General features: G+C 38.9%; 48 protein-coding genes and 2 pseudogenes (1 of these 50 cut by a window edge). 22 read left to right on the top strand and 28 right to left on the bottom strand.

Translation table 11 applies throughout. The features are described from left to right. Window positions 1-55 precede the first annotated feature (55 nt). The gene (gene tpiA, locus ABD915_RS00950; protein WP_345113833.1) at window positions 56-820 is read right to left on the bottom strand and encodes a triose-phosphate isomerase; all 765 of its coding nucleotides are present in this window, start codon (window positions 818-820) and stop codon (window positions 56-58) included. Window positions 821-973: 153 nt separating this feature from the next. On the opposite strand from tpiA, the gene ABD915_RS00945 reads away from it, so the two are divergent. Beyond that, window positions 974-2,863 (top strand): peptidyl-prolyl cis-trans isomerase, encoded by a 1,890-nt coding sequence (locus tag ABD915_RS00945; RefSeq protein WP_345113830.1) that lies wholly within the window; start codon window positions 974-976, stop codon window positions 2,861-2,863. A gap of 410 nt (window positions 2,864-3,273) precedes the next feature. On the opposite strand, the gene ABD915_RS00940 is transcribed toward ABD915_RS00945, so the two are convergent. The 10 genes from ABD915_RS00940 to ABD915_RS00895 all read right to left on the bottom strand — a co-directional run bounded on the left by ABD915_RS00940 (window position 3,274) and on the right by ABD915_RS00895 (window position 11,836). Then, the gene (locus ABD915_RS00940; RefSeq protein ID WP_345113827.1) at window positions 3,274-4,134 is read right to left on the bottom strand and encodes a phytoene/squalene synthase family protein; all 861 of its coding nucleotides are present in this window, start codon (window positions 4,132-4,134) and stop codon (window positions 3,274-3,276) included. Next, window positions 4,131-4,517, bottom strand: coding sequence for an Mth938-like domain-containing protein (locus tag ABD915_RS00935; protein ID WP_345113824.1), 387 nt, complete (start codon window positions 4,515-4,517; stop codon window positions 4,131-4,133). Before ABD915_RS00935 ends, ABD915_RS00940 begins: the two co-directional genes overlap by 4 nt. 473 nt (window positions 4,518-4,990) lie before the next feature. Beyond that, window positions 4,991-5,437, bottom strand: a complete 447-nt coding sequence (gene yajC, locus ABD915_RS00930) for a preprotein translocase subunit YajC (RefSeq protein WP_345113821.1) — start codon at window positions 5,435-5,437, stop codon at window positions 4,991-4,993. Between the two features lie 379 nt (window positions 5,438-5,816). After that, on the bottom strand, window positions 5,817-6,986 hold the full coding sequence (locus ABD915_RS00925; RefSeq protein ID WP_345113819.1) for a peptidoglycan DD-metalloendopeptidase family protein: 1,170 nt from the start codon (window positions 6,984-6,986) through the stop codon (window positions 5,817-5,819). Window positions 6,987-7,151: 165 nt separating this feature from the next. Next, on the bottom strand, window positions 7,152-7,811 hold the full coding sequence (locus tag ABD915_RS00920) for a protein-L-isoaspartate(D-aspartate) O-methyltransferase (protein WP_345113816.1): 660 nt from the start codon (window positions 7,809-7,811) through the stop codon (window positions 7,152-7,154). 133 nt (window positions 7,812-7,944) lie between these two features. Next, entirely contained in the window at window positions 7,945-9,222 is a 1,278-nt protein-coding gene (gene serS / locus ABD915_RS00915; RefSeq protein ID WP_345113814.1) for a serine--tRNA ligase, read from the bottom strand. A gap of 60 nt (window positions 9,223-9,282) precedes the next feature. Then, window positions 9,283-10,065 (bottom strand): twin-arginine translocase subunit TatC, encoded by a 783-nt coding sequence (tatC, locus tag ABD915_RS00910; RefSeq protein WP_345113812.1) that lies wholly within the window; start codon window positions 10,063-10,065, stop codon window positions 9,283-9,285. Next, window positions 10,062-10,529 (bottom strand): Sec-independent protein translocase protein TatB, encoded by a 468-nt coding sequence (gene tatB / locus ABD915_RS00905; protein ID WP_345113809.1) that lies wholly within the window; start codon window positions 10,527-10,529, stop codon window positions 10,062-10,064. Before tatB ends, tatC begins: the two co-directional genes overlap by 4 nt. Window positions 10,530-10,588: 59 nt before the next feature. After that, complete coding sequence (gene tatA, locus ABD915_RS00900; RefSeq protein WP_345113953.1) at window positions 10,589-10,900, bottom strand: twin-arginine translocase TatA/TatE family subunit; 312 nt, start codon at window positions 10,898-10,900, stop codon at window positions 10,589-10,591. 765 nt (window positions 10,901-11,665) lie between these two features. Then, entirely contained in the window at window positions 11,666-11,836 is a 171-nt protein-coding gene (locus ABD915_RS00895) for a hypothetical protein (protein ID WP_345113807.1), read from the bottom strand. Between the two features lie 347 nt (window positions 11,837-12,183). Between ABD915_RS00895 and ABD915_RS00890 the strand changes: the two genes are divergently transcribed. From ABD915_RS00890 to pgsA, 3 genes are all read left to right on the top strand, one after another. Continuing rightward, on the top strand, window positions 12,184-13,047 hold the full coding sequence (locus ABD915_RS00890) for a 23S rRNA (adenine(2030)-N(6))-methyltransferase RlmJ (protein WP_345113805.1): 864 nt from the start codon (window positions 12,184-12,186) through the stop codon (window positions 13,045-13,047). A gap of 369 nt (window positions 13,048-13,416) precedes the next feature. Continuing rightward, the gene (uvrC, locus tag ABD915_RS00885) at window positions 13,417-15,402 is read left to right on the top strand and encodes an excinuclease ABC subunit UvrC (protein ID WP_345113803.1); all 1,986 of its coding nucleotides are present in this window, start codon (window positions 13,417-13,419) and stop codon (window positions 15,400-15,402) included. Window positions 15,403-15,476: 74 nt separating this feature from the next. Beyond that, window positions 15,477-16,058 carry a CDP-diacylglycerol--glycerol-3-phosphate 3-phosphatidyltransferase gene (gene pgsA, locus ABD915_RS00880; RefSeq protein WP_345113801.1) on the top strand — a complete coding sequence of 194 codons (582 nt, stop codon included), beginning with the start codon at window positions 15,477-15,479 and terminating at the stop codon, window positions 16,056-16,058. Window positions 16,059-16,146: 88 nt separating this feature from the next. Here pgsA and ndk read toward each other — a convergent pair whose 3' ends face one another. From ndk to bafA (ABD915_RS00860), 4 genes are all read right to left on the bottom strand, one after another. Then, window positions 16,147-16,569, bottom strand: coding sequence for a nucleoside-diphosphate kinase (ndk, locus tag ABD915_RS00875; RefSeq protein WP_345113798.1), 423 nt, complete (start codon window positions 16,567-16,569; stop codon window positions 16,147-16,149). Between the two features lie 388 nt (window positions 16,570-16,957). Beyond that, a complete protein-coding gene (bafA, locus tag ABD915_RS00870) occupies window positions 16,958-19,570 on the bottom strand; it encodes a BafA family autotransporter (RefSeq protein WP_345113950.1) in 2,613 nt (870 codons plus the stop codon). 388 nt (window positions 19,571-19,958) lie between these two features. Next, window positions 19,959-22,529: a BafA family autotransporter gene (bafA, locus tag ABD915_RS00865; protein ID WP_345113795.1), complete on the bottom strand. Its 2,571-nt coding sequence runs from the start codon at window positions 22,527-22,529 to the stop codon at window positions 19,959-19,961. A gap of 380 nt (window positions 22,530-22,909) precedes the next feature. Then, window positions 22,910-26,629, bottom strand: a complete 3,720-nt coding sequence (gene bafA / locus ABD915_RS00860) for a BafA family autotransporter (RefSeq protein ID WP_345113792.1) — start codon at window positions 26,627-26,629, stop codon at window positions 22,910-22,912. A 573-nt stretch (window positions 26,630-27,202) separates the two neighbouring features. On the opposite strand from bafA (ABD915_RS00860), the gene ABD915_RS00855 reads away from it, so the two are divergent. Next, a complete protein-coding gene (locus ABD915_RS00855; RefSeq protein ID WP_345113789.1) occupies window positions 27,203-28,492 on the top strand; it encodes an MFS transporter in 1,290 nt (429 codons plus the stop codon). Here the strand turns inward: ABD915_RS00855 and ABD915_RS00850 are convergent. The 3 genes from ABD915_RS00850 to ABD915_RS00840 are packed head-to-tail and all read right to left on the bottom strand — an operon-like array spanning window position 28,489 to window position 29,388. Beyond that, window positions 28,489-28,752 (bottom strand): hypothetical protein, encoded by a 264-nt coding sequence (locus ABD915_RS00850; RefSeq protein ID WP_345113947.1) that lies wholly within the window; start codon window positions 28,750-28,752, stop codon window positions 28,489-28,491. The two genes, ABD915_RS00855 and ABD915_RS00850, sit on opposite strands and share 4 nt — an antisense overlap. Further along, window positions 28,742-28,942, bottom strand: coding sequence for a hypothetical protein (locus tag ABD915_RS00845; RefSeq protein ID WP_345113786.1), 201 nt, complete (start codon window positions 28,940-28,942; stop codon window positions 28,742-28,744). Before ABD915_RS00845 ends, ABD915_RS00850 begins: the two co-directional genes overlap by 11 nt. Beyond that, a complete protein-coding gene (locus tag ABD915_RS00840) occupies window positions 28,942-29,388 on the bottom strand; it encodes a DNA polymerase III subunit chi (RefSeq protein WP_345113783.1) in 447 nt (148 codons plus the stop codon). Before ABD915_RS00840 ends, ABD915_RS00845 begins: the two co-directional genes overlap by 1 nt. Window positions 29,389-29,804: 416 nt before the next feature. On the opposite strand from ABD915_RS00840, the gene lptF reads away from it, so the two are divergent. From lptF to rsmA, 6 genes are all read left to right on the top strand, one after another. Then, the gene (lptF, locus tag ABD915_RS00835) at window positions 29,805-30,995 is read left to right on the top strand and encodes an LPS export ABC transporter permease LptF (RefSeq protein WP_345113780.1); all 1,191 of its coding nucleotides are present in this window, start codon (window positions 29,805-29,807) and stop codon (window positions 30,993-30,995) included. After that, complete coding sequence (gene lptG, locus ABD915_RS00830) at window positions 30,992-32,089, top strand: LPS export ABC transporter permease LptG (protein WP_345113777.1); 1,098 nt, start codon at window positions 30,992-30,994, stop codon at window positions 32,087-32,089. Before lptF ends, lptG begins: the two co-directional genes overlap by 4 nt. Further along, window positions 32,090-34,444: an LPS-assembly protein LptD gene (locus tag ABD915_RS00825; protein WP_345113774.1), complete on the top strand. Its 2,355-nt coding sequence runs from the start codon at window positions 32,090-32,092 to the stop codon at window positions 34,442-34,444. It abuts the gene before it with no gap. Between the two features lie 101 nt (window positions 34,445-34,545). Then, a complete protein-coding gene (locus ABD915_RS00820) occupies window positions 34,546-35,502 on the top strand; it encodes a SurA N-terminal domain-containing protein (RefSeq protein WP_345113771.1) in 957 nt (318 codons plus the stop codon). After that, complete coding sequence (gene pdxA / locus ABD915_RS00815) at window positions 35,502-36,515, top strand: 4-hydroxythreonine-4-phosphate dehydrogenase PdxA (RefSeq protein WP_345113769.1); 1,014 nt, start codon at window positions 35,502-35,504, stop codon at window positions 36,513-36,515. Before ABD915_RS00820 ends, pdxA begins: the two co-directional genes overlap by 1 nt. Continuing rightward, window positions 36,506-37,336 (top strand): 16S rRNA (adenine(1518)-N(6)/adenine(1519)-N(6))-dimethyltransferase RsmA, encoded by an 831-nt coding sequence (gene rsmA / locus ABD915_RS00810; protein WP_345113767.1) that lies wholly within the window; start codon window positions 36,506-36,508, stop codon window positions 37,334-37,336. Before pdxA ends, rsmA begins: the two co-directional genes overlap by 10 nt. 48 nt (window positions 37,337-37,384) lie before the next feature. Here the strand turns inward: rsmA and gmk are convergent, their stop codons facing one another. From gmk to ABD915_RS00775, 7 genes and pseudogenes are all read right to left on the bottom strand, one after another. Then, the gene (gmk, locus tag ABD915_RS00805; protein WP_345113765.1) at window positions 37,385-38,050 is read right to left on the bottom strand and encodes a guanylate kinase; all 666 of its coding nucleotides are present in this window, start codon (window positions 38,048-38,050) and stop codon (window positions 37,385-37,387) included. Window positions 38,051-38,120: 70 nt separating this feature from the next. After that, window positions 38,121-39,228, bottom strand: a pseudogene (mltG, locus tag ABD915_RS00800) (endolytic transglycosylase MltG). A gap of 105 nt (window positions 39,229-39,333) precedes the next feature. Next, window positions 39,334-40,596, bottom strand: coding sequence for a beta-ketoacyl-ACP synthase II (fabF, locus tag ABD915_RS00795; protein WP_345113762.1), 1,263 nt, complete (start codon window positions 40,594-40,596; stop codon window positions 39,334-39,336). A gap of 100 nt (window positions 40,597-40,696) precedes the next feature. Then, the gene (locus ABD915_RS00790; protein WP_004860281.1) at window positions 40,697-40,933 is read right to left on the bottom strand and encodes an acyl carrier protein; all 237 of its coding nucleotides are present in this window, start codon (window positions 40,931-40,933) and stop codon (window positions 40,697-40,699) included. Window positions 40,934-41,198: 265 nt separating this feature from the next. Then, on the bottom strand, window positions 41,199-41,936 hold the full coding sequence (fabG, locus tag ABD915_RS00785) for a 3-oxoacyl-[acyl-carrier-protein] reductase (protein WP_345113759.1): 738 nt from the start codon (window positions 41,934-41,936) through the stop codon (window positions 41,199-41,201). Window positions 41,937-41,956: 20 nt separating this feature from the next. Further along, window positions 41,957-42,901: an ACP S-malonyltransferase gene (gene fabD / locus ABD915_RS00780; RefSeq protein ID WP_345113756.1), complete on the bottom strand. Its 945-nt coding sequence runs from the start codon at window positions 42,899-42,901 to the stop codon at window positions 41,957-41,959. 76 nt (window positions 42,902-42,977) lie between these two features. Beyond that, window positions 42,978-43,565, bottom strand: coding sequence for an undecaprenyl-diphosphatase (locus ABD915_RS00775; RefSeq protein ID WP_345113753.1), 588 nt, complete (start codon window positions 43,563-43,565; stop codon window positions 42,978-42,980). A gap of 344 nt (window positions 43,566-43,909) precedes the next feature. Between ABD915_RS00775 and rpsF the strand changes: the two genes are divergently transcribed. The 11 genes and pseudogenes from rpsF (at window position 43,910) to ABD915_RS00720 (ending at window position 54,584) form a co-directional block, all read left to right on the top strand. Next, window positions 43,910-44,317 (top strand): 30S ribosomal protein S6, encoded by a 408-nt coding sequence (gene rpsF, locus ABD915_RS00770; protein ID WP_345113750.1) that lies wholly within the window; start codon window positions 43,910-43,912, stop codon window positions 44,315-44,317. Further along, a complete protein-coding gene (rpsR, locus tag ABD915_RS00765) occupies window positions 44,317-44,565 on the top strand; it encodes a 30S ribosomal protein S18 (RefSeq protein WP_345113748.1) in 249 nt (82 codons plus the stop codon). Before rpsF ends, rpsR begins: the two co-directional genes overlap by 1 nt. Window positions 44,566-44,716: 151 nt before the next feature. Continuing rightward, the gene (locus ABD915_RS00760; RefSeq protein WP_345113745.1) at window positions 44,717-45,697 is read left to right on the top strand and encodes a hypothetical protein; all 981 of its coding nucleotides are present in this window, start codon (window positions 44,717-44,719) and stop codon (window positions 45,695-45,697) included. A gap of 24 nt (window positions 45,698-45,721) precedes the next feature. Further along, window positions 45,722-46,342 (top strand): 50S ribosomal protein L9, encoded by a 621-nt coding sequence (gene rplI, locus ABD915_RS00755; protein WP_345113743.1) that lies wholly within the window; start codon window positions 45,722-45,724, stop codon window positions 46,340-46,342. 632 nt (window positions 46,343-46,974) lie between these two features. After that, window positions 46,975-48,465, top strand: coding sequence for a replicative DNA helicase (locus tag ABD915_RS00750; protein ID WP_345113944.1), 1,491 nt, complete (start codon window positions 46,975-46,977; stop codon window positions 48,463-48,465). Window positions 48,466-48,471: 6 nt separating this feature from the next. Continuing rightward, window positions 48,472-48,903: pseudogene (locus tag ABD915_RS00745) on the top strand (ATPase domain-containing protein); the annotation flags it as partial. Window positions 48,904-49,144: 241 nt separating this feature from the next. Then, window positions 49,145-50,152 (top strand): replicative DNA helicase, encoded by a 1,008-nt coding sequence (locus ABD915_RS00740; protein ID WP_425548167.1) that lies wholly within the window; start codon window positions 49,145-49,147, stop codon window positions 50,150-50,152. A gap of 6 nt (window positions 50,153-50,158) precedes the next feature. Continuing rightward, window positions 50,159-51,553 (top strand): DNA repair protein RadA, encoded by a 1,395-nt coding sequence (gene radA / locus ABD915_RS00735; RefSeq protein WP_345113741.1) that lies wholly within the window; start codon window positions 50,159-50,161, stop codon window positions 51,551-51,553. A 124-nt stretch (window positions 51,554-51,677) separates the two neighbouring features. After that, on the top strand, window positions 51,678-52,259 hold the full coding sequence (locus ABD915_RS00730) for a CvpA family protein (protein WP_345113738.1): 582 nt from the start codon (window positions 51,678-51,680) through the stop codon (window positions 52,257-52,259). 82 nt (window positions 52,260-52,341) lie between these two features. Further along, complete coding sequence (gene purF, locus ABD915_RS00725; RefSeq protein WP_345113736.1) at window positions 52,342-53,832, top strand: amidophosphoribosyltransferase; 1,491 nt, start codon at window positions 52,342-52,344, stop codon at window positions 53,830-53,832. After that, window positions 53,832-54,584 (top strand): SDR family NAD(P)-dependent oxidoreductase, encoded by a 753-nt coding sequence (locus ABD915_RS00720; protein WP_345113733.1) that lies wholly within the window; start codon window positions 53,832-53,834, stop codon window positions 54,582-54,584. Before purF ends, ABD915_RS00720 begins: the two co-directional genes overlap by 1 nt. Window positions 54,585-54,664: 80 nt before the next feature. Here the strand turns inward: ABD915_RS00720 and pssA are convergent, their stop codons facing one another. The 3 genes from pssA to ABD915_RS00705 all read right to left on the bottom strand — a co-directional run. Further along, window positions 54,665-55,504, bottom strand: a complete 840-nt coding sequence (gene pssA, locus ABD915_RS00715) for a CDP-diacylglycerol--serine O-phosphatidyltransferase (protein WP_345113729.1) — start codon at window positions 55,502-55,504, stop codon at window positions 54,665-54,667. Between the two features lie 8 nt (window positions 55,505-55,512). Then, window positions 55,513-56,211 carry a phosphatidylserine decarboxylase gene (locus ABD915_RS00710; protein ID WP_345113725.1) on the bottom strand — a complete coding sequence of 233 codons (699 nt, stop codon included), beginning with the start codon at window positions 56,209-56,211 and terminating at the stop codon, window positions 55,513-55,515. Window positions 56,212-56,328: 117 nt separating this feature from the next. Continuing rightward, window positions 56,329-57,671, bottom strand: partial view of an ABCB family ABC transporter ATP-binding protein/permease gene (locus ABD915_RS00705; RefSeq protein ID WP_345113722.1) — the 3' portion only. It continues 541 nt past the right edge of the window; only the last 1,343 of its 1,884 coding nucleotides appear in the window; its start codon lies beyond the right edge, outside the window; the stop codon is at window positions 56,329-56,331.

Genomic DNA, 57,671 nt, shown 5'->3' with positions numbered 1-57,671 from the left:
TGGCTATTTACACATAAATCGCACACAATCCAAGGGGGAAACCGAGCTTCTTTTGTTATAATTTACGATAAACATCGCAAATAGTTAAAAAATCAACCGCTTTTAAGCTCGCGCCACCTATCAAAGCACCATTAACATGGTTGATTCTCAAAAGCTCAAATGCATTGGACGGCTTTACCGATCCACCATAAAGCAAGCGCATCCTATCCCCTTCATCACCAAAACGAGAGCGCATCTTATCACGAATAAAGGCGTGTACTCTTGCGATATCTCCTACTGTAGCCGTATGACCTGTGCCTATAGCCCACACCGGTTCATAAGCGATAATGATATTCTCTGCCGTTGCACCATTCGGCAAAGATCCCTCAAGCTGCCGCGTGAGCACATCCAACACTGTATTACTTTTGCGCTCTTCTAATGTTTCTCCAATACAAACAAGAGCAATAAGACCGGCTCGCCACGCTGCTTGCACTTTGGCACAAACAAGAGCATCACTTTCCTTATAAACTGTGCGACATTCTGAATGCCCAATAATAACATGACTTGCTCCTGCTTCTTTAAGCATAAAAGCTGAAATATCACCAGTATAAGGACCATGATCATCAAAATGACAATTTTGCCCCCCTAAGAGAAGATTCTCTCCATCCAACGCATCAGAAGCGCGTGATAAAAGCGTTGCTGGAACACAAATAAGCGCTTCAAACAAACGGCCTAAATCAGAGTTAATGCCAGCAGCAATAGCACGTAACTCTCCAAGCGATTCACCTGTTCCATTCATCTTCCAATTTCCAGCAATCAAAGGCCTAATATTTGGAGCCATATTTTTACCTCAAGAACACTCACAAAACATTTTATTATTTTAGGTATCAAATTATACAGCGAAAGCAAGTCTTTAAGCTTGCATCTTATGCATCTTTATTGCAAATTCCATTACTGATTTGGTGATAATTGTGCTAATAGATGGAATTGAACGATGCTTGACATCATAAGAAACACCACAAACTCTTGGGTTGCTAGATTTTTTTTAGCTGTTTTACTCTTATGTTTCGTCCTTTTATGGGGAATACCACAATTACATACAAAGAGTGAAAAGGATCTTATCACCTCTGGAAAATCTACAATAGATATTGATGTTTATCGTCTTGCACTTGCAGATCAGAGCTTACGTTTAGCGCTCACTTCTCATCTTGGACGAATGTTCACACAAGATGAAATGCAAAAATACAGAATCCCTGCTTTTGTTTTCAATCAGTTACAACAAGATGTGCTTTTTGATGAGCAAGTACGACAAATGGAAATTAATCTTTCAAAAGACACTATAGCCCGTGCCATTGGTGCTGATCATATATTTCAGCAAAACGGTGCTTTCAGTCAAGATTTGTTTCGCAACTATCTTCAACAATTACGTATTAGTGAAAATACCTTTCTTGATTATTATACAAAAAAGGAAAAACGTAATCAGCTTATTTTAGCTTCGCTCTCTGGAATGAAAGCACCAGATCTTTTCTATAAAGCGCTTGCTCTTTATCAAGGAGAGACACGTACTGCCGATTATTTCGTTATCAATTTAAAAGATAAGGAAACAATCACTGATCCCGATCAAGAAACATTACAGAAATGGTTTGAGACTCATAAAAATGAATTTCGTGCTCCGGAATACCGTACCGTTTCTTTGTTATCTATGAAACTCTCTGAATTTATAAAACCTGAAGATATCTCAACAGAAGAGGCTAAAGCCTATTATACCCAAAATGCCTCGCGTTTTATGGCTCCTGAAAAGCGTACGATTGAAGAATTACGATTCCCTACACGCGAAGCTGCCGATAATGCAGCAAAAAAGATAACCGATGGATTGAGTTTTGATGAACTTGTTAAAGCTGAAAAAAAGTCTCTCAAAGATATAACAAAAGGTCCTCTCATAGAAAGTGAACTTCCTAGTCGTCTCGCATCTGAAGTTTTTGAACTCAAACAAGGGCAAATCAGTACTGTGATTAACGATTTACAAGGACCTGTTATCATTCGCGTAACACATATTACACCCTCTGGCCCTATTCCCTTTGAAAACGTAGAAGAAAATATTCGCCAAACGCTTGCCAAAAATCGCGCTGCAGATGAGATGCGTAATAATTATACAGCAATTGAAAATGCGCGTTTTGAGGGAGTTTCCCTCAAAGAGCTTGCTAACCAATACAAATTACCTCTGCGTACACTCACCCTTGATAAAACAGGAAAAACAATTGAAGGCATAACACTCACGGATTTACCTCACAAAGACATTTTGTTGAACTCTATCTATCAATCAAATGAAGGTGCTGATCTTGATCCAATCTCTCTTCAAGAAGGTGGCTATCTTTGGTATAAAGTAGAGGCCATCATCCCTGCTCGTGATAAAACACTCAAAGAAGCCAAGGAAGACGTCATTTCTCAATGGAAAAGTGAAGAAACCAAACGCCTTCTTGATGAAAAAGCCGAAGATGCTCTCAAACAGCTTACTGAAGGAAAAAGTCTTGATTCCCTCGCTCAAGCACTTGGTGTCACAAAACAAACAACACAAACCTTACGGCGCCAAGATTCATCTGAAATCCTTGGATCTGAAGGTGTTCAAACATTATTCTCTGGTCCACAAGGTCATTATGGCATAATAAAAGGTCCGATTGCAACAAACCGTATCGTTTATCAAATAAAGACCGTAACCATGCCGAAAGAGATCACCGCTCATACTCTTTCATCCGATATTCGTACCAATATAGATATGATGATAAGAGAAGATCTAAAGCGAGAAATGCTACAAGTTGCCAATAAAGAACATCCTTTAAAAATTAATAGCACTAACTATAATCAAATCTTCCATGCTTCTCAGTAAAAGTGTTGCAAACGATTTTTTAGTATTTATTTTTAATCGTGGTCAGCACTTCATCTATCGCTGAAAAAACTAAAAAGGATTGTGCTTTTATTAATATCAGAGCAAAGAATATCTGCATAATAATGTGACTTTTTGCAAATCCGCGATTTTGCGAAAAAAGAGTGGATGAAATTCATCTCATTTTTTGCGTTCTCTGCTTCCACTGAAGAGAAAACCTTGAACTAAATATACCGTATTTTCAAAATTATCAGTCCCAATTTTAACTCTTTTGAGATTATCGTATTTAACTTGTCAGCACTGTTTCTAAAATGACAAAAAATGGACTGAATCACAATATCATTGCTTACTTTCAATAAAAGAATCCATCTGCATCTTTATTATTTCTCTTTCTGTTAAAACTCTTTTTTATTCTACAATATCTTTGGAAGATGACCACTTATCGCTGCTTTTGTTATAAACCAATAGCGATGGAGTAATGGTAAAGTTGCACTTTCTTGAAAAACTGCTGCTCCTAATTGTAATGCCTTTTGAAGAGATGCCGGTATAATTGCCAATGGAAGAAACGCTGGTTTAAGTGTTCTAGGCAAAATACTAAAATGCTCATAAAAACTGCTATAATGCTCTCTTGATAATGCTACCATAGCTTCAATGATGTAGCACTTTTGTTCATTACTGACACAATTTGATTCTAACTCTCCTCTATTTACTCCCACAGCTTTAAGCATATCAGCAGGTAAATAATATTGATATCGTGATGGCATGAATGATAAAAGACGCAATATACCGCTTAATCCTTGAGCAATCCCTCCATGTTCATAAGCGCCTGTAAAATCTTGTTCCAGATCAGGATCTAATATCTGACAAGAAAGTTGTAAAACAATACTTGCTGTCTCGCTACAATAGAATTCAAGATCGTGAAGAGTTTCTACTGGATTGTGGTAAAGATCTAAAATCTGCGCTTCGCAATAACGTAAAAAAGCTGTCTTAGGCAAATTAAAAAGAGTCATTGCCATAAACAAATCACTCAAAATCGGATTTCTTTCACTCTCTTGTATTTCACTCTTAGCAATAGAATCATACCACCAACGTAATCGTATCTCACCGATAAGCGGATCGTGCACACTTTCACGAATACGCGTAATTTCTGCATTAAAAGCATAAAGAGCGGCCAATGCTCTACGCTTCTTTTTAGGCGCAAATAAAACTGATATATAACGATCGCGATCTGTAGCACGTAAAATATCAAAACTATAAGGAAGAAAATTGATCATTCGACAGCAAACAATAATGCAGCAACTGCACGATCTTCAGCTAACAAAACATTAAATGTACGCACTGCTGCTCCTGTACTCATTGTATCTGATGAAATACGTTTTTCCCATAAAAGTGCACGTAACTCTTCAGGCAATCGCAATAATTCAACACCGGTACCTATCAATAAAACCTCAATCTTATCCGACTCTTCTAATATACGAGATATGTCCTTTTGAGTGGGGATTGGCCCTGCCATATCAATACCGTAAATACCTGATGGTACACAAATAATAGACCCTCTATGTGACATATCAGCGAAACGAAAGCCGCCATTTCCATAAGCATCGATGGGTGCACGCCCTGGAAAATGCGCCTCACGGATTTGAATTGCATGAAACATCAGTAATTGTCCTTTATTTTGAATAAATTAATTTGCGTTTTTTCCCTCAACCTCTAAAAGTTAGAAAAAAAACAATAATAACCCACATAGCAATATTGATGCAAAATCTTTCATACAAAAATAGCATCCTGACAATGCAACAAGCAATAGGTGAAAACAGTTACAGATAATATGAAAAAAGTTTCTGATAAAACACAGTTAAATACTACGTCAATTTAAATATATAGATTCATTGAAAAGAAATTTTTATCTCAGCCTATTAGCTCAAAAAAGTAACTCTGTTATATAGAGCAATGACCTTAATGCAAAGGGCACTAAAAATTATCACATTTTTAAAGCCCCCAGAAAAAACAGAATATTACGTTCGTTTATCGGCTATAAAACCACTCATACAATGAAATGGCCTTTATAAAAAAAGCCACCCATTTTTATAAAAATTCATTATAAGGATACCATAAATCTGCAATTATACTTTAGGATTTACCTTCTTTTGATACAGCTTTTTTCTCTTTGCTGACATCTTTCTTTGTTACAGTTTTAGCTTTAGATTTTTGTGGTGTTTTTATTTTAGCATTAAGTTTTGATTTTTCTTCTGAAATTGGTTGTCCTTTAACGCGGACATCCGACAATGTTGAACGTATAACGCGAATACGCATACCATCACAAATTTCCACTTCTAATTCACCACTTTCATCATGAACTTTTGTAACCTTACCAATAATACCACCCCCCGTTATAACTGTATCACCACGACGTACCGCATTAAGCATTTCCTGCCGCTTTTTTATTTGCGCACGTTGCGGGCGAATCATAAAAAAATACATAATTCCAAAAATTAGAATAAACGGGACAAAATTAACAAGTGAAATCCCATTGGAAGCACCGCCTGCAACTTGAGCATAAGCGTTGGTAATAAACATTTCTATCTCCTATAGATTAAACTTCAGGTATTTCCCACTTCACTAAAATAAGCTTTCTTAGAAGCATTATACATGGCGATAACTACACAACGTAGTCACAACTTTATCGAAAGGCAATAAATCCTTAAGAGATAGAAGGCAACGGGCAAAAACTTTTAAAGAACAGATTTATTTTTCTTTTCTATATCATAAATATGAGCATTCTCACTAAGCGAAAGAATAAATGATACAAAATCATTTTCTTCCTCTCCGATCAAACCAATTAATCGCCCCCTCAGACGTATGATTTTTTTTGCTTAAATAGCGTAAATTTAAACACATTGATTAATTGATTGAAATCGATATGAACTGTAGATTTTTAAAATAAAGTCATTACCAATTAGTTTTCTAAATATTCGATAGGATCAACAGGTACAGAGTTCTTACGTATCTCAAAATAAACACGCGGAGTTTTAATTTCTCCTGAAATACCAGACTTAGCAATTTCATCACCACGCCGTATCCTTTGCCCCTTGTGAACAAAAAGCTTACTATTATATCCATAAATAGTAATAATATCATTCTCATGTCGAATCATAACAACATTGCCAAGCTCTTTTAATCCATCACTCGCATAGATAACGACGCCATTTTCCGCTGCTTTTACCGATGAACCTTCAGGCACAGCGATAACTATTCCTCGATTAATCGCTGTTCCCTTCTTTTGACCGAACTGGCTTAACACACGCCCACGTACTGGCCAACGCATCTTAGAAATCCCTGTGGCTTGCGGAGTAACAATATTATCCGCATTAGTAACCGTATCTGATAAATCACTTTCATGGTTCAATGGCATTATCTGTTTAGAAGAATCATGCATTCTTGACTTGTTCATTTTTACAGAAGGTACAGTTGTTACAGGGGCTGTGATAGGTGCAGACTCCTTGCGCGTTATGGAAGATGTAACTTGAGACTGATATAAAGACTCTGTCGTTGATGAAAGCCTATTATCATTCCCGGCATTTGACATCGCTACAGTACGCTTACTTGGAATCATGAGTACCTGACCAATATAAATGGAACTACTGCTCATGCCATTTGCTAATTTTAATGCCTCAACACTGACCCCTGTTTGCCGTGCAATGCTGAACAGTGTATCTCCACTCTGGACAATGTATGAGTTTCGACGAAAAATAGGAGCCCCATCCATTTGTGAACGGGGAAGCGTTCCAAGATTGCGTGGCGGTGCTCCCATAATTTGGCTATCAGGAGAAGACGTCCCGCCTTGTTGTGAATAATTATATGAAGCACCATTATAGGTTCTTGAATCCCCACTTGGTTCCATAGGAGGCAATTCAGTGCTTTGTATTGTACCATCGTACGATAGCATCCGCGGATCAGGAGGCATAGTTGTAGACATATTTGATCGAGGAGAAACCGGATGATCATGGTAGATATTAGTAAAACGCTGTGTACCCGAACTACACCCAGCAAGAACTGTTGTTATAACCCCCAAAGCTACTCGTTGGAAATTACACCGAAAAACACTACCCAAAACTTTTAAACACATAGTTTTGCCCACTCACCAATAATCAATTCATTCCATTAAAGCTTTTTAATATTACCTAAGAGTTAAAATAAGGTATTTTACTCATAAATATATTACAATAAAACCGAAACGAATTTATTATCAGATAAAAGATAAGCCAATTTACGCGATATCGTACTATAAAAATCAAAGCACTTCTGCAATACCTTCAATAAAGGGTTGGTAGCGCACTTGAAACATTTCTGAACACTCAAATCGGCTACCAATTCTTGTATAACGTGTAACCATTTGAACCCCTTCATCTGGTCCTATAGCTTGAATGAGAATCCCATTTTCAGCTAAAAGTTCTAAGAATTCCTTCGGTTCATCAGAACGCGACGGCCAAATAAGAATACGATCAAATGATCCCAAATCTGTAACAATACGGCTTCCATCAATCCGGCGTACAACAATATTTTCAATTCCCAAAGTTTGAAATTTTTGCCGTGCCAACTCAACAAGTGTTTTATAACGATCAACTGTTGTCACACGATCACTAAGACATGCCATAAGGGCAGTACAAAAACCAGAGCCTGTACCAATTTCTAAGACACGATATTTTTTTTTCAACGATAACGCTGACAGAATCAAAAGTTGCTCTTCCAAACGCTCAATATATTCACCACACTCAATTGGGATAACTTTATTATCATAAGCACTATCAAACCAAGGAGAAGAAACAAAATGCTGACGCGGAATTTTCTCAAATGCAGCGAAAAAACGAACATCATCAATTCCTTTGCTGCGCATTTTCAGCACAAGACTTGCCAACTCCTCACGAAATCGTAAAATATCTCTTTGCCCCATAGTGTCATTTGATCCCCAACGGAGTAATTATATCATTACAGGCATAAGCCATTTCTTTTAGAATAGCAGAACCGTGCGTTTGAGCGCCGTCCTTTTTCAGCAATAAACACATATCAGTTCTCCTCTTGCAAAATTAAGCAGTAATACAACGCACGCCATTCATATAGGGTTGTAAAACATCTGGAACAATAATCGATCCATCAGCTTGCTGATAATTCTCAAGAATGGCAATAAGACAACGACCAACAGCCGTACCAGAACCATTCAGGCTATGAACAAAGTGTAATGCTTTATCACCTTCTTTACGATATCGAGCATTCATGCGTCGCCCTTGAAAATCTCCACAAACTGAACAACTGGAAATTTCACGATAGCATCCTTGGCCAGGAAGCCAAACCTCAATGTCATAAGTTTTACGTGCCGCAAATCCCATATCACCAGTACAAAGAACCACTGTGCGAAAAGGCAAACCAAGCCGTTTCAAGACATCTTCTGCACACTCAGTCATACGTTCCAGTTCAACTAAAGACTGCTCCTCGCTGGTAATTGATACCATTTCTACCTTCCAAAACTGGTGCTGACGCAACATACCACGTGTATCACGACCTGCTGATCCTGCCTCTGAGCGAAAACAAGGAGTCAAAGAAGAAAAACGTAATGGCAAATCTGATATCTCAAGAATTTCATTATTTACTAAATTGGTTAACGGTACCTCTGCTGTAGAAATAAGCCACCGACCATCTGTCGTCCGAAAAAGATCCTCAGCAAATTTCGGTAATTGAGCTGCTCCGTAAACAATCTCATCACGAACAAGAAGAGGCACCGAAACCTCTGTATAACCATGCTCATAAACGTGCATATCAAGCATAAATTGGCCCAAGGCACGTTCAAGCCGTGCCAATGTTCCTGAAAGTACTGTAAAGCGTGTTCCCGACAAACGACTTGCCCGCTCAAAATCCATCTGTTGAAGATTTTGACCAAGATCAAAATGTTCCTTTGGTGTAAAGTCAAAAGTTGGGGGCGTACCAAAATGTCGAAGGACGACGTTATCGCTTTCATCTTTACCCTCTGGAACATCATCCAATGGAATATTTGGGATCGCTGAAAGAGCGTTCTCAAGGCTTTCAGTCAACCGCTTTTCTTCCACTGTAACAGAAGAAAGAAAGGCTTTAATCTCTTCAACTTCAGCTCGAAGGCGGTCAGCCGCTTCCTGATCACACGTAGCTAAAGCCTGTCCTATTTCCTTTGAAGCCGCCTTGCGACGCTCCTGCGCGGATTGCACTTTAGCAACATGTGACCGACGCTCAAGATCAAGTTCTATTAACCTTTCAGCTTGTGGCTTAATGCCTCTCTTTGCCAACGCCTCATCGAATTTCTTAGGGTGTTCACGAATCCACTTAATATCAAGCATCAAAATTCCTCATTTGAATCGTTTCTATTCATTTTCTATCGTACAAGATATAAGCTTTTCTTAAGAGTTTTTTTTTCTCTTTTCTATGCAATAAGCAATTAAAATTGAAACCTCGTAAAGAGCTATCGTTGGTAAAGCCACTGCAAACATAGTAAAAAAATCCGATGGAGTTACTACCGCCGCAATTATAAAAGAAATGAGGATAGCCCACTTTCGTTTAGATACCAAATTATGCGATGTTAAAAGTCCAACTTTCGTTAAAAGACTGGTGACAAGAGGTAATTGAAAAATCAAGCCAAAAATCAGAATAAACGATGTCATAAAACTCAAATAATCGGAAATACGGACTATAAACTCTATTCTTAAATGAACATCCGGAAGAAATTGCTGAGAAAGGCTAAACCAAAGCATTATCGGCGCCAAAAGAGCGTAAACAAACGCTCCCCCAATACAAAATAAAATTGGTCCACCAATGAGAAATGGCAAAAAAGCCATACGCTCTTTTTTATAAAGTCCTGGTGCGATAAAGCTATAAAATTGAAACGCCGTATAAGGAAACGATAAAATGGCTGCTCCAAAAGCAGCAAGTTTCATCTTTGTTAAAAAAGTCTCCCATACTTGTGTTGATTGCAAACGAATACTCTCAGGATTACCACCTGATATTTTCATTGCCCACTGATAAGGCCATATCAAAAAATTCAAGATATAATCTTTAACAAAAAAACACATAACAAAAGCTATCAAAAATACTATCAAAGCAGCAATAATTCGCTGACGAAGTTCAATCAGATGCTCTAAAAATGGAGCCATATTGGCGTCAATTTCATCTTTTTCAGAATTCATGACGCTCCTTCCCTATCTTTAGCATTTACAGAAATGCTCCCCAATTTATGAAGACTCACAGAGGCTGTCGACTCTTCATTGGTTACATTCTGACCACATCCCAAAACTTCTTTATCTTTTTCTGATTTATGGTGTGTTGTGTTTACATCAAAACTATCGTGAATATCCCCTACTGCATTGTGAATTGGATTTAAAATCTCTGTCAACTCCTTGCGTGTATTAAGATCGCTCATATCCGACAATGTCTTTTGCACATCATCAAGCTCGGCTTGTCTAATGGCATCATCAAGCTCGGCTTGTCTCATGGCATCATCAAACTGGTCACGAAATTCATTCGCTGTTGAACGCACATAAGCTATTGCCTTTGCCATTATCCTTAGCATTTTTGGTAAATCTTTTGGCCCAACTACGATAATGAGAACAAGTAAGATCACGAGAAACTCTGGTCCTTCAATCCCAAACATCGCTTATACTCGACTTTCCTCATTTAAAAGAATAATGCTCAATTATGAGTGCATTTTGGTTATTTTACACGCTGTTTTTTAGCAACAGGCGTCTTACTCGCTTTAGTGGAAGAAGAATCTTTTCTATCAACTTTTGTACGCTTTTCAGATGAAGGAAGAGAGTGTTTAGGCTTAACATCAATTGTTTTAGAAGTATCAACCATTTCAAACTGATCCTTGATATTCTCCTCCTCTTCCTTCATATTTTTTTTGAAAGCTTTAATGCCCTTAGCAACATCACCCATTAATTCAGAAACCTTACCACGCCCGAAAAGCACAAGGATAATCAGTAAAATTACAATTAAATGCGTTGGTGAAAAAATATTACCCATCATTCCCTCTGACTGCTTTTAACTTTTATTTCATTGATTCATATTCACTACTGTAGGAAATATTCTAAATATAACTATATCTTACTTGTATATTTTCTTATCCGGTTAAAGGCAATTGCAGGTTTTCGTTGCAAACTCACTTTTTATCCTCTCTTCACTTTTGCTCAGCGATTTATAACAAATGCAGAGAAGCCAAAAATTAAAAATCCCTCCAAACAAAAGTCAAAAGGTTTGAGAGCTCTTCTCTTAAAGCAGCTTCATCTGATTTATCAGATTGTGAAACTCTCGTGCAAGCACCACGTGCACATTCCAATGCTTTATCCTATAAAACGACTCGTATGCGCAATCGCAAACATCTCTTCCAAATGAGCATTATAGTGAAAAACAATATCACAACCTGCTGCAAAATTTTACGTGTTAAATCTGAAAAACTTTTCCAAAGCGTCCTTCCTAAAAGCGCTTTCATTGCTACATCATCTGATACTAAAAGCCTCTCTTCTTTACGAATAACATTCTCAATAACTTTTCTTAGAAAGGGGGGGCATCATCCTTATCATCAACTACCTCATAGATAATATGGAAAATCACCGCAGCTGGAAAATAAGCCCAATTTTTAAAAAGGTACAAAATTATAGTTTTTTAAAAGATCAAGTGGAGCATCAACGCGTGTTAACTCAAAGTGCATATTGGAAAATATGTTTCATCAATGGTATAATATATCCTCCCTCCCCCCTTCTTGATCAATAAAAATATCATCACATCCATTTATCTTACATAAAGATGTGAAAGTGCCTTGATATCATCTGCCTCTCCAATATTGTGTGCAAACAAAATAAAAGCTAAAGACTTACGTTCGGCAATAGATGCTTTTTCGCCATTTTTTAGAAAAAGACTAGAAATACCAGTAATCATTACTTTTATTTCTGATATGATCACGATATCTTGATCTTGATGCTTATTTTATCAATCATCCCTCGGTCGATTAGGACAGTGCATAGGTTTCATGTCAATTTTGGAAAGCTATCTTTCATGTCATACACAACAGACGAAGCCATTATGCATATGAAAATGAAACTTTCGCTCTGCATAAATCACCATATCACTTAAATGTTGCTTGTCAGAAATCCTTTTTCCATATCACACTAGCGTTTTTCACGAATCTTGTTCATAGCTTCATACTAGCTTTCTTAAAAGCTACAGTAAAAGCTTTTGCCGATACAAAAGTTGTTGTTTTATGTTAATAAAGAGATTTGGTAAGCAGACACATATAGTAGAGTTCTCTCATGAATTATCGGCATATTTATCATGCTGGCAATTTTGCTGATGTTTTTAAACACATTATTGTCACCCGTATCGTAGAATATCTCAAACGCAAGGAAAAGGCTTTTCGCGTTATAGATACGCATGCTGGCATCGGCATTTATGATCTCTCTTCTTTAGAAGCACATAAAACAGGAGAGTGGCGTGAAGGTGTTCAACGGCTTCTGTCCGTTCCTATCCCAGAAGATTTAAAAATACTCCTTTGTCCATGGTGCGATATCATTGACACACTCAATGAGGGGAGAAAAGAAATCGTATTCTATCCTGGATCTCCTGTCCTAATTCGCCAATTATTGCGTAAACAAGACCGCCTAACCGCTATTGAATTGCATCGTGAAGATTACGAAGTTTTAGCAAGAAATTTTGCCGGTGATTATCAAACAAAAATTCTACATTTGGACGGTTGGCTTTCCTTAAATGCTCATTTGCCACCAAAAGAAAAACGTGGATTTATTCTCGTTGATCCCCCCTTTGAAAAACCTGGTGAATTTTCCCGCCTTACTGAGGGCTTGATGAAAGCATATCGCCGTTTCCCTGGCGGGATTTATGCTTTATGGTATCCTGTTAAATATGACAAAGAAATTGAGATTTTTCTTCAGTCCCTTCATCAAACAGGGATTCCTAAAATTTTACAACTCGAAATGCGTATTCGAAAAAGCTCAATACCACCTACAATGAATGGAAGTGGTATGATTCTTATCAATCCTCCCTATATTCTTGAAGAAGAAATGAAAAAACTTAGTCCCTTTCTCATCAATCGCCTTGGACAAGATAAAAACGCACGAATCACTCATAAATGGATTCAGAAAGAACACTCAGTATGTTAGATTCTTTCACTTTATATCCCTCTTAAATCAAAATTTTCTTTTTAAGAATCAAAAGTATTAATCAGCTCAGAAATCTTGCAATACGATGCTCTCATTTCTTTAACCTTTTGGACCACATCAGCCCCAATGCGCATCATACATAATCAGCCGTATAGATTTATCACCCTCATCATCATATAAAGTAAAGTTGGCGAACTCGTAAAACTGTTTTTAGAGGCTGCTTTCATATTTTTTTATGAAAAATAATAACTCTAAATTTAAGTGATCTCATGGCATAATGGAAAAAATAACTATAATGATATAAATGATAGTACTTGATGGATAAGAATCTTTCATATGAAAAACATAAAACATTTCCGGATAAACTGAATGATCCTGAAAAATAATATAGCTTGTCCTCCAAATAAACGAGAAAACCTTCCTTTTCTCTCTAATATTACATGGGACAGTGCTCATCAAGGAAATGATAAAAATCAATTCAAAGGTGCCAAGCTCATACAAGAGTTTGTCAAACATCTTCCGCATAAGCCAGGGGTTTATCGGATGTTTGATGAAAATAGTGATGTTCTCTATGTTGGCAAAGCACGTAATCTCAAAAAACGCGTTTCAAGCTATACTCGTGAACAGGGACATAATAACCGTATTACTCGTATGATTCGTGCGACATATCATATGGAATTTGTTGTTACGCATACAGAAACAGAAGCACTCCTTTTAGAAGCTAATCTCATCAAAAGGTTGCATCCACGTTTTAATGTACTGCTGCGTGATGATAAAAGCTTTCCTTATATCATTATTACTAATGATCATAGAGCACCTGGGCTTTACAAACACCGTGGTGCCCGAACACGAAAGGCCCATTATTTTGGTCCTTTTGCCTCTACAGGTGCAGTTACACAAACAATCAACGTTTTACAACGCGCCTTTTTGTTACGCACCTGTACCGATTCAGTTTTTGAAAACCGTACGCGCCCTTGCCTGCTTTACCAAATTAAGCGATGTTCTGCACCCTGTACAGATGAAATTAGTGATAGTGATTATAGAGAGCTGGTTAGAGGAGCAAAAGCTTTCCTTTCGGGAAAAAGCCAGTCCGTTAAAAATGATATGGTTCAAGCTATGCATAAAGCCGCAGAAAATCTTGATTTTGAACAAGCTGCAGCCTATCGTGATCGCTTATCGGCCCTCTCTTATATACAAAGTCATCAAGGTATTAATCCTCAAACGATAAAAGAAGCAGATGTATTTGCAATTGCGCAACAAAGAGGCGTGACCTGCATTCAAGTGTTTTTTTTTCGCATGGGACAAAATTGGGGAAACCGAGCCTATTTCCCTAAAGCAGATCCCTCTTTTTCTCTTACTGAAATTTTAGCAAGTTTTCTTGCCCAATTCTACGATGATAAGCCTCTTCCAAAACTTATCCTTTTATCTGAAGAAATCGAAGAAAAAGCACTCCTTACAAAAGCATTCAGTCTAAAAGCAAATCGCAAAATATTTCTTTCTTTACCCAAGCAAGGTGAACGCAAAACCCTTGTTAACCACGCCCATATTAATGCTCATGAAGCTCTCGAACGTAAGCTTGCTGAAACAGCTACACATACAAAATTACTTCAGAGTCTTGCGGAAATATTTCAACTTCCTCATACCCCATACCGTATAGAAGTCTATGACAATTCCCATATTATGGGGACAAATGCAGTAGGTGCAATGATTGTTGCAGGTCAAACGGGATTTATTAAAAACCAATATCGAAAATTCAACATCAACTCGACTGATATCACACCTGGTGACGATTTTGGCATGATGAAAGAAGTCATTAAACGAAGATTTTCACGCCTTATCAAGGAACATGGACTGCCTAAGGACAAAAACAGTACAAAAGATAAAGACGGTGATTCTATTCCCATTTGGCCTGACCTTATCTTAATTGATGGTGGTGAGGGACAAATAAACAGTGTGCATACAATATTATCTGAATTAAGATTAGACAATCTTATCACGGTCATTGGAATAGCTAAAGGTGTTGATCGTAACGCGGGACGTGAGCGGTTTTTTATACAAGGCAAAACACCCTTCACACTTCCTCCACGTGATCCTATCCTTTATTTTTTGCAACGTCTACGCGATGAAGCGCATCGTTTTGCAATTGGAACGCATAGAGAAAAACGAAAAAAAACAGTATTTAAAAATCCGCTTGATGAAATCGAGAATATTGGTCCAATAAGAAAGCGTGCATTGCTTCACTATTTTGGCAGTGCCAAAGCCGTAGCTAATGCTTCACTCGAGGATTTAATAAAAGTTACAGGTATTTCTGCCACAATTGCACAAAAAATTTACAACCATTTTAACGAAAAATAAGGCTTGTTTCGTAATATTTGCCTTGTTACGTTTATAAAACATATTATACCTTACAGAGAATTGAAAATGGTTCTATGAAAAATCATACTTTTTCTTTTCCTAATATTCTGACTTATGCACGCATTGTTGCCGTGCCAATGGTTGTGGCATGCTTTTTTTTAGAAGGGCGCTTGCAATCAAGCGATATCACACGTTGGATCGCCGTTTCCATTTTTGTTATTGCGTCCATCACTGATTTTCTTGATGGCTACCTTGCCCGTATTTGGGAACAAACATCCAATATTGGCCGCATGCTAGACCCAATTGCAGATAAACTTCTCGTATCTGCCTGTCTGCTCTTACTTGCTGCAGACAGTACTATTGCTGGGTGGACTCTATGGGCTGCCATTATCATTCTTTGCCGAGAAATTCTCGTATCTGGATTACGTGAATATTTGGCTGAATTAAAAGTTAGTGTTCCTGTCTCTCGTCTTGCAAAATGGAAAACTTTTGTACAAATGATAGCTATTGTCTTTCTCTTAGCAGGACCAGCTGGCAACAAAATTATCCCTTACACGACAGAGTTTGGCATCACTATGCTATGGATTGCGGCTCTCCTTACATTGTGGACAGGATGGGATTATTTTCGTGCTGGCTTAAAACACGTCATCACATGAAAAATAAGGACCCACACACACCCTTTCTCATAAGCAAAATCCCGAAACATACTGTTTCGAGATTCTCTACTTTTCATATATGCTTTTATTAACCAACAATTTCCATCTCAGAAAACCAAAAAGCAATTTCTGCTTTTGCGGTTTCAGCGCTATCTGAGCCATGGACAGAATTTTCGCCAATCGACAAAGCATGGACTTTACGAATTGTCCCCTCCTGTGCTTCCATAGGATTTGTAGCACCCATAACTTCACGGTTTTTAGCTATTGCATTTTCGCCTTCTAAAACCTGTACAACTGTTGGTCCAGAAGACATAAACTCAACTAATTCGCTAAAAAATGGACGTTCTCTATGAACAGCATAAAATCTTTCAGCTTCACGCTGGCTCATCCACACACGTTTAGATGCAACAACGCGCAACCCTGCATCTTCAAGCATTTTTGTAATCGCACCTGTCAAATTACGACGTGTTGCATCCGGTTTAATCATTGAAAAAGTACGTTCTACAGCCATTTGACCACCTTTATTACATTTATAACATTCTTTGGCCGTTCTATAGCGAGCAAGAAACCTTTTGCCAAGTGATTGTAGAAAAAACTGCCACAATTTTCAAAGATGCATCATGAACACTCAAGGAAAGTTCAATAAAAAACGCTAATACCCGCGCCAATTACTTATCCCCTCGTAACAGCACTCCCACCTCTGTGCAAAGATCAAATCAATTTGCATAACCTTAAACATTTCTTCTCAAAATTACCTTTCAAGAAAGAAAAACACCACACACGATATGTATAATAGCTTTTATGAAAAGATATACTTCCTTCAAAAACTCCCCTCCGAATACTATATATTTTGCTTGCACAAAATCACATGTTAAGGCCGGTCAAAGAACAAAATACAGCTAAAAACTGTAGCGTACGCCCAAAATACCTTGGAGGGACTGCTTCACCTTTTGCCCTTTGACATAATGTGCTTCCGCATAAAGCTTTAATTTCTCACTCACTAAACTGCTTAAACCAACCCCTAGTTTACCCGCATTCCCTGATAAGTCCGTGGTAAATTCATGCTGTTGATTAATCGTCGTGTGATTGTTATCTTTATTCTCACGCAACCATGCTGCCGTAATGTAAACCATTGATGAAGTATCTATGCCTGAACCAAATTCATATCCTAAAGATAATCCCACTTCACTCCGTAATGAGGTAAAGGGGCTTATATCACCTGTCATTTCATTGGAAAGCTTTATCTCTTTACCTTCAGCTTGCAACCACGTGAACTGTGCATAAGGCTGCATCCAACCGCTCTGTGTTATTTCAAAACGATACCCCGCTTCAAATGATGTGCCTACCACCCATTGCTTATAATTTCCTTCAATGTCTACACCATTCGTTGAAACTGCCTTCAAATCATTCTGGTAATGATTGTATTTCAAAACACCATCCAGATACAATCCACTATGATCAAAATAAGTCGCATAAGCTCCAATACCATAAGTGTTTATGCCGCTGATACCACCTCGTGCATGCGCTACACGCGCTTGATCATAACTTCCAAAACCACCAATATAAAACTCGCCACTCATTAATTCGCTTAAGCCACTGATGCCTAGAACTATACCCGTCTGCTCAAGCTTAAAATCTATATGTTCTGTAGCAACACTCTCTCTACTCTTGATTGCATATGTCCAGAAAGCCGCATTTTTCTTACTTCTGTCTAGAATTCCTCTGCCAGCACGTACAGTTTGCAACTCATTATGAAAAATAAGTCCCGGTGCCACAGACATCGACAACACCGCATCTGTAGAGGGAGTGGTTAAAAAGTCAGAAACTGACATTTCCTTACGCGATTGCAAAGGAGGTTGCTCTTGATCACTTGGGCGCACAGTCATTTGATCAGCTAAAGTTTGAGCACCCGCAGCAACAACAGGCTGCTGTTGCTCATCAGAAGAATTATGATTACCAACTGGACGTGATAATTTAATAGCTTGATTTCTCGGAGATGAAACAGGAGGCTGCTGAACCTCTTTCAAATGCCGAGGCAGTCTGTCTTTGGGTTTCTCATTGCTATTTCCCTGATCATTAGGTATCTGAAAAGTAGAACTTTGCGAACGAGAACGCGAACGAGAAGAAGAAGTCCTTCGTTGAGAAGATGTATTTGCATCAGTAGATGAAGAAGGTGAAGGAATAGTAACTTTCGATTTCCTATTCATGCGCGGGGAGCTCCCCCCCGAAGGACTTGACGTGCCAGTTTCCCTACCCAAATACCAAGTTGTGGAATCACCACTAGAATCGGCATTTCTCTCTCTCCTCTGCAAATTATATACAAAGGTTCCACCATCGAAAGCTTCAATTGCCTCACCGGAGTGATTTACCAAAGTAAAATTAGCTCCTCCGCTTTTATCAGTAACCAAATTAAGCGCTGTGGTGAGACCATTTTTTTGTGAAAGAAGCCCTGTAATTTCAGCACCAGAATCAGCAACGCTTATTGTGTGATTACCTGAACCATCATCAATCACTAAGTAATCACTACCACCACCCGTAGTACTAATATTGAACTTAAAATGTAAATCCCCTGAAAGCTCACCAACATGAAGTGAAATATGGCGTGGATCATACCTAGCAGAAGTAAAAACAACAGTTCCTCCCTCTCCACCTAACTTCTCCATTTCTATCTGTGGTTTTACATTATTATTCCGCTCACCAACATTAAATAGCGTTTCATCAGCCCTTCCCTCCACAGAAATCTTTGTTTTTGTAGTATGATTTGTTCTATCACCGGCAAGTAAATAAAGATGCCCCTGATTATTGACCTTTACCTCCCCTGATATCTCTGCACCAACAAAAATCCACGAGTTGGCGTTGTCGTTAATCGTTAGACCATCCACAATTCCCAAAGGATATACTACTTGAATACTTCCATCCTTTAAGGTAGTGTTATTGGCTACCCCTTCCGCTAAAACGTGCTGCCTACCATTTCCAGAAGCTATGGTACTTTCTGCAATCCCTCCCTCTCCTCTCCTCCCCGTATAAAGATTTTGTTCTCCACCTTGTCCTACTTTTGTATACCAAGCCGTTGCACCATCATATATATTTTGCTGCCCTACTGTCCCTCCCGCTCCACCAGAAACTGTGGCATGATAAGCACTGCTCCCCTTCTCCAAATTTTCAAGCTTAAGTATCTTCTCTTCAAACACAAACTGCTTACCCCCAGGAATATTAGTATTCATTGCAGTTCCACTACGCGTAACTATTTGCATCCCGCCTTCTTTAATAGTAGCGCCTATGGAAGTCTTACCATTTTCAACAATCTCTACACCGCCATCACCGATTGTAATATTATTACTCGGAACCAGAGAATTAGTAATCAGCGCAGAGCCTTTTCCAACCTGTCCCCCCTCATTCACACTCATCATACTTGTTAGCGCCGCACTCTTACTTTCAACTGCACTGGCAATTTGCACGAGACAACTGCTGATCATTAATACTGAAAAACTCAATTTGAATTTATACTGCATCATTCACACTCCACTCTCAATCATTTAGACAAATATCCCGCATTTCGCAGGTGGACTATTGTAGATTGTATCGTAATGTGTTTTATTTATGTCTAAATGCAATTTTTTAGCGTAATATTTTTATATTGCAACTAAAAATTGCGCGCCTAATAAATTGAAAAGAAGATCCTAGTCTGAAGCTGTATAACTTCGAAAAATTCAAATTATGTTTTGCGTACAAGGCATAAATTGCAAGACTTGCAATAATAAATGAAAAAACAATATCGCCTTTAATAGAGCGTAAGGTTATCCTCAATGTCTATATGCTCCCAAGAGGGTATAGACATTGAATGTTTAGCTCACGAAGATAATAAGACTTCTAAGATTAATCAGCATGTAAAACGCATATTTAGAAACTGTAACGTAACCCTAAAATACCTTGAAGTGACTGCTTAATCTTATTCCCTTTCAGATAATGCGCTTCCACATAAAGTTTTAATTTGTCATTGACAAAACTGTTTAAGCCAATTCCTAATTTACCCGCATTTCCTGACAAGTCGGTGATAAATTGATACCGGTTATTAATTGTCGTATGATTATTATTTATATTCTCACGCAACCAAGCTGCTGTAATATAAGCCGTCAATGGAGTATCGGCACCAACAATAAATTCATGCCCTGCTGTTAATCCAACTTCACTACGGAACGAAGTTAATGGACTTATATCACCTGTCATTCCATTGGAAAGCTTGATTTTTTTACCTTCAGCTTGCATCCCTGTTAGTTTGATATAAGGCTGCATCCAAGTGCTTTGTGCTGGCTCAAAACGACAGCCAACCTCAAATGATCCACCTATCGCCCACTGATTATAATCGCTTTGAATAGCTAAACCGTTCGTTGAAACCGCTTTCAGATTATCCCGATAATAATTATATTTCAAAACACCGTCCATATACCATCCACGGTTATCAAAGTAAGTCGCGTAAGTTCCAATGCTATAACTGCTTATGCCGCTATCACCGCCTCGTGCATGAATAACCCGCGCTTGATCATAACTACCAAAAGCGCCAACATACAAATCCCCATGCATTAGTTCGTTCAATTGATCAGCGCCCAATATTATACCTGTCTGCTCAAGCTTAAAATGTGTATGACCTGTAGCAACGCGTTCTCTACTTTTAATCGCGTACGCCCAGAGATCTGTATTTTTTCTGTTTTGGTCTAGAATTCCTCTCCCAGTACGCACAATTTCCAGTTCATTGTTAAAAATAAGGCCAGAAGCTACTGCTGTAGAGAGTATTGCATCAACTGAAGGAGTGGTCGACGCCCCACCAGGAGCCAATGGATCTGTTGGATTAGGAAGTGGGGATTCTGGCCCACTGATGCGATCTGCAGACAAAAACCAAGTTTTTCCATTTTCCTCCTTTCTCTGTTTCAAATCATACATATAGGTTCCACCATCAATAGCGTTGATTTTTTCACCCGAGAGATCTGTCAGAGTAAACTGTGCTCCACCGCTTTGGTCCATAATTAAATCACGCTTATTTGAAGAAGGATCGGTAATTTCAACTCCAGAATCAGCAACGCTTATTGTGTGATTACCTGTTCCATTTTCAACAAAGAGATAATCACCACGGTTCTGTGCAAGAGTGGTATTGAATTTGAAATGTAAACTACCTGAAAGATTATTAACATGAAGCTGAGAGTAATAAGGATCAGAGCCACTAAAGGCAAAAATAACGCTACCCTTACCACTTAATTTCTGAATAAGAGAGCTTTTTCCGTCAAACTCTTCGGTAATGGCGTACAATTTTGTATCTTGTCCATTTAAAATAACGTCTTCTACTGTGGTATGGTGTTGATCATTTCCAGCATAAAGATGAAGCTGTCCAGAATGATTCACCAGAGTCTTGCCTTCTAACGTTGAACCAGCATGCGCAAACGATTTTGCTTCATCATTCATCGTAAGATTTTTCACATATCCATCGGTATATATTTCCTGAATAGCGGTCTCGTTTAAAGTGACCCCAATAGCTTTACCTCCTTCTAAAACACGCTGTTTAGCACCGCCAAAAATTTGTGTATCAAACGCAGAACCACCATTTTTTGCACTTTGAGACTTTTTTGCAATCTCCTGCACGCCTCCTTGCATAACTTTCGTGTTCCAAGCACTTCCCCCATCGTATATCTTTTGTTGCCCCAGTGTTTCGCCTTGACCATAAATTACTGTCCCCGAAGCACTACTCGCTTTAATCTGTCCTCCGACATCACCTTCCCCCCAAATAAGCTGCTCACCACCATAGATTTTTGTCCCTTCGACTTTTCCTCCATTCCCAACATTTTGCCGTCCTCCTTCTTTAATGACAGCATTTTTGGAAAAACCTTGTTTTCCTTTTGAAGCCTCGACACTTTCACTCCCACCATGTTCAATTGTGCTATTCTCACTAAGACCTCCTGCATATACATAGATCTCTGCACCATTCCTCACCGTGTTATTTATGGATAATCCCGGCTTGTCTATCTTACCATCATTTGAAAAATGAGCTTTACCATTATTATCGAGTACAAAATTTTCCAAAAATGCTCCATCTTTAATAAAAATGAGTTCAGGATTTGTATGTACAGCAATATTTTTTTCTTGCATATTTTGTCCGGTAGTGACATCATCCTTGCCAACAGAACCCTGTATTTTTCTGGCTAGTACTTTACTACTCTTATCCGTAGTAATACCATTAAGCATTTCAAAAAAGCCAGATCCGCCATCTGCTTCTATAATGGCATCACCTTTAGATGCTTGAACCTTTGTGTATTCTTCTATTCTCATGCCTCCATTATGCTGACTATGGAGTATTTTCTCATTTATACCATAATCTGAAGGCTGATAAAAAGGTTGTCCCCTACTCTCACCCGCAATAGCTGCTTGAATAAAACAGCTGCTAACCATGAGTGCCCAATAACGTTGTTTCCACTTATATTGCATAACTATACCCTCCCCTTCATGCCTGAGTAGACATCAAAGGTAATTAGCTCTGCAAAAATTATTTTCAACCTAAACTTTTAAGAATTATCTTTAACACTTTATTAACATTGAAAAAATGCCCTTTGTATCTCCCTAAAATCTTCGTCTGATTGAGAGTAAAAAGCAGTTCTTACATTGCTTTTTTTAACACGCGTCAAAAATTTTTTATCAAAGAAAAAGAATAAAATACGATCCTCTCGTATGAAGCATACGTCTTGTTATAATAAAGTGCCTTTGTATTTTCTCAAAAATGTCTTTTCTCAAAAATTGTACTCTGAGCATCAAATATCTCGCTTGTAAAAAATCATCCATTTAAAGCTGCTCAGAGAACAAATACACTGTTAAAAGCGGTAGCATACGCCTAAAATACCTTGAAGGGACTGCTTCACCTTTTGCCCTTTGACATAATGTGCTTCCGCATAAAGCTTTAATTTCTCACGCACTAAACTGCTTAAACCAACCCCTAATTTACCCGCATTCCCTGATAAGTCCGTGGTAAATTCATGCTGTTGATTAATCGTCGTGTGATTATTATCTCTATTCTCGCGTAACCACGCTGCCGTAATGTAAACCATTGATGAAGTATCTATGCCTGAGCCAAATTCATATCCTAAAGATAATCCCACTTCACTCCGCAATGAGGTAAAGGGGCTTATATCACCTATCATTTCATTGGAAAGCTTTATCTCTTTACCTTCAGCTTGCAACCACGTGAACTGTGCATAAGGCTGCATCCAACCGCTCTGTGTTATTTCAAAACGATACCCCGCTTCAAATGATGTGCCTACCACCCATTGCTTATAATTTCCTTCAATGTCTACACCATTCGTTGAAACTGCCTTCAAATCATTCTGGTAATGATTGTATTTCAAAACACCATCCAGATACAATCCACTATGATCAAAATAAGTCGCATAAGCTCCAATACCATAAGTGTTTATGCCGCTGATACCACCTCGTGCATGCGCTACACGCGCTTGATCATAACTTCCAAAACCACCAATATAAAACTCGCCACTCATTAATTCGCTTAAGCCACTGATGCCTAGAACTATACCCGTCTGCTCAAGCTTAAAATCTATATGTTCTGTAGCAACACTCTCTCTACTCTTGATTGCATATGTCCAGAAAGCCGCATTTTTCTTACTTCTGTCTAGAATTCCTCTGCCAGCACGTACAGTTTGCAACTCCTTGTGAAAAATAAGTCCCGGTGCCACAGACATCGACAACACCGCATCTGTAGAGGGAGTGGTTAAAAAGTCAGAAACTGACATTTCCTTACGCGATTGCAAAGGAGGTTGCTCTTGATCACTCGGGCGCACAGTCATTTGATCAGCTAAAGTTTGAGCACCCGCAGCAACAACAGGCTGTTGCTCATCAGAAGAATTATGATTACCAACCGGACGTGATAATTTAATAGCTTGATTTCTCCGAGATGAAACAGTGGAAAGAACAGAAACTCGTTGATTTTGGTCTAAATGTCGGCGCGATCTACTCCTACGCGGCAAATTATCAATATATATTGCAGATAAATACCAAATTTTTTCACTTCCAGCCTCACCGCTTTTTTGTTTCAAACCGTACACATAGGTTCCACCATCAACAGTACCAATTTTTGCACCAGAAAACTTTTGTAGAGTAAAGTGCGTTCCTCCACTTTTATCAACAATTAAATCAAGATCTGTTGAAGAAGGATCGGCAATTTCAATACCAGAATCTACAACGCTTATCGTGTGATTACCGCTACCATTCTGAATAAAGAGGTAATCACCTTCTCCTTCTGCAAGGCTGACATGAAACTTGAAATGCATACTGCCCGAAAGATTGTCAATATGAAGTTGAGAGTAATATAAACTAGAATCAGAAGACGTAAAAATAACCTCACCTGCACCATCTAAATTTTGAATGTAAGAGCTTCCACCGTCAAAAATGCCAGCAATAGAGTATAATTTAGACTCTTCTCCACTTAAGTTGATGTCTTCTACTGTAGTTCGAAGTTTATCATCTCCAGCATAAAGATGGAGCTGTCCAAAATCCTTAACTGTTATTTCTTCCCTTAATATTGCACCAGAAAAGATCCACGAATTAGCTTCGCTATTAATCGTCAAATTTTTCACGTATCCACCAGCATCAACTACTTGAACAGCACCAGCGTACAAAGTAACAGTATCCGCCTCACCTCCTGCTAAAACACGCTGCATACCACCCGCAAAAACCTCAGTATTTATCGCTAAACCACCGCTCTTTTGTGCAAAATTCTCATCGTCTGGGAACCATTTAGCAAGATTTTGTACCCCTCCTCTCATAACTTTTGTGTCTGAAACTACCCCATCATCATACACACTCTGTTGCCCCAGTGTCTTACCTTGACCATAAATTATGGTGCTATAAGCAGTACTGCTCACAACCCCATCGCTCGCATAGCCTTCTCCGAAAACAACCTGCTGACCGCCATAGAGTTGTGTCTCCATTGCTGTTCCTCCTCCCTCTACACTTTGTTTTCCACCTTTATAAACAATAGCAAATTCTGAAGTGCCTTGTTCTCTAACAACCTCAGAACCACCATTCCCAATTGTGGTATTCTTACTGAGACCACCCGCCTCAACATAAAGCCTTCCAGAGCCCTCAACCATGGTGTTAATGGACTCTTTGTAAAGATCACCCCCTCCATCATCAGAAATATGAATTACATTACCATCCCTGAGTAAGAAACTTTGCAAAATGAATTCATCCTCACCAACACTGAAATCATTTGCATAAAAACTGAAATCACTTTCATAAGAGCTGACTATAGGATCTCGCAAAACTGTCATATCTCCTTCTTTCCTTGGAGATTCAGTTATAGGCGACTCTGTATTAGATGAAGTGGTTAAAGAAGTAGAAGCCTTCTCAGCAGCAGCTAAATACCAAGTTTTTCCTCCTTTATCCTCTTTCTCTTTTAGATCATACATATAAGTTCCACCATCAACGGTATCAGTTTTTCCCCCAAAATGGTTTGTTAAAGAAAAACGAGCCTTTCCACTTTTATCAGTAATTAAATCAATTGCGCGGAAAGAAGAATTGGTAATTTCAGTACCAGTATCCACGATGCTTACTGTATGGCTACCTTGCCCTTTCTCAATGAAAAGGTAATCACCATATCTTTCTGCAACGTTAACCCTAAAATTGAAATTTACATTCCCTGAAAGCTCAGAAACATAAAGCAGAGAATAGTATGAGTTAGACTCCTTAGAATCATTAGAATTAAAAGTGAAAATAACCCGCCCCTCTCCACTTAACTTTTGAATTATAGAGCTTGAGCCATCAAGTTTAGTAGCAACAGAGTATAATTTTGACTCTTTTCCATTTAAAATAATCTCTTCTGCTTTCGTTTGCTGCCCATTATCTCCAGCATAAAGATAAAGCTGTCCAGAACCATTGACCTTTACTTCCCCTTTCAATGTCGCCCCAGCATATACCAATGAAATGGCTCCGCTATTAATTGTCAGAGTTTCCACATGCCCATCGGCATAGACTCTTTGAAGAGCTCCATCTTCCAAAGTAACAGTATTTGCCTTACCTTTCGCAAGAACATTCTGCACCCCAGCTGCACAAACTATAGTATCTATTGCCAATCCCCCTACTTCTCCAAACCATGTGCCAATATTTTGCTCTCCTCCACTCATAACATCTGTCAAGAGAGCTGCCCCATCATCATACACATTCTGTTGTCCTGATGTTTCACCTAGACCATAGATTTCAGAATTATAAGCGTAACTTCCCTCTCCTAAAACAATTTGTTCACCCCCATAGACTTTAACCTCCTCTGTTTGTCCTCCAGACTCAACACTTTGCAACCCATATTCACCAATAAAAGTACCTTTTGAAACTTCTTTTTTCCCGACAACCTCAACTTCACCGTCCTTAATTATAAAACCTTTACCCATTTCTCCTAGCTTTTTACTGACACATATTGGCATTAATGGACTTTCTCTCGGCGCAGCTACTCCCTCTGTATTTGCAATCTTTACAAGAACACCACCCGCTATTAATGCCCAACTTAGCTTTAGTTTGCGTCGCATTGTCCACACTCCACGATTTCAAATAAAAAACTCCGCATTATTTGGAAAAAGTGCATAACAAAAACAACACGATGTACCTGCTCAATTTCATATTTTTCAAGATGCCAAATCATTCAGTGTACTAAGCTCTGCTTCATCGAACACTTCAGTGTGTGTTTTAAAATTTATACACAACCAAAGGATAAGAATTTCTTCATGATACAATTAAAAAGTGTTCTAATTGCATCCATAAAAAGGCCTCTTGAATATTTTTGAGATACTAAATTCTGATCTAAAAAATCAAATTGATCTCTAAATAAATTGAAACAGTGTCGTGTTTAAAGAAGATAACAATACGAGAATGAAATTACATCATTTGTAAAAATATACTTCTATTTTCTATGGCATTTAAAATAATGCCTTTATTTTATTTGATTTAGATGCATTTATAGTGCAATCATCCGCAGTTATTTCATTATTCTAATATACTGGAATCATAATAATATCGACTCGACACTAATCTTAAATTTTTATAATTATAAGATTTGTAGTTTCATAATTCGATTTGTCATATACTGAAAGGACATTCTATTCATGTCTATAAACTCAGAAATACAAACTGTAAGCAAAGGAAATTCTCCTCGTCGAATTTTATTTGCAAGCCTTATTGGCCCAACAATTGAATTTTTTGATTTTTATGTCTTTGCAACTGCTGCAGCTCTCATATTCCCTCATGTGTTTTTTCCAACGCAAAATGATCAGCTTGCTATTTTACAATCTTTCCTGATCTTCGGAGCGGCTTTTTTTGCTCGCCCCTTTGGATCAATTGTTTTTGGACATTTTGGAGATAAAATTGGACGAAAAGCAACACTTATCGCCGCTCTTCTTACGATGGGGTTATCGACAGTCATTATTGGTTTCCTTCCTACTTATGAAACAGCTGGGTGGTGGGCGCCGTTCTTTTTAACCCTGTGCCGTATTGGACAAGGAATGGGATTAGGAGGCGAATGGGGGGGAGCCGTTCTGCTAGCAACAGAAAATGCTCCTCCAGAAAAGCGTGGTTGGTATGCGATGTTTCCTCAATTAGGCGTTCCAATCGGTTTGTTCTCGTCTATTGTCGTTTATTTAGGCCTATTGCACTTCCTTGATAATGATGAGCTTTTAGCATGGGGATGGCGCATTCCTTTTATTGCTTCAGTTGTTCTCATGCTTGTGGGATTATGGGTTCGTCTTTCAATTAACGAAACAGTTGCATTCAAAAAAACGCTTGAGCGTAAAGAGCGTGTTAAAGTTCCTATAATAGATGTCTTTTTAAAATGCCCACGAATCTTATTTCTTGGGACATTTGCAGGCATGGCAACATTTGTTTTATTTTATTTGGTCACCGCATATTTGTTAAGCTATTCAACAAATCATTTGCAATTGTCATTTCAACAAGCTCTCCAAGTAGAAGTCATCGGTGCCATTTTCTGTGGGATTTTTACCATAATAACCGGAAAACTTGCCGATCGTATTAGACGTAGAACTTTGATGATTTGGATCTCAATAATTACTGGTATCTATTCTTTTGCAATTCCTTATTTCTTAGAATCTGGAGTTGGAGGAATCCTTGCGATGTCCATCATTGGCTTATCGATCATGGGAGTTGTATATAGTCCACTTGGTGCTGTTTTGGCCTCACCATACCCAACAGCAATTCGATACACAGGTTCATCTATAACTTTCAATTTATCCGGTATCGTAGGTGCATCTCTTGCACCTTATATTTCAGAGTATCTGGTACAGCATTTTGATACTTCTTATATCGGATATTATCTACTTCTTGCCTCTTTTATTTCATTAATTTGTTTCGTTGGATTTACGGATGATGAAATATCCAACTAGAACACAATGAAAAAGAACAAAACAAGTGCTGGTGGCAGAAATGCCACTAGTTTCATTTTCAAAGACATTGGTTGTGGTACATTCCACCACAATATTCCAGCAAACAGTGCACTGAGAAACAAAAACAGTATGTCCGCGATATTGCCAATATAAGAAATAGGAAACATTTGTGACAGGACATGCGTTGTCCCCAACCATGAAACGCAAAGAAAAGATAACATCACAGCCCATAAAATAAGCAAAAACCGATCAACAATCATCATCATTCCGTTTGAATATTTTGCAAGAAAGACAGTAATTAGCAATTGTTGACCACATCTTTATTGCCCCCAAAAGAAAAATCACAACGAAAACCCAACGTCCTCCTCTTGATTCTTTCGCAACAAAAATCTCTGGATTCATTATTCCCATCAGTCCTATAAAAATCAAAATAAAAGACGTTACACGCATCAAACCTGTTTTTTCCAACAGCGATCTTCAGTCTGCTGCCAATAAGTTAAATGATGATTTTCCATTTTATATTTTTTCCACTGGACACGAACAAGATTCAGTTGCTCATCGCTTTGACCATCAAATATTACGACAAGTCGTTGATAAGGATCAATATCCGAGCAGATCGCTCCCTCTATGAGAAAACGTATCTTTGAATCATTCGGATTTTCATGGCCCGTAGTCAGAAATACAGGCTGAAAATTTGGATATTGATCACACTCAGTCCCATGCCCAATAAACGCTTCATCAGCATAAACCCATAAACGTTTATCTATAGCATCGCGTCGTTCTTTACTCACACATTGTATTGTTATCTTACCAAAACGAACAAGCGCACGCTCCACAAGTGTTGGCAAAATATCTTCCAGCGTTGACTGTGTCAAATGATAGAAAAAAATATCCACCCTCTTAGCCCTTCATCACTTTATAAAAAGCTATAACCTTTTTGGAGAAACGTCTATATCACCAGCACATAAAGGAAATAATTTAAAATAGAATGATTCCTCTTTTCTGATTGTATGTATTATCTTTTTTTTCGTGTATGTTAAAGATAGAAAAAGAAAAAAGACAAATCGTCATTTTCTAGTGAAGAAAGAGAGGTATTTTAGCTTCTCTGTAGACTACCGTTGAAAATGGCATATAATGGCATGGCAGAATTGGTTGAAGTTAATGAGCTGTCCTATACATGCTATTTATTTGGCAACAATGCGCAATATGCAATATATGGAAAGGTCGTTCTTAAATTTTGGTTGTGTTTTTTAACTTAAAGTAATGTAGAGTATCTGCTCTCTCATTAAAGATTGAGGATGTTAGCCAATCTATGCGTATTATTGAGTTATACATCCTGAAGCGTGTTTTCATTCTGTTCAGTGCTGTCATGATTGCAGCAATAAGTATTAGTTGGACAGTGCAAATCCTTGGGCGGATAAATTTTCTCACAACAAGTAGACAAACGTTCTTAACCGTCTTGCAGTTTTCACTCTCATTAGTTCCTTCTGTTGTTTTCCTTGTCATTCCATTTGCCTTAGTCATTGCAATTACCAGCACCCTTTCGGCAATGAATCAAGACTCAGAACTCGCTATCATCAGTGCCTCTGGTTTTCCCAAAAGTACTGTTTGGAAACCAATTCTTCTTCTTGCTCTTTTTGCATCGTGTGCTTCCTTTTCTATAGCCAATTTTGTTGTTCCTCAAGCACGTCTTAATATGCGACAAATGCTAGCAAGTGCCCAGTCTGATCTTCTTAATCTTTTCATTAGTGAAGGTAGCTTCCAAAAACTCGCCAATAACCTTTACATAGAAATTGGCGAACGGAATCCGAACGGAACTCTTGGGCGTCTTTTCATCGTTGATCAACGCGATCCTAAGACTGATCTTTTTTATTATGCAACAACAGCATCAATTGTGAACAATAAAAACGGCAGTTTTTTAGTCCTCAATAACGGTGAAATAGAAAGGATTAGTCATCAAAATGACAATATTTCAATCGTTCAATTCAGCTCATATACCTTTAGCCTAGGTGAATTTATCCCCCATGATAAAATGCCCACACTTTATCCAAAAGATAGGACTCTTTCTTATTTGCTGAATCCCGATCCAAAAGATTCCTACTATCAGCGCAAACCACTTCAATATAAAGCTGAATTTCACCGTAGACTTACAGAATGGCTCTATCCAATTGTTTTTTCACTCATTGCATTAGCAGCAGCAGGAGATACACGCTCACATCGACAAGCACGTAACTCTGCAAACTTCTCCGCAATTGCCTTTTCTTTGCTGGTTTATTGGATGGGATATTTTTTCGCCGAAAAAGCAAAAAGTGATCTTGCATACGTTCCTCTGCTTTATATTACACCAATAGGAATGAGTATGCTTACTTTTTTCATGCTCTTAACGAATCATAAAATCGGTATCCCCACAAAACTTAACGAAATTATTCAAATAATTTCTCAAAAAGTTATGAACAAATTTGAACATCGAAAATCTCAATATCCGTCGGATAACGCATCATGATTGGGCGGACACTTGGACAATATTTTTTTATATATTATCTTAAAATGGTCTGTTATTTTTTCGGAGGTATTTTTATACTTGCTCTTTTAATCGACTTTACAGAAAACTCTGGTCGACTATCTTATCTTCCCCATTATACGGCAAAAGATGCACTTCTCATCTCCGTTTTACGCATCCCTTTTATCATGCAACAACTCATCCCTTTTATTGCACTTTTTTCTGCAATGGCAATGTTGATCTCGCTTAATCGAAAATCTGAGCTTGTTGTGACGCGTTCAATCGGTGTTTCTGCGTGGCAGTTTCTCATGCCTGCTTGTTTGGGAGCCTTTCTTTTTGGATTATTTTCAATTCTTGTCGTTAATCCACTTGCCGCATGGGGATTTTCCCAAGCAGAAAAAATGATGACTGAGTGGCGCAGCAATAGTAATAATGTGCTAACATCTCTCAATAACACGCGCATCCCATGGTTAACTCAACGTACAAATTTAGGCAGAACAACCATTGGTGCGAAATCTATCACCGATCAAGGACTTTCTCTTATCAACGCAACCTTTGTACAATATAACGATAATGCAACCGTCAAAAATTGGATTAATGCCAAAAAAGCAACATTGACAAATGGTGCTTGGTTGCTAACAAATGGAACGATCTATAAAATAGGACACACTCCTGAAAAATTTTCTGAACTTCAAATAAAAACCAATCTAAAGCCAGAATTTTTAACTGAACGTTTAGCGAATCCCGCGACTATCCCATTTTATCAATTGCCAACAAAAATTATGATTGCACGTTCATTTGGCTATTCTGCCAATAATTTTGATATGTATTTACAATCTTTAATTGCATTACCCGCACTGCTTATAGCAATGACACTCATTGCAGCCACTGTATCTTTAAACTTTACGCGCTTTGGACAATCTGGAACCTTGATTCTTAGTGGCGTCATCGCTGGCTTCACACTTTATGTTATTTCCGTACTCGTTCAAGCTTTTGGTAATGCCGGATACATTCCACCCATTATTGCAGCTTGGACACCCGTTGTTATTGCATTATTTTTAGGAATCTCCTTTTTGCTTCATAAAGAGGATGGCTAGGTGAAACCATTAACAAGTAAGAAAATCAATTTAACAAAACTAAGGGCATTCGCTTTAAAAAGTGTTATTGGCTTTATCCTAGGTGTATCTCTATCCTGCTATGCATTCGCCCAAAACCTTACTTCCCTTACTCAAAATCGTACCTCAAATGCAGCACGCCCTCTCATGCTCTCTGCGGAGGAACTCATCTACAATCGTGATGATAATACTGTTTCTGCACAAGGCAAGGTTCAAATCGAATATGATGGCAATAAACTGATCGCCCAAAAAGTTACTTATAATCAAAAAACAGGACGGATCATAGCACAAGGAAACGTCGAAATTACTCAAAAAGATGGTAACAAAATTTATTCTCATCAGATTGATATGACCAAAGATTTTGGCGAAGGATTTGTAAATGCCTTACGCATTGATACCGCCAACAATGTTCATTTCGCGGCAACAAGTGCTACACGCAGCAATAACCAGATAACAGTCTTCGACAATGCCACCTACACAGCCTGTGAACCTTGTTCTTATAAACCAGATAAAGAAGTCCTTTGGAAAATTAGAGCAAGAAAAATCATCTGGAATAACACCACCAAAAAAATTCGTTTTGAAAACAATCGTTTTGAAGTTTTTGGTATACCGATTCTGAAGTTCCCAACCTTTGAACTTAATGATCCAACTGTGAAACGCGCTAGCGGCTTCCTCGCACCCCATTTTTTTTACACCGATTATCTCGGCATGGGCATAAAAAATTCTTATTTCTGGAATCTCGCTCCCCATTACGATTTCACACTTTCTTCTACTGTCTATACCCAACAAGGGCTTTTAACTGAAGGTGAATGGCGTCAACGTTTAAAAACAGGCAATTACAATATTCGTTTTGCCCATATATACCAAATGAAACCACATAATTTTGATCACGATACGATTGATGCGCAGCATAAAAACCGTTATATGCTAGCAACAAAGGGTGATTTCCGTATTAATTCACGTTGGACTTATGGATGGGATATTCTTGCGCAGTCCGATCGGCATTTTAGTCGTGCCTATAAACTTGAAAACTATAGCAATCCTACACAACTTTCCCAGCTTTATTTAAATGGTCTTGTAGGCCAAAATCACTTTGATATGCGTTTTTACCATTTTAAGGTTCAAGATTTGATACTAGATGATCCCTATTATGAACGCCACTCTCGGCAAGCATGGGTTCTCCCTCGTATCGATTATTCTTTTACACCAGATAAATCCGTTTATAATGGACTGCTCACCTTTCATAGCAATATGCAATCAATTTATCGTCGTCATACCGACTTCAGCTCTACCGACAGGAACGGTCATCCGCTTAACGCTGCTAGACTTTCAGGTGTCGCTGGAAATAGTTTTCGTTTAACAAACGAGCTAGAATGGAAAAAACGCTTCAACACACACGGTGGACTTATATTAACTCCCCTTCTTTCTTTGCGTGCTGATATCATTACAATGAATATGCACGAAAACTACGCTGCTCATGTAAAAAATGCCCCCTCCTCAGCATTCCGTGGCATGGCAACGGCAGGTTTGGAATTGCGGTATCCCTTCCTCATTAGATTTGACAGTTCTACACATATTATAGAACCAACTGCACAAATTTTTATACGCAATAATGAACACTCTATCGGACAAATCCCTAATGAAGATGCACAAAGCTTCGTATTTGACGCAACCACTCTCTTTCAACGTGATAAATTCTCTGGTTATGACCGTGTAGAAGGTGGAACAAGAGCCAATATAGGTTTAAGATATTCTGGAAACTTTAACAATGACTGGTCTCTTTATGGTCTTGTTGGACAATCTTTTCATATTGCTGGGAAAAATTCTTTTGCAGAAAAAGATTTTGTTAATGTAGGCACTCATTCTAGCCTCGAAGCAAGACGTTCAGACTATGTTGCAATGTTTGGCGCAAACCATAAAAATGGTTTTTCCTTTGAAACTCGTGGACGTTTTGATAAAAAAACAGGAAAAGTCCACCGTAGTGAAATTGAAGTGTCACAAAAATGGCAAAATTTTTGGGCGGCTCTACAGTATGCCTATATCACAAGCCAACCATCTTATGAATATCCACAAAAGCGTCAAGAAATTTCTTTTCAAACCGGTATTAAATTGGCTAACTATTGGTCTGTTAAGAGCAACGCCGGTTATGATTTAGTATCCAGAACATTCATAAAGCGGGGAATTAGCTTAAGTTATACAGATGAATGCTTTGGACTAACATTCGGTTATCAGCAGGTAACAAATCCAGGAAAAAAAACACCTTTGCAAAACTTTAATTTTTCTCTTTCATTGCGTACAATTGCAGATATCGGAAAAAAGAAAAAAGCAGATTTATAAAGAGAATGTATAGGTATTTAACTTATCATTGTTTTTATGAAAAAAAACGTATATTTTGAGTAACTGATAAGAATTGATAAACAATGCGAAGGCTTATTTACATGAATAAATTTAAAAAGCGTGCTCGTGCTTTATTTTGTATTGCTGCTTTGAGCATAAGCAGTCTACTGATAAGTGAATTGTTAATTCCGTCAGTCTTCGCGCAGACTGTCATTGTTGTCACCGTCAATGGCACTCCTATAACAAATTACGATATCCAAAGGCGCGTTGCTTTTCTCAAATTGCAACAGAAACAAGGAAATCTTTTTGCGCAAGCTAAAAATGAGCTTATCGATGAAGAACTTAAAAATAGCGAAATAAAACGCCGTAATATTGAAGTGAGCGATAATGAGGTTGAGAGTGCTTTTGAGAACTTTGCAACGCAAAATAATATGGCCATTGATCAACTCAACCAGATTTTGATTCAAAGTGATATCACTGTGCAACATTTTAAAGATTACATCCGTGGACAAATAGGATGGGGACGTCTTGTTAATGCACGCTATCAAGCTGAAACTGGTATGATTAGCGAACAAGAAGCTGTGCGTAGAATATTAAAAAATGGTGGTGTAAAGCCTTCAACCAATGAATATACGCTACAACGCATTATTTTTGTCATTCCCGCACATCGCCGTTCAGAAATCTTTGAAAGACGCCAAAGAGAAGCAAATAATTTCCGCGCTCGGTTTAGGGGATGTGCTAACGCACAAAAACAAGCAAAAGGTATTTTAGATGTTACTATCCGCCACTTGGGAAAATTTCTCGAACCCCAACTTCCCAGTGCATGGGAACAGGCTATCCGAGCAACGCCTGTCGGAAAAATGACCCAGTTTCAAGAAACATCTGATGGGATTGAAGCGCTTGCTGTGTGCAAAATAAAAAGAGTTTCTGATGATTATGTGGCTCGATTGATATTTTCAATTCAAGATAATAAGCAAAAAAGCCCGCAAAAACTTGAAATCTTAAGCGAAAAATATTTAAAAGAGTTGCGGAAAGCGGCGCGTATTCAAAATTCATAATGGCTGCACTTGTTGTTAGTGGTGGTGATCCTGCCGGAATTGGTCCTGAAATAGCATTAAAGGCGTGGAATTTGCGTGTTACACGCCAAATTCCACCTTTCGTTCTTCTCGCTGACCCCGATGTTATTCGTGCGCGCGCTCATTTTTTACAGATCGATGTCGAAGTGGAAGCTGTTTTAACAGATAATCCTATAAAAAACTTCCAAGCCGCTCTTCCTGTAATACCATTAAAAAAACGACAAAGTGATCAGCTGGGACGGCCTTCACACAACAATGCTGCTGGGATAATTGAAGCGATTAAACGCGGAGTTCAGTTAATTCAAAGTGGTCGTGCATGTGCACTCATCACTTGCCCTATTGCAAAAAAAAGCCTTTATGATGCTGGATTTGAATTTCCAGGTCACACAGAATTTTTAGCTCATCTAGCCCATAAGACATCTGGTAAATGCTATCATCCGGTTATGATGTTATCTGGACCGCAATTGAAGACAGTACCGATTACTGTCCATATTCCCTTCAAGGAAGTTCCCTCACGCCTCACCAGTCATTTAATCATTCAAACGGCGCTCATTACTGAAAACGACTTAAGAACGCGATTTAAAATAACTGAACCCCGTCTTGTTGTTGCTGGTCTTAATCCTCATGCAGGAGAAGAAGGTGCAATGGGAAAAGAAGATATTGAAATTATCTCACCCGCTATTGAGTATCTTAAAAATAAAGGACTCAATATTATAGGCCCACTGCCTGCAGATACAATGTTCCATGAACGTGCAAGAAAAGCATATGATGTTGCCCTTTGTATGTATCATGATCAAGCCCTTATTCCTGTTAAGACACTGGACTTTGACACCACTGTCAATATTACTTTAGGACTCCCTTTTATTCGTACTTCTCCAGATCACGGAACTGCTTTTGATATTGCTGATAAAGGAATAGCCTCTCCCGAAAGCTTTATTGCTGCTCTTAAACTTGCAAATCAACTTGCCAAAAATAGTTTTATACCATGCCAATAGATAATTTACCTCCTCTTCGTGAGGTCATTGATACATATGGATTGCAAGCTTATAAATCTTTGGGCCAAAATTTCCTTTTTGATCTTAATTTAACCTATAAAATTGCTCATCAAGCAGGAAACATAGAAGGAAAACCTGTTATTGAAGTTGGTCCAGGTCCTGGGGGTCTCACACGCGCCTTGCTTGCAAAAGGTGCCATTGTAACGGCAATAGAGCGCGATGAACGTTGTATACCAGCTCTCTTAGAGATAGAAAAACACTATCCGCAAAAACTAAAACTTATTTGTCATGATGCATTGAAGCAAGATTTCTCAAAACTCTTTGAAGAAACCTTAGAAAAACCACGCATTATTGCAAACCTTCCCTATAACATTGGAACACAACTCTTATTAAATTGGCTTTTGGCTGAACCATGGCCTCCTTTTTATCAATCAATGACATTGATGTTTCAACGGGAAGTTGCCAAACGTATTACCGCCAGACCTCAATCTGCACACTATGGACGTCTTAGTGTCTTAACCGGCTGGCGTACCACTGCCAAAATTGCTTTTGATGTACCTCCTCAAGCTTTCATACCAGAACCCAAAATAACTTCTTCCGTTGTCCATATCATTCCACGAACACAACCTCTTGCCTGCTGTGCACAAAAATTAAGCTTTGTAACAAAAACTGCTTTTGGACAAAGACGAAAAATGCTTCGTCAAAATCTCAAAACCATTGGAGGTGAAAAGCTTTTAGAAAAAGCTGGAATTGATGGAACACGCCGTGCTGAAACGCTCTCTATTTCCGAATTTGTGACTTTAGCTAATTTGATGATCTAAAAAAACGCAACTTTTTGCTCACTACCCATTTTAAAAACAATAAAGACATTAATCAATCTTTTCAGCAATAAGCCCATCAATAAAAGATTCAAGAAAGGAGCACCGCTCGCGTTTTATTGTTTCGGCTAAATAAATCGATTTAATAAACGACACTGACTGATTTAAATCCTCATTAATGATAACATAATCATATGAACGCCAATGCTGCATTTCCATTCGTGCATTCTTCAATCGCAAATTGATGATATCTTGGCTATCTTCTGCTCGACGATGTAAACGCGAAATGAGTTCTTTCATTGATGGTGGAAGAATAAAAACAGATACAGTATCCTCTGGCATTTTTTTTTGAAGCTGTTTAGTACCTTGATAATCAATATCAAATAACATATCTCGGCCAGAATTCAGTGCGTCTTCAACGGTTTCACGTAACGTTCCGTAATAATTTCCATGAACTTCTGCCCATTCAATAAATTCATTATCATCACGTTTGCGTTCAAATTCTTGCTTTGAAATAAAATGATAATGAAGACCATCCACCTCACTGGGACGTCTTTGCCGTGTCGTCATACTTATGGAAAGCTCTAATTGTCCATCTTTCAGAAGTAATCGAGAAAGGGTTGATTTACCTGCTCCTGAAGGTGAAGAGAGAATAAATAAAAAACCGCGACGCTGATCTGTTTTTTTTGCACTCAATTCACTCTTAAAGAATGTCATCACACCGCCCTACTTTTTCTTAAATTTTGCTTAAAAACTTTAATGATATGTCTTCTACATTCTAAAAAATTTAATGAGTCTTCTTTAATGCACGCCACTTACGAACATTGATATTATGTTCATCCAAAGTTCTAGAAAAAACATGCCCTCCAGAACCATCTGCTACAAAATAGAGCACATCACTAATGGGTGAATGCGCCACCGCTTTCAAAGAATCTCTGCCTGGATTCGCAATAGCTGTTGGCGGCAAACCGTTAATTTTATAGGTATTATATGGTGTTTCCTTCTCAAGATCTGAACGGTAAATCGCACGACCGGAAGGCTTTCCTTTTCCACCAAAGAGACCATAAATAACTGTTGGATCAGACTGAAGACGCATATGTTTTGCAAGACGGTTATAAAAAACCGCAGCAACTTTCGGTCTCTCTGCTGCAATTCCTGTTTCTTTCTCAACAATCGAAGCCAATATAACAAATTCGTCAATAGATTTGATTGGTAAATCAGGTGAACGCGTAGCCCATATTGCATTAACTAATTTTGTCTGTCCTTCACGCAGCCTATTTATAATTTCTTTGCGCGTTGTCCCCCGAACAAAACGAACAGTATCAGTCATCAAACTGCCCTCTGGAGGCAAAACTTCCGGAAGAGCACCAATTAAAATTTCATTAGCAGCTAATCGATCAAAAACTTGTTGAACCGTCAAACCTTCAGGCACTGTAAACGTATGTTCAATAGATTTACCTTTTACAAGGATATCCATAATATCTTGCATCGAAGCATGTGCTGGAATTAAATATTCCCCAGCTTTAAGATGCGTGGTTTTTTGATGGTAAGCAACACCATAAACAAAAATATCCGATGATCGAATGAGACCATGTTTCTCAAGCAGTAAAGCGATTTCACGAATCCCTGTTCCAGAAGAGATTAGGATAACCTGTTCTTCCTGAGACATCCCCTTCCCTTCAAAAATGCTTTTTCCAATATAAAGAGGGATACTTATGGCCAAAACAATAACCACGATCAGCATTAGAAAAAAATGACCGAGAATAACCAACGGATTACGTACAATATATGACTTTCGTTTCTTACGTTCTGACATAATATTACTATCTGCTAAATGATTCGAAGAGAAAATATTTTATGTCCTTCAGTGGTCTTCCATTTTTCACATCGGACATAATTATCAACCTCAATAATTTTTAGGTACTACAATTATAATCTCTCACTTAAACTTTATAATAAAGTAGAAACTCGGAAACAGAAAAAACCAATCAAAATACCTATTATTCGCCACAACGCCGAATTACCAAAGATGCATTCGTTCCACCAAACCCAAAAGAATTAGAAAGAACCGTATCAATTTTTCGTTCGCGCGGTTTGTGTGGGATAAGGTCAATTTTGGTATCAATCGATGGATTATCAAGATTGAGTGTCGCTGGAGCTATATTATCTCTTATAGCTAAAATACAAAAAATAGCCTCAGCCGCCCCTGCCGCACCAAGTAAATGTCCCACCGATGACTTCGTTGATGACATAGAGACTTGTGATGCATAATGGCCTAAAACACGCTCAACAGCCGCCAACTCTATAACATCAGCCATCGTTGATGTGCCATGGGCATTAATGTAATCAAGTTCGCTCACATTCACTTGTGCACGCTTAAGAGCAGCCATCATACTACGCTGCGCCCCTTCACCGCTCTCGGAAGGCGCTGTAATATGGTAAGCATCACCGGATAAACCGTAACCAATAATCTCAGCATAAATACGAGCACCTCGTTTTTTTGCGTGTTCAAACTCTTCTAAAACGACAATTGCAGCTCCCTCACCCATCACAAAACCATCACGATCAGCGTCATAAGGACGTGATGCTCGTTCAGGATCATCATTACGACAAGTAGAAAGAGCTCTACAAGCAGCAAAACCGGCAAGAGATATTCGATTTATCGGAGATTCAGTGCCCCCTGCCACCATAACATCGGCATCACCAAATGCAATTAAACGCGCTGCATCACCAATGGCATGTGCCCCCGTCGAACAAGCTGTTACAACCGAATGATTAGGACCGCGCAAACCATATTTAATAGATACATAGCCAGAGGCAAGATTAATCAAACGTCCTGGAATAAAAAAAGGAGAAACACGTCGTGGACCTTTATCACGAAGCGTATAACCTGCCTCAACTATGCCTTCAATACCACCAATACCCGAACCAATCAATACACCTGTACAAATCTGATCTTCATCACTCTTGGGAAACCATTCAGCATCTGTAAGCGCTTGGTCAGCAGCAGCCATCGCATAAACAATAAACGCATCAACTTTACGCTGTTCCTTGGGTTCCATATACAAATCGGCATTATACGTGCCATCTGTTCCATCTCCCAAAGGGATACGGGCTGCAATCTGGCATGGTAAATCGGATACATCAAATTCAGTAATGCGCCGAACACCACTTCTCCCTTCCAGAAGTCGTTTCCAACTATATTCGACATCACCAGCTAATGGAGATACCAATCCTAAACCAGTAACAACAACACGTCTCATAACTTCTAACCTTGAATTAAGATTCACCTCTCAAAGCTCACTTTTCAGAACAGCCCTCGAATAATAGGCAAAAGCATTCCACGCCTTTGCCTTTCAGTAATCACGCAGAAGCTTTATCGATAAACTTTACTGCATCACCAACTGTAAAAATCGTTTCAGCAGCCTCATCTGGGATTTCTACACCAAATTCCTCTTCAAAAGCCATAACGAGCTCAACCGTATCAAGGCTATCTGCTCCCAGATCATCGATAAAGCTTGCATTTTCCACTACCTTATCTGCATTAACTCCAAGATGCTCCACGATAATTTTCTTAACGCGCTCTACTGTATCACTCATGTTGAAATCCTCGAATTTATATTATTTTCCTATAATTTGGTTAGCTATATCGGGTCATCTAATCAAGCAATAGATGCATTACTCTAAAAATTTTAGCAGCTATTTAAAACACCCTGTGGATATCCCCTACAAAATGAACCAATCTGACATTCCGACATAAATTGATCAACCTACGATATTTAAAGAAATGAATGCATCTTTCCATTTCATTCGTTACTATCTAAAATAATACGACTTATAAATCAATCTGGAATAAAATAAATACTCATATCATTGCCATCCCGCCATTTATATGTAGTGTTTGACCCGTTACATATGCTGCTTCATTGCTCGCTAAATAAACAGCAGCAAAAGCTATCTCTTCCCCACTCCCCATACGCTTCATTGGAATCGCAGCCATAATGGTTTCTTTTTGTTTTTCGTTAAGTTTGTCGGTCATCGCAGATTTAATGAATCCTGGCGCAATACAATTAACAGTGATATTTCGTGAGGCAATTTCTTGCGCCAATGCCTTAGAAAAGCCTATCAAACCAGCCTTTGCAGCACAATAATTCGTTTGTCCAGGATTTCCGACAACACCAACAATAGAGGTTATGTTAATAATCCTTCCATAGCGACGCCGCATCATAAAGTGTATCAATTCACGTGTCAAAGTAGAAGCAGCCGTTAGATTAACCGCCAAGACATCATCCCAGTCTTGATCTTGCATACGCACAAAAAGACCATCTCGGGTGATGCCAGCATTGTTAACCAAAATATCGACACCCCCCATTTCTCTTTCCGCTGCTTCAGCTAATTGCTTAATTGATTCACGCTCAGAAAGATTAGCTGGAAATACAAAAACATCTTGTCCCAAATCCGCAGCTATTTCTTTAAGCTTATCTTCACGGGTTCCATGAAGCCCAATAATTGCTCCTTGCGCATGAAAACAACGCGCTATTGCCTCACCAATTCCTCCCGATGCTCCCGTCACAAGAGCTTTACGACCCGTTAATGTAAACATTTTTCAGACTCCTTGATAGGTTAAACGCCCAGCACTCGTAGTGCTGCTTCTATTTCCTCAGCTGTCCCAATTGTTAATCCCTTTATATCCTTGTTAATACGACGCGCTAAACCTGTTAATACTTTTCCAGATCCAACTTCAAAAAGCGTATCAACTCCATTAGCACCAATCCACTCTATTGTTTCACGCCACCGCACTCTTCCCGTCACTTGTTGGACAAGAAGCATAGCAATACGCTCTGGATTACTCTCTGGTGCAACAGAAACATTAGCAACAAGAGGAACAATAGGAGCCACTTTATTAACAGTCAAAAGTGCATTCTTCATGACATCAGCAGCAGGTTGCATTAAGGTCGAATGAAAAGGCGCAGAAACCGGAAGAAGAAGTGCACGTTTAGCACCTTTTTTTGATGCAATCTCTACTGCTACCTCAACCGCTTTTGCTTCACCCGAAATAACAATTTGCCCGCCACCATTATCATTAGCAATCTCACATAATCCTTCTCTAGAAACAGATTCGCAGATTTCTTCTACATCTTTCTCATCCAAACCAATCAGTGCTGCCATCGAACCTTCACCAACAGCAACTGCTGCCTGCATGGCATTGCCACGAACCCGCAAGAGCCTTGCCGTATCAGTAAGACTAAATGTACCAGCAGCACAAAGAGCTGAATATTCTCCTAAAGAATGGCCTGCAACAAATTTTACTTGTGATTCTATATTAAGGCCCAATTGTTCCATCACACGAATAATTGCCATGGATACAGCCATTAATGCTGGCTGTGCATTTTCTGTTAACGTCAAAACATCTGCTGGCCCTTCAAAAATGATCTCTGATAATTTCTCACCTAAAGCATCATCCACTTCTTCAAAAACCATCCGCGCTGCAACAAATTGCTCTGCAAGTATTTTGCCCATACCAACAAGCTGGCTCCCCTGCCCTGGAAAAGTAAAAGCTGCCACCATCAATCGACTCCTAAAATTGTGCCATTAATTTTCTTCTTTTGATCTTATTCATAAGTACAAATCAAGACAAAGTACCTTATTTAAAACGAATATTTCTCTTAAAGTTGTATTTTAGTGGCGGTATTTGGTATAAAAACTTAGGAAAATATGGGGACACAAACCGAATAACACCCCAACTGACGAAACTTCCTAGAAATGTACCAGCTAAAACATCAAAGGGATAATGTACACCAACAAAAACGCGCGCCCAACAAATCAAGCATAAAAACACCACTGCAAACTTAGACGCAATTTTGTATCGGTAAAGATAAAGACTCGTCATATAAGATGCAATAGTCAAAGCATGATTACTAGGAAAAGAAGCTGTGGCACGATGCTTAATGAGCGGTGTCGTCAAACCCGCAACAAACGGACGTGGATGAAAATAAATAAGAGAAATAAGATAACCTACAAAAAGAGCCGTACAAATGCTCACGCAAATACTCAATACGACGCGTCGTTCCATATTCTTACCGCAAAACCACAGCACCAAAAGATGTAGTGGAATAATGTAAATCAAAAACTTTGCACAAAAAATACTAAACAAAACTAAAATTGACCATGATTGATGATTCCCAGCAAACATTTCAAAAAGTGCAACATCAATCTGGTTTAAAAAATCCATTCTTCTCTCCTTCCTTCTTATAGCTTTACAGTATCGTCTCTTTGTAAAAGAGTAAAATGTATAAAATATAAGACTCAAAAATCATATTTTTTACGCGCATAAACTTGCTATTTTTAAAGATAAGCTGTAAATGTCAAACGTTCGTTACCGGCACTTTGGCTGGAGGTTGAACGGAGGGCTGGAAAATAACCAGTAGGAAGTGCGATATTTCCGACCTCCCGTATCTCCGCTCTCGAATGTCTCGAATTATAAACGCGTCCTTTCTTCTTTGGGTCTCCAAAAAAGACAAGTCGCAGAGGCTTTGCGCTAAAACCGGTGAAGTTTAATTGAAGAAAGGCAAAACAATGGCTCTTTATGAACATATGTTTCTTGCCCGACAAGATATTGCACCGCAGCAAATTGATGAGCTTTTGAGTGTCTACAAAGGTGTCATTGAAGCGCACGGTGGAAAAGTTGGGCGTGTAGAAAACTGGGGTCTTCGTCCCCTCGCTTATCGTATTCGCAAAAACCGTAAGGCTTACTATATACTGGTTAATATTGATGCACCAGCCGCAGCAATTGCCGAAGTTGAGCGTCAAATGCGTATCAATGAAGATATTTTGCGTTACATGACCATTCGTGTAGAAAAACACGAAAAAGAAAAATCTGCTATGCTCTCGCGCCTTGACCGAAACAGTCGCATTGGCCAAGATGAAGAGCGTCCTCGCTCTACACGTCGTCAACGTGAAGATGTCATAGAAGGAGTAGAATGATGACTGAACTCAATCAGACTGCAACACGTCGCCCCTTTCATCGCCGCCGCAAAACATGTCCGTTTTCGGGTGAAAATGCTCCAAAGATTGATTATAAAGACATCAAGTTATTACAACGTTATATTTCAGAGCGTGGGAAAATCGTTCCTTCACGGATTACGGCTGTTAGTCAGAAAAAACAGCGTGAATTGGCGAATGCCATCAAACGTGCCCGTTTTCTCGGCTTGCTTCCATACGTTATAAAATAATATGCAAATGCACTCTGCAGCTGGGTATCTTCCCAGCCGCTTTTCTTGTATGATTCAGTGAAACACCTAATTGCGAATTATATGAAGATATTAAAATACTAAAGTTGGGGCATTGCAGTGCTCCTAACTGCAAAAAGCAGGACAGCGGCAAATGAAAAATTTTCGTACTTATGAGATAATGACAGGTGTTTTAGCTGGATTGTTTGCTGTCGTAATAGGAATGGCAATCATCAGTATCGCAAATGTTGCACCCTATTTTTCTCTCCTTCTTGGTTGCTTTCTTTCACTCCCAGTTTTCATTGTTGCTTTCGGTCGAGGAACATTAGCCAGCATCTGTGCCTTAATAAGCGCTACTGTCGTTCTTGTTGTAATTACTAATGTTTACATTGGTGTTGGCTTTATGTTATTGTTTTTCCTTCCTGCTGTCTATGCTTCTTGGCTTCTTGGACTTGCACGACCAACGCAAGAGGGAAATTCGCTCGTATGGTATCCATTGTCATTGGTTGTTTTTCATTTAACCAACTTCATTGCTCTTATATCAAGCTTCGTCGGACTCTATATCGAAACTCGTCCATCAACGCCTTTCATTGCGAAAAAAGTTACTGCGGACATAGCACAAGTTCTGCAACAATCACAATCACTAAAGGAAACCGATATACTTAGGTTTAGCGAACTTTTAATAACGCATGCAGCAACTTTGACAGCTATTGCTTTGGCCGTTTACAGTCTGATTTTTCTTATTGGTAATCTCTATTTTTCAATAATAACAGCACAACATGTGAAATGGCTAAAAAGGCCCCATGATGATTGGAGCCAAACTCTCCGTATTCCGATTTCTGGAATTGTTATTTTTATTGTTGTTTGCATAGCATCGCTGATTGAGTTGGGTTTTACTCTTAATTTGATCGTGCGTGTCTTTAGCTCTGCATATACTGTCATCATATCAATCAGTGGCTTAGCATATCTCCACAATATTACCAAAGGAATAAATGGTCGAATTATTATACTCTCCCTTGTTTATATTGCTATTTTAACTGTCGTTTTTGCTCCACCTCTTTCTTTCATGATGCTTCTCATGGGTATTTGGGCAGCTATTCAATACAACTTTCAATCACGCAAAAAACTTCACTAATTTATTTGTTCGAAAGGAAAAACTATGGATATTATTCTACTTGAGCGCATTCCGCGTCTTGGTCAGATGGGTGATATTGTTTCAGTCAAAGACGGTTATGCACGTAATTTTCTCTTGCCTCAAGGCAAAGCTTTGCGTGCTAATGAAGCTAACAAAAAACATTTTGAAATACAGCGGGCGCAGCTTGAAGCTCGTAACCTTGAACGAAAAAGTGAAGCACAAAAAGTTGCTGAAAAACTTGATGGTCAATCCTTTATTGCCGTCCGTTCGGCTGGTGAAACAGGGCAGCTTTACGGATCTGTGTCAACACGTGATATTTCTGAAATCATAACAAACGAAGGCTTTTCTATTGGACGCAATCAGGTTGAACTTAATCATCCAATAAAAACGATCGGCCTCCATACCATCACTCTTACCCTCCACCCTGAAGTGCAAATCGCTGTAATCATTAATGTAGCGCGTTCAACCAGTGAAGCACAACGCCAAGCAGAAGGTGAAACACTTACTTCTGCTGCAGCAATATACGATGTACAGAAAGAGCCATTTGCAGAAACTCAAGAAGACTCTCTCACAGAAGGTAAGGAAGAATCATTAGCAGAAGAAATGGATGGTAATGATGCAAACAGCTTCAACGAAGAGGCTTAGTTATCATTTTTTCTCTCTATCGTGTATTTTTATTGTTTGCCGTTCATTCTATTGAGATGTCATAAAATACTCAGCCTCAAAAGCTGAGTATTTTATTATAGACATAGTGTAGAACTGAATTTTTGCGGAAAAATCACCTTTCAGGCATTAGTGGAAAGCCTCAAATACCCAAAACTATAATTAAAGTGATGGGAAATACTCTCATATGTTGTTTCACTGAAATAAAAATAAAAAAATCGTTTTAAGTCTTGCACTTTTAAAAGGATGTGTCTTGTATGGATAGTAAATTTCTTATACCCCTGACATCATCTGACATAATTCCGATCACATGACGTCAAACACGCGAAAATTAGATATTGCGGTTTTTTAGAAAACTGGAAACGTAACTTCGAAAATTTATCCGATATTCTTACCAAAAATTTTAAATTATAAAAAAATAAAATATAAAGGAATATATTATATATAGAGTGCTACACGTTATTATAGGTAAGCGATTGGAGAATAAGAATCTTTAAAAAACTTAAACTGTGGCTTTCATTTAAACGGAAATTCGTCACCCTACCCTTTTAGGTATAACACTCGATGTCTTGCTTAAAAGACATCAAACGCAAATTTTAATGGAAAAAATTGTTATGGAAGAAACAAGCGTTATCAACTTTAGCTCTTCGCAGAAAGAAGATCCCGCTTCTTTTCGACAACTCCCGCACAATATTGAAGCCGAACAAGCATTGCTTGGAGCAATCCTTATTAACAATGATGCGCTTGATCGCGTTTCAGATTTTCTAAAACCAAGCCATTTTTTTGACCCCTTGCATCAAACAATCTATGATGTTTTGTTTAAAATTATCCAAACAGGAAAAACAGCAAATCCAGTTACCATCAAATCCTTTATTCCAGCCGAAGAAAAAATTGGCGATATCACCGTCTTTAATTACGTTGTGCGTTTAGCAAAAGAAGCCGTGACAATCATTAATGCTGAAGATTATGGACGAGTCATCTATGATCTTTTTATCCGACGCTCCTTGATTAATCTTGGAAACGAAGTCGTCAATACAGCCTTTGATGCTCCTGTAAATCTTACACCAGCCCAACAAATTGAAACTGTTGAACATCAGTTATTTGAACTGGCAGAAAAAGGAAAATATGGCGGTGGATTTGAAAATTTCGATGAAGCTGTCAAAAAGGCCATTGATATGGCCACCGCTGCCAAAAAGCGTTCCTCACATTTATCAGGGATAGCCACCCACATTAAAACACTTGATGAAAGAATGGGAGGGTTGCAGCCTTCTGACTTAATTATCCTTGCAGGACGCCCTGGTATGGGAAAAACCGCACTTGCAACCAATATTGCCTTTAATATTGCCAATGCTTGCAAGCGTGATGCCTCAACACAAGAAAATGAAGGAGGCATTGTTGGATTTTTCTCGCTGGAAATGTCAACAGAACAGCTTGCAACGCGTATTATTTCTGAGCAAACAGAGGTCTCTTCTTCCGACATCCGGCGTGGAAGTATTTCAGAAGAACAATTTTCAAAAATAATTCGCGCAATGAATCGTTTACAAAAAGCGCCACTCTATATCGACCAAACTGGGGGAATATCAATCACGCAATTAGCAGCACGTGCACGGCGTCTAAAGCGGCAACACGGTTTGGATGTCTTGATTATTGATTATATCCAGTTAATGACCAGTAATTCAAGGCGTTCATCTGAAAATCGTGTTCAAGAAATTACAGAAATCACCACGGGTCTCAAAGCATTAGCTAAAGAATTAAATGTTCCTATTATCGCTCTTTCACAACTTTCACGCCAAGTTGAAAATCGAACAGATAAACGCCCACAACTTTCAGATTTGCGGGAATCTGGTTCAATTGAACAAGATGCTGACATTGTGCTTTTTGTCTATCGTGAAGAATATTATCTCAAAAATGAAGAACCTAAGCTAGGAAGCCCTGAACATGTGAAATGGCAAGACGCAATGGACAACGTTTCGGGAAAAGCTGACGTTATTGTTGCAAAACAACGCCATGGACCAACGGGAACCGTTCATCTTGCCTTTCAGTCTGATTTCACACGCTTTAGCGATCTGGCAGACAGTAATTATCTGCCAGAACAGATTGGTTAAATCACTATGGCACGCATCCGTGTTCAATTTATCTGCCAAAATTGTGGTACTGTTCATTCACGCTGGGCTGGAAAATGCAATTCCTGTGGAGAATGGAATTCCCTCATCGAAGAAAATATGAATGGGGGCATTGGTACTGGCCCTGTGCAAAATATTCGTAAGGGGCGTGTCGTTGCACTTACGTCTCTTTCTGGAAATATCGAAGATGCTCCTCGCATCCATTCTGGCATTGCGGAACTCGATCGTGTTACGGGAGGTGGTTTTGTGCGTGGGTCAGTATTACTTGTTGGTGGCGATCCTGGTATTGGAAAGTCAACATTGCTCACACAAACAGCAGCAGCCTTATCACAAAAAGGACATCACGTTATCTACGTTTCATGTGAAGAAGCCATTGCACAAATCTGCCTTCGTGCACAAAGGCTTGGTGCTGAAAATACCGTATATCTTAATAACCGTGAAAATTTTTTGAGCCAACTATAAATAAAGTCGCCAAAAATCTCGCTTGTACGGCGTCATCTACCTCGCGACAATAACCCAAATGATAAAATTGTAAAACTAAAAAATAGTTTCCAATCCTTCTGAATTAAGAGAAAATTCTGTAAAATATAAACGATTCTTGATACAAAAAACCTCCGTAAACTCAATACACCTTTACAGTCATAAAAAAAGAGAGAAATGGATGCGCACACTAGATGAAAAAGAGAAAGATAGCAGTGGATTTGAAAGTTTAAATGAAGCCCTCAAAAGAGTTCTCGATATGGCCACCGCTGCCAAAAAGCGTTCCTCACATTTATCAGGGATAGCCACCCACATTAAAACACTTGATGAAAAAATGGGAGGGTTGCAGCCTTCTGACTTAATTATCCTTGCAGGACGCCCTGGTATGGGAAAAACCGCACTTGCTACCAATATTGCCTTTAATATTGCCAATGCTTGCAAGCGTGATGCCTCAACACAAGAAAATGAAGGAGGCATTGTTGGATTCTTCTCGCTGGAAATGTCAACAAAACAGCTTGCAACGCGTATTATTTCTGAACAGACAGGGGTTTCTTCTTCCGATATCCGGTGTGGGAATATTTCAGAAGAACAATTTTCAAAAATAATTCGTGCAATGAATCGTTTACAAAAAGCGCCACTCTATATCGACCAGACTGGGGGAATATCAATCGCACAACTGGCAGCACGCGCACGGCGTCTCAAGCGACAATATGATTTAGATGTCTTAATTATTGACTATATCCAGTTAATGAGCAGCAATTCAAGGCGTTCATCTGAAAATCGTGTTCAAGAAATTACAGAAATCACCACGGGTCTCAAAGCATTAGCTAAAGAATTGAATGTTCCTATTATCGCTCTTTCACAACTTTCACGCCAAGTTGAAAATCGAACAGATAAACGCCCACAACTTTCAGATTTGCGGGAATCTGGTTCGATTGAACAAGATGCTGACATTGTGCTTTTTGTCTATCGTGAAGAATATTATCTCAAAAATGAAGAACCCAAGATAGGTAGCCCTGAACATATGAAATGGCAAGACGCAATGGATAACGCTTTTGGGAAAGCTGACGTTATTGTTGCAAAACAACGCCATGGACCAACGGGAACCGTTCATCTTGCCTTTCAGTCTGATTTCACACGCTTTAGTGATCTGGCAGACAGTAATTATCTGCCAGAACAGATTGGTTAAATCACTATGGCACGCATCCGTGTTCAATTTATCTGCCAAAATTGTGGTACTGTTCATTCACGCTGGGCTGGAAAATGCAATTCCTGTGGAGAATGGAATTCCCTCATCGAAGAAAATATGAATGGGGGCATTGGTACTGGCCCTGTGCAAAATATTCGTAAGGGGCGTGTCGTTGCACTTACGTCTCTTTCTGGAAATATCGAAGATGCTCCTCGCATCCATTCTGGCATTGCGGAACTCGATCGTGTTACGGGAGGTGGTTTTGTGCGTGGGTCAGTATTACTTGTTGGTGGCGATCCTGGTATTGGAAAGTCAACATTGCTCACGCAAACAGCAGCAGCCTTATCACAAAAAGGACATCACGTTATCTATGTTTCAGGTGAAGAAGCCATTGCACAAATCTGCCTTCGTGCACAAAGGCTCGGTGTTGAAAATACTAAAGTTAAGCTCGCCGCTGAAACCAATGTTGAAGATATTCTTGCAACCTTAAGCGAACATAAAAACCTTGATATGGTTATTATCGATTCCATTCAGACCTTGTGGTCAGATGCAGCGGATTCAGCACCAGGAACCGTTACACAAGTGCGCATCAGTGCTCAAGCAATGATCCGCTTTGCCAAAAAAACAGGAGCAGCTGTTGTTCTTGTCGGCCATGTTACAAAAGATGGGCAAATTGCTGGTCCTCGGGTTGTCGAACATATGGTTGATGGCGTTCTCTATTTTGAGGGTGAAGGTGCTCATCATTATCGAATTCTTAGAACTGTAAAGAATCGCTTCGGACCAACGGATGAGATTGGCGTTTTCGAAATGTCTGATAAAGGATTACGGGAAGTGCTTAATCCATCTGAACTTTTTTTGGGAGAAAGAAATGAAAAAGCACCAGGAGCTGCTGTTTTTGCAGGAATGGAAGGAACGCGCCCAATATTAGTAGAAATTCAAGCGCTTGTTGCTCCCTCTTCATTGGGGACACCACGACGTGCCGTTGTTGGATGGGACGGAAATCGCCTGTCAATGATTCTCGCTGTCTTAGAAGCTCATTGCGGCATTCGCTTTGGACAACATGATGTCTATCTTAATGTTGCAGGCGGATATCGCATATCAGAACCAGCAGCTGATTTAGCTGTTGCAGCAGCTCTGGTGTCCTCTCTCACAAATATTCCTCTCCCGCCGGATTATGTGTATTTTGGTGAAATAAGCCTTTCAGGGGCTATTCGCGCAGTAGCACATTCAGGACAGCGCATCAATGAAGCCAAAAAACTCGGCTTTCAAGGTTCTGTTCACCCCACAGCAACAACGGAAACGCTAAAATCGCTAACCTTCCAACAAAAAACATTCTCCGACCTTCCTGAATTAGTCGCTTCTATTGCCACAGGTAAAAAACACCCCACATCACAGGCATGATAATAAAGAAAAAATTATACAAAATACAAAAGATCCTTGCTATAAGAATAAAAAATAGCATAACTAGCAAAGTACTTTTACACTTTTAAAACAGAACGCAATTTTATGCATAAGGAATAAACAAATGAGCATAACAGTTCTTGATGGAATTGTCGTAGCAATCATCCTGTTTTCTGCCTTTCTCGCCATGCTCCGAGGATTTTCACGTGAAGTATTGTCGCTGATGTCTTGGGCAATCGCAGCTGTTGCTACACTGTTTTTATTTAAACCCATATTACCTTTCTTTGAACAATATATCTCTAACAAAATGGTCGCATTAATCACCACATTGATTGTGATTTTCATTATTGTTTTGATTATTACTTCCATCATTACAATGAAAATATCTGATTTTATTATTGATAGTCGCATTGGTATACTTGACCGCACTGTCGGTTTTATCTTTGGGGCACTGCGCGGCTTATTAATTATGGCCATTGGCATGTTACTTGTTAATTCGCTTATCAAACCTGAACAACAATCTGACTGGCTCAAAAATGCAAAAACAAAACCTATGCTCGATTCATTGGGCCAAAAGATTGGGGACTTATTGCCTAAAGATCTCGATACAGTTCTCGAAAAAGCAGAAAAATTCTTTAAAAGAGAGGATGCAAATACAAATGATAAGCACCCTCATGAAAATATATCCCGACAAAATGGAAAATAGTTTGTTATTAGGGAAAAGATCTAGATAATATGTAATAATATATGATACTAATCATTCTTCACATTATCATCGAGAGAATACAATGACAAAAATCGACATTCCCTTTGAGGAGTTTTCACTAGATGACGATACCCTTCATGAAGAATGTGGAGTTTTTGGTATTCTTGGGCATGAAGATGCAGCAACATTAACAGCTCTTGGGCTCCATGCACTTCAGCATCGTGGACAAGAAGCAGCTGGAATTGTTTCCTACCATAACAAAATGTTTCATCAAGAAAAGCATCTAGGTCTTGTCGGTGATCACTATACAAATCCTGCAACACTTGCCCGTTTACCGGGAAATCTTGCTATCGGGCATACCCGTTATTCAACAACTGGAGAAATAGCATTACGCAATGTTCAGCCTCTTTTTGCTGAATTAAAAGTTGGGGGGATTGCTATTGCCCATAATGGCAATCTCACAAATGGTCTTACATTACGCCGAAAACTTATTGCCTCAGGTGCCATCTGTCAATCAACATCAGATTCAGAAGTTTTTCTCCATCTTATTGCCCGTTCACGCTATGAATCGTCATCTGATCGTTTTGTTGATGCTATTCGGCAAGTGGAAGGTGGATATGCCATGTTGGCACTCACGCGCACCAAGCTCATTGCTGCACGTGATCCAACAGGTATCCGACCACTCGTGATGGGAGAACTTGATGGCAAACCAATCTTTTGTTCCGAAACATGTGCTCTTGATATTATTGGAGCAAAATATGTCCGTGATGTTAAAAATGGGGAAATCATCATCTGCGAAATACAAAAAGATGGGGAGATCACTAAAAAAATTATAAAACCAGAGACTGATAAACCAGAAAAGCTTTGCCTTTTTGAATATGTCTATTTTGCGCGTCCTGATTCAATTGTTGGAGGACGTAGTGTTTATACAGTCCGTAAAAATATGGGTATTCATTTAGCGCAGGAAGCACCCTGTGAGGGTGATGTTGTAGTTCCCGTTCCTGATGGTGGAACGCCCGCTGCAATTGGTTATGCGCAAGAAATTGGAATTCCCTTTGAGCTCGGTATTATCCGTAATCATTATGTTGGACGCACTTTTATCGAACCAACACAACAAATTCGAGCTTTTGGAGTCAAATTAAAACATTCTGCAAACCGTTCTGTAATCAAAGGAAAACGCGTTATTCTGGTTGATGACTCCATTGTACGTGGAACAACATCTCTTAAAATTGTGCGAATGCTCCGCGATGCAGGAGCAAAAGAAGTTCATATGCGCATTTCTAGCCCTATGATTTTCTATCCTGATTTTTATGGTATCGATACACCTCAAGTTGAAAGCCTGTTAGCTAATCAATATCCAGACCTAAAATCTATGTGCAATTTTGTTGGAGCTGACTCACTAGAATTTCTTTCAACGGATGGCCTTTACCTCGCTGTAGCAGGAGAAAAGCGAAATAACGCTGATCCGCAATTTACAGACCATTATTTTACCGGACATTATCCTACACATCTGGTCGATCAAGAAAGTATCCCCAAAATTCATCAATCATTTCTCCTTAAAACAAGAAATTAATGATAAAAAAAAATGTTTTTAGTCTCTTTGGTCGTGTTGCACTTGTTACCGGTGCTTCAAGGGGAATTGGCTATCATTTAGCGTTAGAGCTCGCAGCACGCGGTGCTCACATTATCGCTCTTGCACGGACGATGAATGGACTCACCGAACTTGACAACAAAATTCGAGAGAAAGGGGCTTCTGCAACACTCGTCCAGCTCGACTTACATCATATGGAAAACATTGATACTCTTGGTGTTTCAATTGCTAAGCGCTGGGGAAAGCTTGATATTATGGTTGCAAATGCAGGAATTCTTGGAACACTCTCACCAATAGCGCACATCGAAAATACGGTATTTGAAGATGTTTTTCAAATAAATCTCATTAGCCAATGGCGCTTAATGAAAGCAATTGAACCCTTATTGCGTAAATCTGATGCTGGACGAGCAATTCTATTATCTTCGAGTGTTGCTCATGTTGCACGTGCTTTTTGGGGACCTTATGCAGCTTCTAAAGCTGCTTTAGAAATTATTGCTCGCTGTTGGGCAGAAGAACTAAAACAAACCCCTATCAAGATTAATTGTGTTAACCCCGGTGCAACACGCACTGCCATGCGTGCACAAGCTATGCCTGGTGAGGATCCTCAAACTCTACCCTCCCCACAAGAAGTTGCAGCAAAAATAGTACATTTATCCTCACCTGATTTAAAAGAAACAGGCAAACTCTTCAATGTCCGTAAAAATCGGTTTATGGATTATCATACTCCTGATTGATCAATGATAGAGAAATGACCATCCTGAATTGAATTTCTCTCTGCTTCTATTTTGCTCATCCTCCCTCAAACTATAAAACTCTATGATTTTTGGATAGTTTTAACACTGCTCTCTTTTTCTTCCAAAGCTACCCGTTTATTATAAGCCATAAAACTACAGGGGAGAAAAATCATATAGCCAACAGCTGTGATCAATAAAGTATGCCATGTATAAGTAGCAAGAAAACCTACATAAATAACAATACCCAGCATAAATGGTACAACGATATCACGTCTCAAATTTTGATCAATTGTTTTTGCGTTCCATACTGGTAAACGGCTAACCAAAAGAAAAGCAATAATTACAGTATAAAGGCTAAAAAATAATGCCCAACTCCAACTTGGTATCAAACCAAGAGCCCCCAAATACATAGGTAATAAAAGCAATAATGCCCCTGCTGGTGCAGGAACACCAATAAAATAATTTCCCTGCCATTTCGGTATATCTATGTTATCCAACATCACATTAAAACGGGCTAATCGCAAACAACAAGCAACACAATAAACAAGGGCTGCGACCCAACCGACTTGGTGCGCTTGATTCAAAATAAAGGAATAAACAATAAGCGCAGGTGCTACACCAAAATTAATAACATCCGCAAGAGAATCCATCTGCGCTCCAAAAGATGAACTCCCATCCATCAAACGAGCGATACGACCATCAGCCCCATCTAGGATTGCTGCCAAAAGTACCATTAAAATAGCAGCCTCATAGCGATGCTCAAAAGCCAAACGAATACTACTCATCCCCGCGCAAATTGCCAAAATCGTGATAATATTGGGGATAACATAGCGCATAGGCGTGGGTGAACGCCACCAATTTCCAGCATCATCATGCTGTCCCTCAGGATTAAATGAAGAAAATAATGAAAAAAACCTCATTGTTTGTCCTAATCAAATCTGAAATCAGTTGTAGCATTCTCATCATCAAAAGAACCTAAAACCGTTTCCCCAGCAATTGCTGTCTGACCAACTGCAACACGCAATTTCACTTCAGTTGGTATATAAATATCAAGGCGAGAACCGAAACGAATCAACCCAAATCGTTCTCCGGTAATAACGGAATCGTTCTCTTTTGACCAACAAACAATCCGGCGAGCAACCATCCCAGCTATCTGTACCATACCAATTTTACCATGTTTGCTGTCAATCACGAGCCCATTACGCTCATTAAACTGACTGGCCTTATCAAGCTCAGCATTCGCAAATTGACCTGGGCGATAAACAATAGACTCTATTGTACCATTTATGGGAATACGGTTGATATGACATGAAAAAATATCCATAAACACAGAAATACGGATCATCTCTTTATTCCCCAATCCCAATTCTTCAGGCGGAACACACGGTTCAACACATGATATACGCCCATCAGCAGGAGACATAACCCAATTTGAATTTAGTGGAATTACACGATCTGGATCGCGAAAAAAATATATACACCACACAGTGAGAATAAGACCACACCAAAATAATGGACTCCATATCCACCCAAGAATGAGTGAAATAACAAAAAACGTTACAATAAAAGGATAACCTTCTTTATGAATTGGCACAAAGCTATTATGGATAGATTGCAGAATACTCATATAATTTCCTATTCATAGATATGATCTAAATACGTCATAATTCTTTTTGTTCCTCCATATCCTTCCGTATACTTAATCAATCACTCTCTATAAAGTTTAAAGATCATTTTGCGCAGTTTATTTTTTACGGTTAACAACACCTAACTCATCTTCTTCACGCATTTTACGTAATTTTTCTTCTGCTTGCGATGCTTCAAGCTGCTTATTCCACATTGAAGCATAGAGACCTTTCTTATGCAAAAGCTCTGCATGCGTCCCATTTTCAATAATACGGCCATTTTTGAGAACCAAAATTTCATCGGCATTAATAACTGTAGAAAGACGATGAGCAATTATCAACGTTGTACGCCCACGGCTTACGATATCCAATGCTTTTTGAATTTCTTGCTCTGTCGCCGTATCAAGAGCTGCGGTTGCTTCATCCAAAATAAGAAGCGGAGGCGCTTTTAAAACTGTCCGTGCAATAGCTACACGTTGTTTTTCTCCACCTGATAGCTTAAGACCACGTTCACCCACCATAGACTGAAAGCCTTCCGGAAGCATCTCAATAAATTTTGATATCTGTGCCATTTCAGCAGCTTTGCACATTTCTTCATCTGTAGCACTTGGACGCCCATAACAAATGTTATATGCAATCGTATCATTAAATAACACCGTGTCCTGCGGTACCATGCCGATAGCTTCACGCAAGCTTTTTTGTGTTACGTCACGGATGTCCTGCCCATCAATTGTGATAGACCCAGCATCAACGTCGTAAAATCGGAAAAGTAATCGAGAAATAGTCGACTTACCAGCACCTGATGGACCAACAATTGCAACTGTTTTTCCTCCAGGAACCTCAAAATCAATATCTCTGAGAATCTGGCGCGTCGGATCATAGGAAAATTTTACCTGATTAAAGCGAATGGTACCACCATTCATCACCAATGGCTTAGCATCTGACTTATCAACAATTTCCTGTTGAACATCTAAAAGATCAAACATAGCTTCAATATCAGTTAAACCTTGTCGAACCTCACGATAAATTGAACCAATAAAATTCAGTGGTATAGAAAGCTGCATTAAAAGTGCATTAATAAAAACGAAGTCTCCTAAAGTTTGCGTCTTATGAAAAACTTCGTAAGCTGACATCAACATCAGGATAGTCATCCCAACACCAAAAATAAGAGCCTGACCAAAATTAAGCCAGCTTAATGATGTCCAAATCTTCGTCGCAGCTTTTTCATAACCTGCCATAGAAGAATCAAATCGATGTGCTTCCAGAGTTTCATTGCCAAAATATTTGACCGTTTCAAAATTCAAAAGAGAATCAACAGCACGTGTATTAGCCTCAGTATCTGCGCTATTCATTTTTTCCCGAATATTAATACGCCAATCACTCGCCTTTATCGTAAACCAAGTATATAAAGCAACTGTTATTACAACTATGAAAAAATAACGCCCCCCATAACTTATGTAAA

The organism is Bartonella jaculi (genome assembly GCF_039543045.1).
GTDB classification, from domain to species: domain Bacteria; phylum Pseudomonadota; class Alphaproteobacteria; order Rhizobiales; family Rhizobiaceae; genus Bartonella; species Bartonella jaculi.
The sequence above is the reverse complement of the archived record's forward strand: the minus strand, read 5'-3'. Positions and strand labels throughout refer to the sequence as shown.

Excerpts from the sequence above, each read along its gene's own strand:
- tpiA (WP_345113833.1), bottom strand. The coding sequence starts at position 820 with ATGGCTCCAAATATTAGGCCTTTGATTGCTGGAAATTGGAAGATGAAT.
- ABD915_RS00945 (WP_345113830.1), top strand. The coding sequence starts at position 974 with ATGCTTGACATCATAAGAAACACCACAAACTCTTGGGTTGCTAGATTT.
- ABD915_RS00940 (WP_345113827.1), bottom strand. The coding sequence starts at position 4,134 with ATGATCAATTTTCTTCCTTATAGTTTTGATATTTTACGTGCTACAGAT.
- ABD915_RS00935 (WP_345113824.1), bottom strand. The coding sequence starts at position 4,517 with ATGTTTCATGCAATTCAAATCCGTGAGGCGCATTTTCCAGGGCGTGCA.
- yajC (WP_345113821.1), bottom strand. The coding sequence starts at position 5,437 with ATGTTTATTACCAACGCTTATGCTCAAGTTGCAGGCGGTGCTTCCAAT.
- ABD915_RS00925 (WP_345113819.1), bottom strand. The coding sequence starts at position 6,986 with ATGTGTTTAAAAGTTTTGGGTAGTGTTTTTCGGTGTAATTTCCAACGA.
- ABD915_RS00920 (WP_345113816.1), bottom strand. The coding sequence starts at position 7,811 with ATGGGGCAAAGAGATATTTTACGATTTCGTGAGGAGTTGGCAAGTCTT.
- serS (WP_345113814.1), bottom strand. The coding sequence starts at position 9,222 with ATGCTTGATATTAAGTGGATTCGTGAACACCCTAAGAAATTCGATGAG.
- tatC (WP_345113812.1), bottom strand. The coding sequence starts at position 10,065 with ATGAATTCTGAAAAAGATGAAATTGACGCCAATATGGCTCCATTTTTA.
- tatB (WP_345113809.1), bottom strand. The coding sequence starts at position 10,529 with ATGTTTGGGATTGAAGGACCAGAGTTTCTCGTGATCTTACTTGTTCTC.
- tatA (WP_345113953.1), bottom strand. The coding sequence starts at position 10,900 with ATGGGTAATATTTTTTCACCAACGCATTTAATTGTAATTTTACTGATT.
- ABD915_RS00890 (WP_345113805.1), top strand. The coding sequence starts at position 12,184 with ATGAATTATCGGCATATTTATCATGCTGGCAATTTTGCTGATGTTTTT.
- uvrC (WP_345113803.1), top strand. The coding sequence starts at position 13,417 with ATGATCCTGAAAAATAATATAGCTTGTCCTCCAAATAAACGAGAAAAC.
- pgsA (WP_345113801.1), top strand. The coding sequence starts at position 15,477 with ATGAAAAATCATACTTTTTCTTTTCCTAATATTCTGACTTATGCACGC.
- ndk (WP_345113798.1), bottom strand. The coding sequence starts at position 16,569 with ATGGCTGTAGAACGTACTTTTTCAATGATTAAACCGGATGCAACACGT.
- bafA (WP_345113950.1), bottom strand. The coding sequence starts at position 19,570 with ATGCAGTATAAATTCAAATTGAGTTTTTCAGTATTAATGATCAGCAGT.
- bafA (WP_345113795.1), bottom strand. The coding sequence starts at position 22,529 with ATGCAATATAAGTGGAAACAACGTTATTGGGCACTCATGGTTAGCAGC.
- bafA (WP_345113792.1), bottom strand. The coding sequence starts at position 26,629 with ATGCGACGCAAACTAAAGCTAAGTTGGGCATTAATAGCGGGTGGTGTT.
- ABD915_RS00855 (WP_345113789.1), top strand. The coding sequence starts at position 27,203 with ATGTCTATAAACTCAGAAATACAAACTGTAAGCAAAGGAAATTCTCCT.
- ABD915_RS00850 (WP_345113947.1), bottom strand. The coding sequence starts at position 28,752 with ATGATTGTTGATCGGTTTTTGCTTATTTTATGGGCTGTGATGTTATCT.
- ABD915_RS00845 (WP_345113786.1), bottom strand. The coding sequence starts at position 28,942 with ATGCGTGTAACGTCTTTTATTTTGATTTTTATAGGACTGATGGGAATA.
- lptF (WP_345113780.1), top strand. The coding sequence starts at position 29,805 with ATGCGTATTATTGAGTTATACATCCTGAAGCGTGTTTTCATTCTGTTC.
- lptG (WP_345113777.1), top strand. The coding sequence starts at position 30,992 with ATGATTGGGCGGACACTTGGACAATATTTTTTTATATATTATCTTAAA.
- ABD915_RS00820 (WP_345113771.1), top strand. The coding sequence starts at position 34,546 with ATGAATAAATTTAAAAAGCGTGCTCGTGCTTTATTTTGTATTGCTGCT.
- pdxA (WP_345113769.1), top strand. The coding sequence starts at position 35,502 with ATGGCTGCACTTGTTGTTAGTGGTGGTGATCCTGCCGGAATTGGTCCT.
- rsmA (WP_345113767.1), top strand. The coding sequence starts at position 36,506 with ATGCCAATAGATAATTTACCTCCTCTTCGTGAGGTCATTGATACATAT.
- gmk (WP_345113765.1), bottom strand. The coding sequence starts at position 38,050 with ATGACATTCTTTAAGAGTGAATTGAGTGCAAAAAAAACAGATCAGCGT.
- fabF (WP_345113762.1), bottom strand. The coding sequence starts at position 40,596 with ATGAGACGTGTTGTTGTTACTGGTTTAGGATTGGTATCTCCATTAGCT.
- ABD915_RS00790 (WP_004860281.1), bottom strand. The coding sequence starts at position 40,933 with ATGAGTGATACAGTAGAGCGCGTTAAGAAAATTATCGTGGAGCATCTT.
- fabG (WP_345113759.1), bottom strand. The coding sequence starts at position 41,936 with ATGTTTACATTAACGGGTCGTAAAGCTCTTGTGACGGGAGCATCGGGA.
- fabD (WP_345113756.1), bottom strand. The coding sequence starts at position 42,901 with ATGGTGGCAGCTTTTACTTTTCCAGGGCAGGGGAGCCAGCTTGTTGGT.
- ABD915_RS00775 (WP_345113753.1), bottom strand. The coding sequence starts at position 43,565 with ATGGATTTTTTAAACCAGATTGATGTTGCACTTTTTGAAATGTTTGCT.
- rpsF (WP_345113750.1), top strand. The coding sequence starts at position 43,910 with ATGGCTCTTTATGAACATATGTTTCTTGCCCGACAAGATATTGCACCG.
- rpsR (WP_345113748.1), top strand. The coding sequence starts at position 44,317 with ATGACTGAACTCAATCAGACTGCAACACGTCGCCCCTTTCATCGCCGC.
- ABD915_RS00760 (WP_345113745.1), top strand. The coding sequence starts at position 44,717 with ATGAAAAATTTTCGTACTTATGAGATAATGACAGGTGTTTTAGCTGGA.
- rplI (WP_345113743.1), top strand. The coding sequence starts at position 45,722 with ATGGATATTATTCTACTTGAGCGCATTCCGCGTCTTGGTCAGATGGGT.
- ABD915_RS00750 (WP_345113944.1), top strand. The coding sequence starts at position 46,975 with ATGGAAGAAACAAGCGTTATCAACTTTAGCTCTTCGCAGAAAGAAGAT.
- ABD915_RS00740 (WP_425548167.1), top strand. The coding sequence starts at position 49,145 with ATGCGCACACTAGATGAAAAAGAGAAAGATAGCAGTGGATTTGAAAGT.
- radA (WP_345113741.1), top strand. The coding sequence starts at position 50,159 with ATGGCACGCATCCGTGTTCAATTTATCTGCCAAAATTGTGGTACTGTT.
- ABD915_RS00730 (WP_345113738.1), top strand. The coding sequence starts at position 51,678 with ATGAGCATAACAGTTCTTGATGGAATTGTCGTAGCAATCATCCTGTTT.
- purF (WP_345113736.1), top strand. The coding sequence starts at position 52,342 with ATGACAAAAATCGACATTCCCTTTGAGGAGTTTTCACTAGATGACGAT.
- ABD915_RS00720 (WP_345113733.1), top strand. The coding sequence starts at position 53,832 with ATGATAAAAAAAAATGTTTTTAGTCTCTTTGGTCGTGTTGCACTTGTT.
- pssA (WP_345113729.1), bottom strand. The coding sequence starts at position 55,504 with ATGAGGTTTTTTTCATTATTTTCTTCATTTAATCCTGAGGGACAGCAT.
- ABD915_RS00710 (WP_345113725.1), bottom strand. The coding sequence starts at position 56,211 with ATGAGTATTCTGCAATCTATCCATAATAGCTTTGTGCCAATTCATAAA.